This window comes from Streptomyces xingningensis, assembly GCF_054957865.1.
This window is the reverse complement of record NZ_JBDJPF010000004.1, coordinates 56,433-112,489: the sequence shown is the minus strand read 5'-3', so window position 1 is coordinate 112,489 and position 56,057 is coordinate 56,433. Positions and strand designations below refer to the sequence as shown.

General features: G+C 69.6%; 50 protein-coding genes and 1 pseudogene (2 of these 51 cut by a window edge). 26 read left to right on the top strand and 25 right to left on the bottom strand.

Annotated elements, in window-relative coordinates; genetic code table 11:
- A protein-coding gene (locus ABCR83_RS03655) for a DUF6049 family protein (RefSeq protein WP_462693270.1) crosses the window boundary here: on the bottom strand, positions 1-1,515 show its 5' portion. 813 nt of this gene lie to the left of the window's left edge; only the first 1,515 of its 2,328 coding nucleotides appear in the window; it begins with the start codon at positions 1,513-1,515; its stop codon lies beyond the left edge, outside the window.
- Between the two features lie 205 nt (positions 1,516-1,720).
- Here ABCR83_RS03655 and ABCR83_RS03650 point away from each other — a divergent pair, with 205 nt between their 5' ends.
- Positions 1,721-3,190 carry a CCA tRNA nucleotidyltransferase gene (locus tag ABCR83_RS03650; protein ID WP_462693268.1) on the top strand — a complete coding sequence of 490 codons (1,470 nt, stop codon included), beginning with the start codon at positions 1,721-1,723 and terminating at the stop codon, positions 3,188-3,190.
- An 18-nt stretch (positions 3,191-3,208) separates the two neighbouring features.
- Here the strand turns inward: ABCR83_RS03650 and ABCR83_RS03645 are convergent, their stop codons facing one another.
- The 3 genes from ABCR83_RS03645 to ABCR83_RS03635 form a co-directional block, all read right to left on the bottom strand.
- Positions 3,209-4,558, bottom strand: coding sequence for an MFS transporter (locus ABCR83_RS03645; RefSeq protein ID WP_462693266.1), 1,350 nt, complete (start codon positions 4,556-4,558; stop codon positions 3,209-3,211).
- Between the two features lie 119 nt (positions 4,559-4,677).
- Positions 4,678-5,760, bottom strand: a complete 1,083-nt coding sequence (locus ABCR83_RS03640; RefSeq protein ID WP_462693264.1) for an inositol-3-phosphate synthase — start codon at positions 5,758-5,760, stop codon at positions 4,678-4,680.
- Between the two features lie 49 nt (positions 5,761-5,809).
- A complete protein-coding gene (locus ABCR83_RS03635; RefSeq protein ID WP_462693262.1) occupies positions 5,810-6,397 on the bottom strand; it encodes a PadR family transcriptional regulator in 588 nt (195 codons plus the stop codon).
- 388 nt (positions 6,398-6,785) lie between these two features.
- Here ABCR83_RS03635 and ABCR83_RS03630 point away from each other — a divergent pair, with 388 nt between their 5' ends.
- Together ABCR83_RS03630 and ABCR83_RS03625 are read left to right on the top strand one after the other, a co-directional pair.
- A complete protein-coding gene (locus ABCR83_RS03630; protein ID WP_462693260.1) occupies positions 6,786-9,410 on the top strand; it encodes a transglycosylase domain-containing protein in 2,625 nt (874 codons plus the stop codon).
- A gap of 95 nt (positions 9,411-9,505) precedes the next feature.
- A complete protein-coding gene (locus ABCR83_RS03625) occupies positions 9,506-11,002 on the top strand; it encodes a glycosyltransferase family 87 protein (protein ID WP_462693258.1) in 1,497 nt (498 codons plus the stop codon).
- A 34-nt stretch (positions 11,003-11,036) separates the two neighbouring features.
- Here the strand turns inward: ABCR83_RS03625 and ABCR83_RS03620 are convergent, their stop codons facing one another.
- From ABCR83_RS03620 to ABCR83_RS03610, 3 genes are all read right to left on the bottom strand, one after another.
- The gene (locus ABCR83_RS03620; protein ID WP_462693256.1) at positions 11,037-12,068 is read right to left on the bottom strand and encodes an alanine racemase; all 1,032 of its coding nucleotides are present in this window, start codon (positions 12,066-12,068) and stop codon (positions 11,037-11,039) included.
- Between the two features lie 45 nt (positions 12,069-12,113).
- Complete coding sequence (locus ABCR83_RS03615; protein WP_462693254.1) at positions 12,114-13,232, bottom strand: lipid II:glycine glycyltransferase FemX; 1,119 nt, start codon at positions 13,230-13,232, stop codon at positions 12,114-12,116.
- 101 nt (positions 13,233-13,333) lie between these two features.
- The gene (locus ABCR83_RS03610) at positions 13,334-13,663 is read right to left on the bottom strand and encodes a hypothetical protein (protein WP_462693252.1); all 330 of its coding nucleotides are present in this window, start codon (positions 13,661-13,663) and stop codon (positions 13,334-13,336) included.
- Between the two features lie 286 nt (positions 13,664-13,949).
- On the opposite strand from ABCR83_RS03610, the gene rpsF reads away from it, so the two are divergent.
- The 4 genes from rpsF (at position 13,950) to rplI (ending at position 15,700) form a co-directional block, all read left to right on the top strand.
- A complete protein-coding gene (gene rpsF / locus ABCR83_RS03605; protein ID WP_004950685.1) occupies positions 13,950-14,240 on the top strand; it encodes a 30S ribosomal protein S6 in 291 nt (96 codons plus the stop codon).
- A gap of 78 nt (positions 14,241-14,318) precedes the next feature.
- Positions 14,319-14,921 carry a single-stranded DNA-binding protein gene (locus ABCR83_RS03600; protein WP_462693250.1) on the top strand — a complete coding sequence of 201 codons (603 nt, stop codon included), beginning with the start codon at positions 14,319-14,321 and terminating at the stop codon, positions 14,919-14,921.
- A gap of 77 nt (positions 14,922-14,998) precedes the next feature.
- Complete coding sequence (gene rpsR / locus ABCR83_RS03595; protein WP_004950692.1) at positions 14,999-15,235, top strand: 30S ribosomal protein S18; 237 nt, start codon at positions 14,999-15,001, stop codon at positions 15,233-15,235.
- Positions 15,236-15,253: 18 nt separating this feature from the next.
- Positions 15,254-15,700 carry a 50S ribosomal protein L9 gene (rplI, locus tag ABCR83_RS03590; protein WP_462693248.1) on the top strand — a complete coding sequence of 149 codons (447 nt, stop codon included), beginning with the start codon at positions 15,254-15,256 and terminating at the stop codon, positions 15,698-15,700.
- Between the two features lie 74 nt (positions 15,701-15,774).
- Here rplI and ABCR83_RS03585 read toward each other — a convergent pair whose 3' ends face one another.
- Entirely contained in the window at positions 15,775-17,115 is a 1,341-nt protein-coding gene (locus ABCR83_RS03585; RefSeq protein WP_462693246.1) for an MATE family efflux transporter, read from the bottom strand.
- Between the two features lie 483 nt (positions 17,116-17,598).
- Here ABCR83_RS03585 and dnaB point away from each other — a divergent pair, with 483 nt between their 5' ends.
- On the top strand, positions 17,599-20,118 hold the full coding sequence (dnaB, locus tag ABCR83_RS03580) for a replicative DNA helicase (protein ID WP_462693244.1): 2,520 nt from the start codon (positions 17,599-17,601) through the stop codon (positions 20,116-20,118).
- A gap of 78 nt (positions 20,119-20,196) precedes the next feature.
- Here the strand turns inward: dnaB and dmpI are convergent.
- Positions 20,197-20,391: pseudogene (gene dmpI / locus ABCR83_RS03575) on the bottom strand (4-oxalocrotonate tautomerase DmpI); the annotation flags it as partial.
- 180 nt (positions 20,392-20,571) lie between these two features.
- On the opposite strand from dmpI, the gene ABCR83_RS03570 reads away from it, so the two are divergent.
- Entirely contained in the window at positions 20,572-20,862 is a 291-nt protein-coding gene (locus tag ABCR83_RS03570) for a GNAT family N-acetyltransferase (RefSeq protein WP_462693242.1), read from the top strand.
- A gap of 135 nt (positions 20,863-20,997) precedes the next feature.
- On the opposite strand, the gene ABCR83_RS03565 is transcribed toward ABCR83_RS03570, so the two are convergent.
- Both ABCR83_RS03565 and ABCR83_RS03560 read right to left on the bottom strand, forming a co-directional pair.
- Positions 20,998-22,206 carry an MFS transporter gene (locus tag ABCR83_RS03565; RefSeq protein ID WP_462693240.1) on the bottom strand — a complete coding sequence of 403 codons (1,209 nt, stop codon included), beginning with the start codon at positions 22,204-22,206 and terminating at the stop codon, positions 20,998-21,000.
- Between the two features lie 2 nt (positions 22,207-22,208).
- A complete protein-coding gene (locus ABCR83_RS03560; RefSeq protein ID WP_462693369.1) occupies positions 22,209-22,634 on the bottom strand; it encodes a carboxymuconolactone decarboxylase family protein in 426 nt (141 codons plus the stop codon).
- Between the two features lie 74 nt (positions 22,635-22,708).
- On the opposite strand from ABCR83_RS03560, the gene ABCR83_RS03555 reads away from it, so the two are divergent.
- Positions 22,709-23,953, top strand: a complete 1,245-nt coding sequence (locus tag ABCR83_RS03555; protein ID WP_462693238.1) for an aminotransferase-like domain-containing protein — start codon at positions 22,709-22,711, stop codon at positions 23,951-23,953.
- A gap of 6 nt (positions 23,954-23,959) precedes the next feature.
- Here the strand turns inward: ABCR83_RS03555 and ABCR83_RS03550 are convergent, their stop codons facing one another.
- Together ABCR83_RS03550 and ABCR83_RS03545 are read right to left on the bottom strand one after the other, a co-directional pair.
- The gene (locus ABCR83_RS03550; protein WP_462693236.1) at positions 23,960-24,316 is read right to left on the bottom strand and encodes a thioredoxin family protein; all 357 of its coding nucleotides are present in this window, start codon (positions 24,314-24,316) and stop codon (positions 23,960-23,962) included.
- Complete coding sequence (locus tag ABCR83_RS03545) at positions 24,313-24,786, bottom strand: MerR family transcriptional regulator (RefSeq protein WP_462693234.1); 474 nt, start codon at positions 24,784-24,786, stop codon at positions 24,313-24,315. The genes ABCR83_RS03550 and ABCR83_RS03545 overlap by 4 nt, the downstream gene beginning before the upstream one ends.
- A gap of 81 nt (positions 24,787-24,867) precedes the next feature.
- Between ABCR83_RS03545 and ABCR83_RS03540 the strand changes: the two genes are divergently transcribed.
- From ABCR83_RS03540 to ABCR83_RS03530, 3 genes are all read left to right on the top strand, one after another.
- The gene (locus ABCR83_RS03540; protein ID WP_462693232.1) at positions 24,868-26,262 is read left to right on the top strand and encodes a serine hydrolase domain-containing protein; all 1,395 of its coding nucleotides are present in this window, start codon (positions 24,868-24,870) and stop codon (positions 26,260-26,262) included.
- 9 nt (positions 26,263-26,271) lie between these two features.
- Complete coding sequence (locus ABCR83_RS03535) at positions 26,272-27,387, top strand: pyridoxal-phosphate-dependent aminotransferase family protein (protein ID WP_462693230.1); 1,116 nt, start codon at positions 26,272-26,274, stop codon at positions 27,385-27,387.
- A 168-nt stretch (positions 27,388-27,555) separates the two neighbouring features.
- A complete protein-coding gene (locus ABCR83_RS03530; RefSeq protein ID WP_462693228.1) occupies positions 27,556-28,347 on the top strand; it encodes a TetR/AcrR family transcriptional regulator in 792 nt (263 codons plus the stop codon).
- Here ABCR83_RS03530 and ABCR83_RS03525 read toward each other — a convergent pair.
- Both ABCR83_RS03525 and ABCR83_RS03520 read right to left on the bottom strand, forming a co-directional pair.
- Complete coding sequence (locus tag ABCR83_RS03525) at positions 28,331-28,783, bottom strand: N-acetyltransferase family protein (protein ID WP_462693226.1); 453 nt, start codon at positions 28,781-28,783, stop codon at positions 28,331-28,333. The two genes, ABCR83_RS03530 and ABCR83_RS03525, sit on opposite strands and share 17 nt — an antisense overlap.
- A 31-nt stretch (positions 28,784-28,814) precedes the next feature.
- A complete protein-coding gene (locus ABCR83_RS03520; RefSeq protein WP_462693224.1) occupies positions 28,815-29,276 on the bottom strand; it encodes a MarR family winged helix-turn-helix transcriptional regulator in 462 nt (153 codons plus the stop codon).
- A 238-nt stretch (positions 29,277-29,514) separates the two neighbouring features.
- Here ABCR83_RS03520 and ABCR83_RS03515 point away from each other — a divergent pair, with 238 nt between their 5' ends.
- The 4 genes from ABCR83_RS03515 (at position 29,515) to ABCR83_RS03500 (ending at position 34,049) form a co-directional block, all read left to right on the top strand.
- A complete protein-coding gene (locus ABCR83_RS03515; protein ID WP_462693222.1) occupies positions 29,515-30,732 on the top strand; it encodes an MFS transporter in 1,218 nt (405 codons plus the stop codon).
- 64 nt (positions 30,733-30,796) lie between these two features.
- Positions 30,797-31,429, top strand: a complete 633-nt coding sequence (locus tag ABCR83_RS03510) for an HAD family hydrolase (protein WP_462693220.1) — start codon at positions 30,797-30,799, stop codon at positions 31,427-31,429.
- Between the two features lie 591 nt (positions 31,430-32,020).
- A complete protein-coding gene (locus tag ABCR83_RS03505; RefSeq protein ID WP_462693218.1) occupies positions 32,021-33,379 on the top strand; it encodes a globin domain-containing protein in 1,359 nt (452 codons plus the stop codon).
- Between the two features lie 16 nt (positions 33,380-33,395).
- Positions 33,396-34,049: a pyridoxamine 5'-phosphate oxidase family protein gene (locus ABCR83_RS03500; RefSeq protein WP_462693216.1), complete on the top strand. Its 654-nt coding sequence runs from the start codon at positions 33,396-33,398 to the stop codon at positions 34,047-34,049.
- Positions 34,050-34,065: 16 nt separating this feature from the next.
- Here ABCR83_RS03500 and ABCR83_RS03495 read toward each other — a convergent pair whose 3' ends face one another.
- The gene (locus ABCR83_RS03495) at positions 34,066-34,572 is read right to left on the bottom strand and encodes an NUDIX domain-containing protein (RefSeq protein ID WP_462693214.1); all 507 of its coding nucleotides are present in this window, start codon (positions 34,570-34,572) and stop codon (positions 34,066-34,068) included.
- A 41-nt stretch (positions 34,573-34,613) separates the two neighbouring features.
- Entirely contained in the window at positions 34,614-35,510 is an 897-nt protein-coding gene (locus tag ABCR83_RS03490; protein ID WP_462693212.1) for a LysR family transcriptional regulator, read from the bottom strand.
- 277 nt (positions 35,511-35,787) lie between these two features.
- Between ABCR83_RS03490 and ABCR83_RS03485 the strand changes: the two genes are divergently transcribed.
- On the top strand, positions 35,788-36,021 hold the full coding sequence (locus ABCR83_RS03485; RefSeq protein ID WP_462693210.1) for a hypothetical protein: 234 nt from the start codon (positions 35,788-35,790) through the stop codon (positions 36,019-36,021).
- A gap of 40 nt (positions 36,022-36,061) precedes the next feature.
- Here ABCR83_RS03485 and ABCR83_RS03480 read toward each other — a convergent pair whose 3' ends face one another.
- Positions 36,062-36,448 carry a phage holin family protein gene (locus ABCR83_RS03480; RefSeq protein ID WP_462693208.1) on the bottom strand — a complete coding sequence of 129 codons (387 nt, stop codon included), beginning with the start codon at positions 36,446-36,448 and terminating at the stop codon, positions 36,062-36,064.
- 83 nt (positions 36,449-36,531) lie between these two features.
- On the opposite strand from ABCR83_RS03480, the gene ABCR83_RS03475 reads away from it, so the two are divergent.
- From ABCR83_RS03475 to ABCR83_RS03465, 3 genes are all read left to right on the top strand, one after another.
- Positions 36,532-36,849 (top strand): cupin domain-containing protein, encoded by a 318-nt coding sequence (locus ABCR83_RS03475; RefSeq protein ID WP_462693206.1) that lies wholly within the window; start codon positions 36,532-36,534, stop codon positions 36,847-36,849.
- Positions 36,850-37,011: 162 nt separating this feature from the next.
- Positions 37,012-37,233, top strand: coding sequence for a DUF5326 family protein (locus tag ABCR83_RS03470; RefSeq protein ID WP_462693204.1), 222 nt, complete (start codon positions 37,012-37,014; stop codon positions 37,231-37,233).
- Between the two features lie 467 nt (positions 37,234-37,700).
- The gene (locus ABCR83_RS03465; protein WP_462693202.1) at positions 37,701-38,147 is read left to right on the top strand and encodes an SsgA family sporulation/cell division regulator; all 447 of its coding nucleotides are present in this window, start codon (positions 37,701-37,703) and stop codon (positions 38,145-38,147) included.
- Between the two features lie 17 nt (positions 38,148-38,164).
- On the opposite strand, the gene ABCR83_RS03460 is transcribed toward ABCR83_RS03465, so the two are convergent.
- The 3 genes from ABCR83_RS03460 to ABCR83_RS03450 all read right to left on the bottom strand — a co-directional run bounded on the left by ABCR83_RS03460 (position 38,165) and on the right by ABCR83_RS03450 (position 41,415).
- Entirely contained in the window at positions 38,165-39,700 is a 1,536-nt protein-coding gene (locus ABCR83_RS03460) for an SPFH domain-containing protein (protein ID WP_462693200.1), read from the bottom strand.
- 116 nt (positions 39,701-39,816) lie between these two features.
- Positions 39,817-40,023: a hypothetical protein gene (locus ABCR83_RS03455; protein ID WP_462693198.1), complete on the bottom strand. Its 207-nt coding sequence runs from the start codon at positions 40,021-40,023 to the stop codon at positions 39,817-39,819.
- 36 nt (positions 40,024-40,059) lie between these two features.
- Positions 40,060-41,415 carry a YibE/F family protein gene (locus ABCR83_RS03450; protein ID WP_462693196.1) on the bottom strand — a complete coding sequence of 452 codons (1,356 nt, stop codon included), beginning with the start codon at positions 41,413-41,415 and terminating at the stop codon, positions 40,060-40,062.
- A gap of 189 nt (positions 41,416-41,604) precedes the next feature.
- Between ABCR83_RS03450 and thiC the strand changes: the two genes are divergently transcribed.
- Entirely contained in the window at positions 41,605-43,407 is a 1,803-nt protein-coding gene (gene thiC / locus ABCR83_RS03445; protein WP_462693194.1) for a phosphomethylpyrimidine synthase ThiC, read from the top strand.
- Positions 43,408-43,682: 275 nt separating this feature from the next.
- Here thiC and ABCR83_RS03440 read toward each other — a convergent pair whose 3' ends face one another.
- From ABCR83_RS03440 to ABCR83_RS03425, 4 genes are all read right to left on the bottom strand, one after another.
- Entirely contained in the window at positions 43,683-44,645 is a 963-nt protein-coding gene (locus tag ABCR83_RS03440) for a BRO-N domain-containing protein (protein WP_462693192.1), read from the bottom strand.
- Positions 44,646-44,800: 155 nt separating this feature from the next.
- Entirely contained in the window at positions 44,801-45,700 is a 900-nt protein-coding gene (locus tag ABCR83_RS03435) for a hypothetical protein (protein ID WP_462693190.1), read from the bottom strand.
- 182 nt (positions 45,701-45,882) lie between these two features.
- Complete coding sequence (locus ABCR83_RS03430) at positions 45,883-47,013, bottom strand: metallophosphoesterase (RefSeq protein WP_462693188.1); 1,131 nt, start codon at positions 47,011-47,013, stop codon at positions 45,883-45,885.
- Between the two features lie 281 nt (positions 47,014-47,294).
- Positions 47,295-48,407: a LacI family DNA-binding transcriptional regulator gene (locus ABCR83_RS03425; protein ID WP_462693186.1), complete on the bottom strand. Its 1,113-nt coding sequence runs from the start codon at positions 48,405-48,407 to the stop codon at positions 47,295-47,297.
- Positions 48,408-48,732: 325 nt separating this feature from the next.
- Between ABCR83_RS03425 and hisC the strand changes: the two genes are divergently transcribed.
- The 4 genes from hisC to cydD form a co-directional block, all read left to right on the top strand.
- Positions 48,733-49,812 (top strand): histidinol-phosphate transaminase, encoded by a 1,080-nt coding sequence (hisC, locus tag ABCR83_RS03420; RefSeq protein ID WP_462693184.1) that lies wholly within the window; start codon positions 48,733-48,735, stop codon positions 49,810-49,812.
- Positions 49,813-50,067: 255 nt separating this feature from the next.
- Positions 50,068-51,654 (top strand): cytochrome ubiquinol oxidase subunit I, encoded by a 1,587-nt coding sequence (locus ABCR83_RS03415; protein ID WP_462693182.1) that lies wholly within the window; start codon positions 50,068-50,070, stop codon positions 51,652-51,654.
- A 36-nt stretch (positions 51,655-51,690) separates the two neighbouring features.
- Positions 51,691-52,692, top strand: coding sequence for a cytochrome d ubiquinol oxidase subunit II (gene cydB, locus ABCR83_RS03410; RefSeq protein WP_462693180.1), 1,002 nt, complete (start codon positions 51,691-51,693; stop codon positions 52,690-52,692).
- Positions 52,693-52,708: 16 nt separating this feature from the next.
- Positions 52,709-56,057 carry the 5' portion of a thiol reductant ABC exporter subunit CydD gene (gene cydD / locus ABCR83_RS03405; protein ID WP_462693178.1) on the top strand. It continues 158 nt past the right edge of the window, so only the first 3,349 of its 3,507 coding nucleotides appear in the window; the start codon lies at positions 52,709-52,711; the stop codon falls past the right edge of the window.

The following is a 56,057-nucleotide window of genomic DNA, read 5'->3' as shown; positions in this document are numbered from 1 at the left end:
CTGGTTCGCGGCCGGGTCGGGCTTCGCCTTGGCCGCGTCGCCCAGGTCGAGGGGATGCGTCCAGCGCTCGTCCGTGAGGCCGCCGAGCGCGGCCGCCATCGCGTGTGCCTGGCTGGTGGTGGGCATGCGCTGGGGGGCGACGACGATGCTGCGCTCGTTCTCCGGCGCCTGCTTGTTCACCATGAGGCTCTGGGCCAGGAACTGCTGCACGGCCAGTGAGAAGTCGCCCGCCCGCGTCAGATCGCCCTGGAAGGCGGTGGACAGCCGGGCGTCCGCGACGATGGCCGTGTTCCCGCCGCCGATCTGCCGGGCCGCGGTGGGGGCGTACGGGGAACCACCGGACTCCCGCATGCTGTCGCTGCGGGCGATCACATTGTGGGCACCGGCCGAGGTGGCCACGCCCACGATCGAGGAGTCGACGGCGCCGTCCACGGGCCAGGAGAAGTCCGTGCGCGGCTTCACCCCGAGGATGGTGTCCACGGTGGTCGCGGCGAGCTCCGTGGCGGGCTGGAGGTGGCTGAGGGAGTCCTGGACGTCCTTGCCGTTGTGGGTGAGCGAGGCGATGTCGGGGTCGCCGAACGGCAGTGCCACCACCTGATGACCGGCCACCGCGCCCTGCAGCTGGCTGAGCCACTGTTTGGCCACCGCCTGGCCCCGGCCGGGAGTGATGGTGCCGTCCGGTCCGGCGACGTGGTAGCTCTTCGTCATGGCCTCGGCCGTGGCGAGCAGATCGGGGTCGATCACCCAGGTGATCGGGAGGTTCTTGCCCAGCGCGACGAGCTGCTGCAGCCGGCCACCCGGTGCCAGCTCAGCTGCCAGGGCGTCATTGGGGAAGACCGGCGTCTGTTGCTGGTCGGATTCGATGCGCGCGGTGAGGTGCGTGCTGGAGATGAGCGGCCACAAGACGGTGAGCCGGGTCTTCTTGCCGTCGATCGCGGACGGCTGCCAGGGGAGCAGGGTCCGCTTGATGCCGAGCACCTGCTCATACGGCTGGTCGGCGGTCTGCCCGGACAGTGAGACGCCCAGCGGGTAGACGCCGTCACCGTCGAGATTGAGGTCTTTCGCGGGCAGGGTCAGGCTGAATTCCCTGCTGACGCCCGGGGACAGCTTGCCGATCTTCTCGGTGTGGCCGGTCAGCTCGGCGCCGTCGGTGCCCGGTGAGAAGCCGGTCCGGTCACCGATGGCGTCGATGTCGCTGCGCGTGCTGAGCAGCGAGCCCACCCGCAGCCCCACATGGGCGCCCGTGACCGGCGACTTTCCGTTGTTGGTGATCGTGCCCGAGATGGTGAGGGTGTCGCCCTGCGTCGGCGCGACGGGCGTCAGTGAGTCGATGGAGATGCCCACGGTGCGGGAGCCCATGGCGTCCGCGTGCGCGGCGGGTGCCATCGACAGCTGCGTCAGGCCCGTGAACAGCAGCATCCCGGCGAGCAGGATCGCGGCGGGCCGGAACCACCGGCAGGCGGAAGCGGGCGTCGTCCCCTGGAACGTCTCCTGGAACTCTGCCGCCTCGGCCACGCGCTCGCCCGTCTCTCGTCGTCAGTGGTCGTCGGATGTGCGTCCACGAATGGTAACGAGACCTGCTGTGGCGAAGTGCTGCGGACCGCAGTACAAGATCGTCTACGCTGCTCGATGTCCTGCTGCGCCTGCTTTGTGATGCCCGTCACGGTGCATCCGCTGGTGAGGAGGCTCGTTGGGCGTACGCCACGTACTCTCTTCTGTTGTGCCGAATGCCAACAACAGCCATCCCACGCCGACCAACGAGCTCAGCCGGGTGCAGCGCCGCGCCGTGAGCGAGCTCCTGCGGGTGTCCCCCGTGGCCGACGACCTCGCCCGCCGCTTCCGCGCCGCCGGGTTCACACTCGCCCTGGTCGGCGGATCGGTACGGGACGCGCTGCTCGGCCGCCTCGGCAACGACCTGGACTTCACCACCGACGCCCGCCCGGACGATGTGCTCAAGATCGTCCGCCCCTGGGCGGATTCCGTCTGGGAGGTCGGCATCGCCTTTGGCACCGTGGGATGCCGCAAGTCCGGCTTCGACCTGGAGATCACGACATATCGGTCAGAAGCCTACGATCGGACCTCGCGGAAGCCGGAGGTCTCCTACGGTGACTCCATCGAGGAAGACCTGATCCGCCGGGACTTCACCGTCAATGCAATGGCCGTCGTGCTCCCGGAGAAGGAGTTCATCGACCCGCACAACGGCCTGGAAGACCTCGCGGCACGGGTTCTGCGCACCCCCGGCACCCCGGAGGAGTCGTTCTCCGACGATCCGCTGCGCATGATGCGCGCCGCACGTTTCGCCGCGCAGCTCGACTTCGAGGTCGCGCCCGAGGTGATCACCGCGATGATGGAGATGGCCGCCCGCCTGGAGATCGTCTCCGCCGAGCGGGTCCGGGACGAGCTGAACAAGCTGATCCGCTCCGACCATCCCCGCAAGGGGCTGCGGCTGCTGGTCAGCACCCGGCTCGCCGACCTCGTGCTGCCGGAACTCCCGGCCCTGCGCCTGGAGAGCGACGAGCATCACCGGCACAAGGACGTCTACGAGCACACGCTCACCGTCCTGGACCAGGCCATAGCCCTTGAGGCCCCGGCCGATCAGCCGGATGGCGGTCCGGACCTGGTGCTGCGCCTGGCCGCGCTGCTGCATGACATCGGCAAGCCGAAGACGCGGCGCTTCGAGAAGGACGGCCGGGTCTCCTTCCACCACCACGAGGTGGTGGGCGCCAAGATGACCAGGTCGCGGATGACCAAGCTCAAGTACTCCAATGAGCTGGTGAAGGACGTCTCCAAGCTGGTCGAGCTCCATCTGCGCTTCCACGGCTATGGCACGGGCGAGTGGACCGACTCGGCCGTTCGCCGCTATGTGCGGGATGCGGGACCGCTGCTGGACCGGTTGCACAAGCTGACCCGGTCGGACTGCACGACGCGCAACAAGCGCAAGGCGATGGCGCTGTCCCGGGCATACGACGGCCTCGAGAAGCGCATCGCCGAGCTTCAGGCGAAGGAGAAGCTGGATGCCATCCGTCCGGACCTGAACGGCAACGAGATCATGGAGATCCTGGGTGTCGGCCCGGGGCCGCAGGTCGGCAAGGCGTATCAGCACATGCTGGAGCTGCGGCTCGAGCACGGGCCGATGGGCCGGGACGAGGCCGTCGCCGCACTCAAGGAGTGGTGGGCGGCGCAGGGCTGAGGCCACCGCGGTGATGTTTCACGTGAAACGGCGCCCGTGCGGTGATGTTCCATGCGGTGGGGTCTCTCGTGGCGGTGTTTCACGTGGCGGTGTTTCACGTGAAACTGAGCCACCTCCGATCAGTGCGGCGGCGACCGCCGCGTAGAGCACGGCGACGCCGATCACCAGGGTGGCCGACCGGCCGTCGTGCGGCAGTATCAGTGCGGCGACGGCCGCCGCTCCGACGAAGGCGGCATTGAAGAGGACGTCATAGAGCGAGAAGACCCGGCCGCGGAACGCGTCATCGACCGTGGCCTGCACCACCGTGTCCGTGGAGATCTTGGCGCCCTGGGTGGTGAGTCCCAGGACGAAGGCCGCGATGAGCATGGGCACGGGCTCGAAGGGCAGTCCCAGCGCGGGTTCAAGGATCGCGGCGGCCGCGGCGCAGACCACGATCCAGCCCAGCCGCCCCAGCCGGGCGATTGCCCATGGGGTGATCACGGCGGCCGCGAAGAATCCTCCTCCCGAGACGCCGACGGCAAGACCGAGCAGGGCCAGTCCGGCGGAGTCGGTATCGGTCCAGGCGTAGCGGCAGAGCATCAGCAGGGTGACGGTCAGCGCGCCGTAGCAGAAGCGCATCAGCGTCATCGCGGCGAGTGCCCGGGCCGCGTCACGCCGTGCCGCCAGCTGCCGCAGGCCCTCCACCAGGCCGTGGGTGGTGACCATCAGGGTCGTACGCAGCTGCACCCTGGGCGTCGATGCGTCAGGGCCCAGCAGGCCGGCGGGCATCCGCAGCGAGCTGAGTCCCGCGCATAGGTACAGCGCTGCGCCGACAAGCACCACCAGGGAGTTGGAGGCCACTGTGCCGGGAGCGGCGAGGCGCACGGCGAAGGCCACGCCACCGCCCGCGGTGGCCGCGAGGGTACCGGCGGTCGGCGAGAGCGCGTTGGCCATGACCAGGCGTTCCTGACCGTCGACAACGCGGGGCAGCGAAGCCGAAAGTCCGGCCAGGACAAAGCGGTTGACCGCGGTGACCGACAGCGCGGAGACATAGAAGAGCCAGTCGGGAACCCGTACCACGATGAGCAGTGCGGTGACGACGGCCAGCACGGCCCGCAGCAGATTGCCGTGCAGCAGCACCTGGCGGCGGCGCCAGCGGTCCAGCAGCACGCCGACGAAGGGGCCGAGCAGCGAGTAGGGCAGCAGCAGTACGGCCATGGCGGAGGCGATGGCGGCGGGGGAGGCCTGTTTCTCGGGGGAGAAGACCACATATGCGGCGAGCGCGACCTGGTAGACACCATCGGCCGCCTGCGAGAGAAGCCGCACGGTCAACAGGCGGCGGAAATCGCGTAGGTGGAGCAGGACGCGAAGATCACGCACAACGGGCATGCGGACCAGCCTCACATACCGCGTGGGCCCTCGGGGGAATTCCCCCAAGGGCCCACGATCGCGGTGCGATCGGCCGACGCTCAGCGCCCTGTTCCGCTAGCGCTCAGCGCCCTGTTCCGCTAGCGCTCCACCTCGCCCTTGATGAACTTCTCGACGCTGTCCCGTGCCTCGTCGTCGAAGTACTGCACCGGCGGCGACTTCATGAAGTACGAGGAAGCCGACAGGATCGGTCCGCCGATGCCCCGGTCCTTGGCGATCTTCGCGGCGCGCAGCGCATCGATGATGATGCCCGCGGAGTTCGGGGAGTCCCAGACCTCCAGCTTGTACTCCAGGTTGAGCGGCACATTGCCGAAGGCACGGCCCTCGAGGCGCACATACGCCCACTTGCGGTCGTCCAGCCAGGCCACATAGTCGGACGGGCCGATGTGGACGTTCTTCTCGCCCAGATCGCGGTCGGGGATCTGGGAGGTGACGGCCTGGGTCTTGGAGATCTTCTTGGACTCCAGGCGGTCGCGCTCGAGCATGTTCTTGAAGTCCATGTTGCCGCCGACGTTCAGCTGCATCGTGCGGTCCAGGACGACGCCCCGGTCCTCGAAGAGCTTGGCCATCACACGGTGCGTGATGGTCGCGCCGACCTGCGACTTGATGTCGTCGCCGACGATCGGGACGCCCGCCTCGGTGAACTTGTCCGCCCACTCCTTGGTGCCGGCGATGAAGACCGGCAGCGCGTTGACGAAGGCGACCTTGGCGTCGATGGCGCACTGGGCGTAGTACTTGGCGGCGTCCTCGGAGCCCACCGGGAGGTAGCAGACCAGGACGTCGACCTGCTTGTCCTTGAGGATCCGGACGATGTCGACGGGGGCCTCGGCGGACTCCTCGATGGTCTCGCGGTAGTACTTGCCCAGGCCGTCGAGGGTGTGGCCGCGCTGGACGGTGACGCCGGCCGTCGGTACGTCGCAGATCTTGATGGTGTTGTTCTCGCTGGCGCCGATCGCGTCCGCGAGGTCGAGGCCGACCTTCTTCGCGTCCACGTCGAAGGCGGCGACGAACTCGATATCCCGTACGTGGTAGTCGCCGAACTGCACGTGCATCAGACCCGGCACGCGGCTGTTCGGGTCGGCGTCCTTGTAGTACTCGACGCCCTGCACCAGCGAGGCGGCGCAGTTGCCCACGCCGACGATGGCTACGCGAACCGAACCCATTCCGGTTGCTCCCTGTGTTTTCTCGACGAAACCCTGCGGAGTGCAGGGCTCATTGGTCCGAACCGGTGCGCTTGTCACGCCCGGCCCGTTCGCTCTCGATCAGCTCGTTCAGCCAGCGGACTTCGCGTTCCACCGACTCCATGCCGTGTCGTTGGAGTTCGAGGGTGTAGTCGTCCAGCCGGTCTCGGGTACGGGCCAAGGAGGCGCGCATCTTCTCGAGGCGCTCCTCCAGTCGGCTGCGGCGGCCTTCCAGCACCCGCATCCGTACATCCCGAGAGGTCTGCCCGAAGAACGCGAAGCGGGCGGCGAAGTGCTCGTCCTCCCACGCATCCGGGCCGGTGTGGGCGAGCAATTCCTCGAAGTGCTCCTTGCCGTCTGCCGTCAACCGGTAGACGATCTTCGCCCGCCGTCCGGCCAGGGACGCCGCCCGGGCGTCCTCGGGGGCGCTCCCGGTTTCCTCGACCAACCAGCCGTTCGCCACCAGGGACTTCAGGCAGGGGTAGAGGGTCCCGTAGCTGAACGCACGGAACACCCCTAGCGAGGTGTTCAAGCGTTTCCGTAGCTCGTAGCCGTGCATCGGGGACTCGCGGAGCAGGCCGAGGACGGCGAACTCGAGGATGCCGGAGCGTCTGCTCATGTTTCGCCTCCTTGTCCCCCACAGCCTAGTCCTTTCATCCCTCGCACTTATTGAGCCCTTATGCCGAGCTGATGTATCGACTCGATACATCCAGACGATAGAACGGGTACCTCAGGTCGACAAGAGGGGGAATGGTGAACGAGGTCACATCACCGGATCGTGGGACACCTGCGGCCTGATTTGGAGTGAACATCCAGAGTGGTCGGGATTTGACCGTGCGTAGTCTGTGCGCCATGCAGACCACCGGGAACCGGGTGACATCCACTGGCGTCCTCGTCTCGCATGCGGTGCGTCCGGCCGTTCAGGGGGGCCGGTTCGCGCATCGGGGGGAACGCAATGGACCGGCCGTTTCCAGGCGATAGCGCCTGCCCGAGGAAGTAGTCGTTCGATGAGCGAGCATCGCCGCAAGCCGTCGCGCCCGCAGGGCGGCGGACGAGCCGCGGCCCGGCGTGCGGCCCCGCAGCCGGTGTCCGGCCGCCGGGGCGCACCACGAAGCAGCTCCGCCGTGTCCGGCTCCGGCCCGGGTCACCAAACCCGGTACGGTGGCCGGGCCGAGGCCCGGCGTGCGGCCCGGCGCGGTGGCGGACGCAGACGCCCGGCAGGCTCCGGCAGACCGGCCCGGAAGCGCTTCATCGACTATCCGCGGGCGGGGAAGTCCGGTGTGTGGCGCTGGATTCCGTCGTGGAAGCTCGTCACCGGAGTCTGCGCGTCGTTCGTCGGGCTGGTCGTCGGCGCGGTCGGTGTCGCCCTCGCGGTGGTGCAGGTGCCGAGCGCTCAGCTGGCTTCGAAGGTCCAGAAGAATGTCTACTACTGGGCCGACGGCAAACAGATGGTCGTGGCCGGTGGCGGCAACCTCAACCGGCAGATCGTGCCGATCTCGCAGATCCCCAAGTCCATGCAGAACGCGGTGATTTCCGCCGAGAACGCCAGTTTCTACAAGGACTGGGGCGTGGACCCGATGGGCATCGCGCGAGCGGTCGTCAAGATGGCGGAGGGCGGTGAGACACAGAGCGGTTCGACCATCACCCAGCAGTTTGTGAAGAACACCTATCTGAGCCAGGAGCAGACGCTCAGGCGCAAGGCCACCGAGTTGCTGATCTCCGTGAAGGTGGGGGCCACCCAGGACAAGCACGATATTCTCGCCGGTTACCTCAACACGGCCTATTACGGCCGTGGTGCTTATGGGATCCAGGCCGCGGCGCGGGCCTACTACGACAAGGACTCCGCGGACCTGACGGCGAGCGAGAGCGCCTATCTGGCGGCGGCGTTGAACGGCCCGAATCTGTATGACCCTTACGGCGGCCAGGGGCCGGCGGCGACGCCGGAGAAGAATCTCAAGCGGGCCTCGGAGCGCTGGAAATGGACCCTGGACCGGGAGGTCCAGGTCGGCCACATGCCGGCGGCCGAGCGCGACTCATGGGTCGCCAAGGGATTTCCCCAGCCCCAGAAGCCCAAGCCCGCGACCAACCGGGCCGGCCAGATCGGCTATCTCACCGATCTCGCCGACAACTACATCATCGCCCACTCCAAGATCAGCAAGGGCGAGCTGGACAAGGGTGGTTACCAGATCTACACGACCTTCGACCGGGACAAGGTGGACGCCCTGTCGAAGTCGGTTGAGGTCGTGCGCAAGGCGAACATCAAGCCCGATGTGCGGGATGTCGATCAGTTCGTACAATTCGGCGGTGCCTCGGTGGAGCCCAAGTCCGGCAAGATCGTCGCCATTTACGGTGGTGAGAACGCGCTTACGCACTTCACCAACAACGCCGACTACACCGGTGTCCAGGTGGGTTCGACCTTCAAGCCCTTTGTGCTGGCCGCCGCCATGACGCACGGGAAGCGCAATCCCGCCCTCGGCCCGCAGCAGAGTGACAGCCGGCGCACGCTCGTCTCGCCGGAGAGCATTTACAACGGTGACAACGCCCTGACCCTGCGGACCTACAACGGCGCCGTCTGGCACGACAAGGACGGCAGCGAGTGGCACCAGAAGAACGACGGCGGCGAGGACAAGGGCACCATCAGCCTGCGTACGGCCATGCAGTATTCGGTGAACACCCCCTATATCCAGCTCGGTATGGACGTCGGCACCGACCTGGTCCGGGAGGCGGCGCTGAGCGCCGGGCTGGACAGGGAACAGCTCGCCGCGATCACCCCGACCTTCTCCCTGGGCACCTCGGCGCCCAGTGCGATCCGGCTGGCGGGCGCGTATGCGACCTTCGCGGACAGCGGCCTGCAGATCGATCCATACTCGGTGGAGAAGGTGGAGAAGAACGGCAAACCGGCTTTCGCACATGAGAGGCAGAACAAGCAGGCCTTCAGCTCGAATGTGGCGAACAATGTCACCGATGTGCTGAAGACCGTGGTGGAGGCGGGCACCGGCACGGCGGCCAAACTCGGAAGCCGCCCGGTCGCGGGCAAGACGGGTACCACCGACGGAAACCGTTCGGCCTGGTTCGCGGGCTATACCCCCCAGCTGTCCACGGCGATCGGCATGTACCGGGTCAACCCCAACGCCAAGAACCAGGAGTTCCTGTCCATGCGCGGGGTGGGCGGCAAGCCCACCATCCACGGTGCGTCGTTCCCGGCGGAGATCTGGGCGGACTACATGGGTCAGGCCCTCAAGGGCCAGCCGGTCGAGCAGTTCGACTCACCCCAGCCGATCGGCGAGAAGATCTACGGCGACGGCGCCAGCCCCTCCCCCGCTGCCCCGTCCCCATCGGCCTCGCCATCGGCCCCGGCCTCCCCGTCCGCTTCGCCGTCGGTCTCGGCGCCCCCGTCCGCTTCGGCGTCGCCGAGCAGGCCATGCTCGCTGCTGGACCACCACTGCCGTCCCGGTGGCAGCGGTGGCAACGGCGGCGCCAACGAGGGCACGACGGGCGGGCCCGGCACCACGGGCGGCCCGGGCGGTGACCCCGGAGAGACGCCACCGCCGGGACCGACCCGGCGCCCGGGCGGTGGTGGCCTGTTCGGCGGCATGGACGGTGAAATGGAGGGTGGGATGGACGGCCACTGATTCCGGGCCACCCCCAGGTGTGACGCGGTTATCCACAAGCCGCAGCCCCTCCACAGCCGCCAGCGGGCCTTTGCCGGGTACGGCAGGATGGGCGCATGAGGAGCGTGCGGGACGACCAGCTTGTACGGCCCACCGTCGAAGACGAAGTGGCCGCCGCCGGCAGTGAGCTCATCGGTGGGCCGGCCGGGCGGCGAGCGCTGCCCGGCGGCGGCTGGTGGTCGGTACCGGCCCTGGTGATCGCGTTCGTGATGATCGGCATGTTCGCCCTGGGCATGGTGCAGAAGCTGCCGTGCTACAACCACGGCTGGTTCTTCGGCGCCACCACCCAGTACACCCACGCCTGCTACTCCGACATCCCGCACCTGTATGCCGGGCGGGGATTCGACGCCGGTCTCCTCCCGTATCTCGACCGGATTCCCCGGAGTCTCGGCGAGATGGACTACCTGGAGTATCCGGTCCTCACCGGGCTGTTCATGGAGATCGCCGCGCTGCTCACCCCGGGCGGCGGCAGCCTTCAGCACCGTGAGCAGTACAACTGGCTGGCCAATGCCGGGATGTTGATGGCCTGTGCCGTCGTGGTGGTGGTGTGTGTGGCGCGTACCCACCGCCGCCGCCCCTGGGACGCCCTGCTGGTCGCCCTTGCCCCGGCCCTCGCGCTCACCGCCACCATCAACTGGGATCTCTTCGCGGTCGCGCTGACCGCCGCCGCGATGCTGATGTGGTCGCGTGGCCGGCCGGTCCTGGCGGGCCTGTTCATCGGGCTGGCGACCGCGGCAAAGCTATATCCGCTGCTCCTGCTGGGGCCGTTGTTCATCCTGTGTCTCAGGGCCGGGCGGTGGCGGGCCTTCCGCACGACTCTGGCCTCGGCGGTCGGAGCCTGGCTGGTGGTGAATCTGCCGGTCATGCTCACCCATGACGCCACGGGCTTCCACATCCGCTCGGGCTGGGCGAAGTTCTATGTCTTCAGCCAGGACCGGCCGGTCGACTTCGGGTCGGTCTGGCTGCTCATCTCCCAGCGCACGGGCAACCCGCTGGAGGACGTCAACACCTATACCGCGGCGCTGATGGTCCTCGGCTGCCTGGCCCTGTGTGTCCTGGGCCTGCGAGCCCCCAGGCGGCCGCGGTTCGCGCAACTGGCCTTCCTGGTCGTGGCGCTGTTCATCCTCACCAACAAGGTCTATTCGCCGCAGTATGTGCTGTGGCTCATCCCGCTGGCCGCACTGGCCCGCCCGAAGTGGCGCGACTTCCTCGTCTGGCAGGCGTGCGAGGTCCTGTACTTCCTGGGCATCTGGTTCTATCTGGCCTACACGGGCAGCGGGGACAAACATCAGGGCCTGCCGGTGGAGGGCTACCAACTGGCCATCGTCCTGCACCTGTTGGGGACGCTCTACCTGTGCGCGGTGGTGGTCCGCGACATCCTGATGCCGGAGCGGGACGTCGTGCGCCAGGACGGCTCGGACGATCCTTCGGGCGGCGTCCTGGACGGCGCCCCGGACATATTCACCCTCGGCCTCGCGCGCTCCTCGACGCAGGCGGAGCACTTGGGAAGCACACATGTCCAAGACGGCACCAGGAGCAGCGGCATCGGCTAGCCGCTGCCCCGGGCCCGGATTCCACGGGGGTGGATCAGTGGTCGAGCAACCGGTCGAACTGGGTGGTGGTGTGCCGCAGATGGGCCACCAGCTCGTCCCCGACCTGCGGGGCGGGTGCATCGTTCGGCACGAAGAGGATGGAGACCTGCATGTGCGGGGGCTCCGCGAACCAGCGCTGCTTGCCCGCCCAGACGAAGGGCGAGAGATTGCGGTTCATGGTGGCCAGGCCCGCGCGGGCGACGCCCTTGGCGCGAGGCATCATGCCGTGCAGCGCCTTCGGTGCCTCCAGGCCGACGCCGTGCGAGGTGCCCCCGGCCACCACCACGAGGCAGCCGTCGCCGGCGGTCTTCTGCTGGCGGTAGCCGAAGCGGTCCCCCTTGGAGACGGGGGTGACGTCCAGGACCGCGCCCCGGTACTGGGTGGCGTCGTGGTCGCCGAGCCACAGCCGGGTGCCGATCCGGGCGCGGAAGCGGGTCTGTGGGAACTGCTGTTGCAGCCGGGCGAGTTCATCGGCCTTGAGGTGGCTGACGAACATGGTGTGCAGCGGCAGATGGGCGGTGCGCAGCCGCTCCATCCAGGCGGCCACCTCGTCGACGGCGGTGGTGCCGTCGGCGCGGTCCAGCGGCAGGTGTATCGCAAAGCCCTCCAGGCGCACGTCCTCGATGGCGGCGTGCAGCTTGGGCAGGTCCTCCTCGCTGATGCCGTGTCGCTTCATGCTGCTCATGACCTCGACGACGACCCGGGCGCCGACCAGGCCGCGCACCCCCTCGACCGAGGAGACGGACCTGATGGCCCGGTCGGGCAGCGGGACGGGCTCCTCACCGAGCCGGAAGGGGGTGAGCACCAGGATGTCGCCGCCGAAGAGGTCCTTCATCCGGGCCGCTTCGTAGGTGGTGCCGACGGCGATGGTGTCCGCGCCGAAGCCGGTCACCTCCTCGGCCAGCCGTTCGTGGCCGAAGCCGTAGCCGTTGCCCTTGCAGACCGGGATGATGCCCGGGAACTGCTGGAGGACGGACTGCTGGTGTGCCCGCCAGCGCTGGGTGTCGACATAGAGCGTGAGCGCCATGGCCGGTCCCGGAACCTTTCCCTGAGTGTGGATGAAGCAGGTGGATCAGCGGCGCGACATATAGATGTCGAGAGCCTTGTGCAGCAGCTTGTTGAGTGGGAAGTCCCACTCGCCGAGGTATTCGGCGGCCTGCCCGCCGGTGCCCACCTTGAACTGGATCAGACCGAAGAGGTGGTCGCTCTCGTCGAGGGCGTCGCCGATGCCGCGCAGGTCGTAGACGCTCGCGCCCAGCGCGTAGGCGTCGCGCAGCATCCGCCACTGCATCGCGTTCGACGGGCGCACCTCGCGCTTGTGGTTGGCCGAGGCTCCGTAGGAGTACCAGACGTGTCCGCCGACGATCAGCATGGTCGCGGCGGCGACGGCCTCTCCCTCGTGGATGGCGAAGTACAGCCGCATGCGGTTGGGGTCCTCGGTGTTGAGGGCCGTCCACATGCGCTGGAAGTAACCGAGCGGCCGCGGGCGGAACTTGTCGCGCTCCGCGGTGATCTCATAGAGGTGCTGCCAGGTGGGCAGGTCCTCGTATCCGCCCTGGACGACCTCGACACCGGCCTTTTCGGCCTTTTTGATGTTGCGCCGCCACAGCTGGTTGAAGCCCTTGTGGACGTCCTCCAGGGAGCGGTTCTCCAGCGGTACCTGGAAGACATAGCGCGGTTGGACGTCGCCGAAGCCGGCCCCGCCGTCCTCGCCCTGCTGCCAGCCCATGCGGCGCAGTTTGTCGGCCACCTCGAAGGCGCGCGGCTCGATGTGGGTGGCCTCGACGTCACGCAGCCGCTTGGCGTCCGGGTCGGCGATGCCCGCCTTGATGGCGTTCGCGTCCCAGCGCCGGATGACGACGGGCGGGCCCATCTTCACGGAGAAGGCGCCCTGCTTCTTGAGGTGGGTCAGCATGGGCTGGAGCCAGTCCTCGAGGTTCGGGGCGTACCAGTTGATGACCGGGCCCTCGGGGAGGTAGGCCAGATACCGCTTGATCTTGGGGAGCTGGCGGTAGAGGACGAGGCCGGCGCCGACCAGCTGTCCGGCCCGGTCGAACCAGCCCAGGCTCTCCGAGCGCCACTCCGCCTTGACGTCCGCCCAGGCCGGAACCTGCATGTGACTGGCAGCGGGCAGACTCTGGATGTATGCCAGATGCTGCTCTCGGCTGATGGTCCTCAGGGTCAGGCTCATGCGGGGCGCTCCTCGGCAGGTTTGTCCCCAGGGTCGGGGCTCCGGCTCTCGCGCCGAAGCCTACTGCGACCGGGGAGCGCCCCGTTTGGGCGTACCGTCCGCTATCCGATCACACCGCCGAAGAGGCCGCCGTGTGCGATGCCGAGGAAGAGGCCGATGGCGGCGGCGCCGAGGCCGATGATCAGCAGGAAGCGCTCGCCGGTGGTGGCCGAGATGAACTGTCCCCAGGCCCCGGTGAGGACGCCCGCCAGCCCGCTCCAGGAGCTGAGCAGATGGAGGTCCTTGAAGGCCGAGGAGACAAAGGCGAGCGCGCCGAGCACGACCGTCAGCGCGACAAAGGTGTTCTCGACGGGATGCGGTTTGCCGTCGCTGTTGAGTATGGAGTTGATCAGGGCACGCAAGCCATGGGGTTGCCTGACCGCCTGTGTCATGGGTTACCTCCTCAAGGCAGGCGGCGCACTATGGCGCCGGTCACACCCGATGGGTACAGATTGTGGCCTCTGGCGGCCGGATTTCAACCGGAGGCCGAGGTGCGGGTACTCTGTACGGTCTGCATCGGTATCTGCCCAGACCCAGCCTCGTCCCAGGGGCTACCCAGGGGCTTCCCGCTGATCGTCTGCGCTGTTGTCAGTGTCGGCGGATACCGTTGTTCACGCATCACGACCCTCCTGCCACGGATCGACCGTGGCCGCTGAGTCCAAAGGAGGTGGGTTCCACATGCGTCACTACGAGGTGATGGTCATCCTCGACCCCGATCTCGAGGAGCGCGCTGTCTCCCCGCTGATCGAGAACTTCCTCTCCGTCGTCCGTGAGGGCAACGGAAAGGTCGAGAAGGTCGACACCTGGGGCCGTCGTCGTCTCGCTTACGAGATCAAGAAGAAGCCCGAGGGCATCTACTCGGTCATCGACCTGCAGGCCGAGCCTGCGGTCGTCAAGGAGCTCGACCGCCAGATGAACCTGAACGAGTCGGTCCTCCGGACCAAGGTCCTCCGTCCCGAGACCCACTGAACCCCACCGGTTCAGAGGTAATCGGGCTGTATCGCAACGAGTAGCAAGCAGCCAGCACACCCGCCGAGAGGTTCACCCATGGCAGGCGAGACCGTCATCACGGTCGTCGGCAATCTCGTCGACGACCCCGAGCTGCGCTTCACCCCGTCCGGTGCGGCGGTCGCGAAGTTCCGCGTCGCGTCCACTCCCCGCACCTTCGACCGCCAGACCAACGAATGGAAGGACGGCGAGAGCCTCTTCCTGACGTGCTCGGTGTGGCGGCAGGCGGCGGAGAACGTCGCCGAGTCGCTTCAGCGCGGCATGCGCGTCGTCGTGCAGGGCCGGCTCAAGCAGCGGTCCTACGAGGACCGCGAGGGCGTCAAGCGCACGGTCTACGAGCTCGACGTCGAAGAGGTCGGCCCCAGCCTGAAGAACGCCACGGCGAAGGTCACCAAGACCACCGGTCGCGGTGGCCAGGGTGGCTATGGCGGCGGCAACGGCGGTGGCCAGGGTGGCGGCTGGGGCTCCGGTCCCGGCGGTCAGCAGGGTGGTGGCGGGGCTCCCGCCGACGACCCGTGGGCCACTGGCGCTTCGTCCGGCGGCCAGCAGGGCGGCGGCGGAGGCGGCTGGGGCGGCGGCTCCGGCAACTCCGGCAACTCTGGCGGCTCCGCCGGCGGCTACTCCGACGAACCGCCCTTCTAGGCCCCATGGGCCCGGGCCGGCCATGCGCCGGTCCGAGGGCGACAGCACAAACTTCTTGATCACACTGGAGAGAGACAATGGCTAAGCCGCCCCCGCGCAAGCCTAAGAAGAAGGTCTGCGCGTTCTGCAAGGACAAGACCGCTTACGTGGACTACAAGGACACGAACATGCTGCGGAAGTTCATTTCCGACCGCGGCAAGATCCGTGCCCGTCGCGTGACCGGCAACTGCACTCAGCACCAGCGCGACGTCGCCACGGCCGTGAAGAACAGCCGTGAGATGGCGCTGCTGCCCTACACCTCGTCCGCGCGATAAGGGAAGGGTGACCAAGCAATGAAGATCATCCTCACCCACGAGGTCTCCGGCCTCGGCACCGCCGGTGACGTCGTCGACGTCAAGGACGGCTACGCCCGCAACTACCTGGTCCCGCGCGGTTTCGCGATCCGCTGGACCAAGGGTGGCGAGCAGGACGTCGCTCAGATCCGCCGCGGTCGCAAGATCCGTGAGATCGCCACGATCGAGCAGGCCACCGAGGTCAAGGGCCGGCTCGAGGGCGTCAAGGTCCGCCTGGTCGTCCGCGCCGGCGACGCCGGCCGTCTGTTCGGCTCCGTCACGCAGGCCGACATCGCTTCCGCGATCAAGGCTTCGGGCGGTCCCGAGGTGGACAAGCGCCGTGTCGAGGTGGGCTCGCCCATCAAGACCCTGGGCGCGCACCAGGTGTCCGTGCGTCTGCACGCCGACGTCGTCGCCAAGCTGGGCGTCGAGGTCGTCGCCGCGTAATCGCCGCGCTCGGCAGGACAGGTGAAGGGCCGCACCCGGCAGGGGTGCGGCCCTTCACCGTGCCGGCCGGCTGATCAGCCCCGTATCGCTCCGGTGACGATCCAGTGGCCGGACCGCGCTCGCAGCCAGAGCGTCAGCATCCGCGCCGACATCATCAGCGCCATCGCCCACCACAGGGCCGTGAGCCCGCCGCCCAGCGCTGGAATGAGCAGTGCGGCCGGCGCGAAGACGGCCAGGACCAGCAGCATCGCCCAGGCCAGGTAGGGTCCGTCCCCGGCGCCGGTCAGCACCCCGTCCAGGACGAAGACCACGCCGGCCACCGGCTGGGTGACGGCCACCACCAGCAGTGCGGGCAGCAGGGTGTCCCGCACCGCCGGGTCGGTGGTGAACAGCGGGATGAACAGCGGCCGGGCGGCCACCACCAGCACGCCCAGCAGCACGCCGGTGGCGATGCCCCACTGCACCATGCGGCGGCAGGCCTCGCGCGCTCCGGCGGCGTCTCCCGCGCCCAGCCGGTGGCCGATGATCGCCTGCCCGGCGATCGCGATCGAGTCCAGCGCGAAGGCCAGCAGATTCCACAGGGAGAGCACGATCTGGTGCCCGGCGATCTCGCTGTCACCGAGCCGGGCCGCGACCGCGGTCGCGATCATCAGCATGGCGCGCAGCGCGAGCGTGCGGACCAGCAGTGGCGCCCCGGCCTGGGCGCAGGCCCGGATGCCGGTGGCGTCGGGCCGCAACGAGGCCCCGTGCCGTCGCGCGCCCCGTACCACAACGGCGAGGTAGACGGCGGCCATGGCGGACTGGGCGATGACGGTGCCCCAGGCGGAACCGGCGATGCCCAGGCCGGCGCCGTAGACGAGGGCGAGGTTGAGTACGGCGTTGGCGGCGAAGCCGCCCACAGCGACATAGAGCGAGGTCCGGGTGTCCTGCAGCCCCCGCAGCACCCCGGTGGCGGCGAGCACCACGAGCATGGCGGGTATACCCAGCGCGCTGATCCGCAGGTAATCGGTGGCGTGCGGAGCGGCGGCCGGGGAGGCGCCGAAGAGTTCGACGAGCGCCGGTGCGGCGGGCAGGGCGACGAGGACGATCCCGGCACCGAGCAGCAGGGCGAGCCAGATGCCGTCCATGCCCTGCCGGATGGCCGCCCGGACGTCTCCGGCACCCAACCGCCGGGAGACCGCGGCGGTGGTGGCGAAGGCCAGGAAGACAAAGACGCCGACGACCGTGGTGAGCAGGGTCGCGGCGATGCCGAGCCCGGCGAGCTGGGGGGTGCCCAGGTGGCCCACGACGGCGCTGTCGGCCATGACGAACAGGGGCTCCGCGACCAGTGCGCCGAAGGCGGGCACGGCCAGGGCGAGGATCTCGCGGTCGGGTCGCCGGGCGGTGCGCCGCGGGCGCGGGAGGGCTTCGCTCACAGGTCCCATTCAATCTTCCACAGGTAATGATCGCAACTGGTTCTCATCACTTACTTGGCATCCCTGCCGGTGATCTTCTCTGCGCCGTTTGTCGTTATCTGGGCCCGGCCGGGAAAGTTTTTCTCCTCAACAGCCGGTGGATGACAGAAGTGCAGGTCAGAAGGGCAGTCTCGACTTGGCTGTGTGTTTGTCCACAGCGCTTTCCCCTGCCCTGTGCACAGGTTGAGGGGGGTTCTCCACAGGATGGCGCCTCTCATCCACATGCCCTGTGGATAACCAGATTGGCTGACGGTGCCCGCGGGCCTACCGTGGACCGGCGCCCGCCGTCTGTTCCCCTCACACGGACCCTTTGCCGGACCGTATGAGATCGGCACGAACTCGACGTGCCTTAACCGGAGTCGGGCGTCCTGTTTGTCGGAGCCGTGCCGTAAGAAAGAGAAGCACGGTGAGGTCCGCGTCGCGGACGGGAGGAGGTGCGGTGGGATGAGCGTCCCCGAGCCCATGGACGACCCCTGGGCCGACGGCGGCCCGGGCGACCGCCTCCCCTTCCCGCGCCGCGGTGACGGCAAGGGCCGCCGTGAGCAGCACGACCGGGGCGCCGACGACGGCTCCTGGCAGGGCCCGCAGGGCAGCGGCTTCGAGCGGGTGCCGCCCCAGGACATGGACGCCGAGCAGTCCGTGCTGGGCGGCATGCTGCTCTCCAAGGACGCCATCGCCGATGTCGTCGAGATCCTCAAGGGCAGCGACTTCTACAAGCCCGCGCATGAGACCGTCTACCAGGCGATCCTCGACCTCTACGCCAAGGGCGAGCCCGCCGACCCGATCACGGTGGCGGCCGAGCTCACCAAGCGCGGCGAGATCACCCGCGTCGGCGGCGCGTCCTATCTGCACACCCTGGTCCAGACCGTCCCGACCGCGGCCAACGCCGAGTACTACGCCGAGATCGTCCATGAACGCGCCGTGCTGCGTCGGCTGGTCGAGGCGGGCACCCGCATCACACAGATGGGATATGCGGCCGACGGCGATGTCGATGACATCGTCAACAATGCCCAGGCCGAGATCTACGCCGTCACCGAGCAGCGCACCAGCGAGGACTATCTGCCGCTCGGCGACATCATGGAGGGCGCGCTCGACGAGATCGAGGCCATCGGCTCGCGCAGCGGCCAGATGTCCGGCGTCCCCACCGGATTCACCGATCTCGACGCCCTGACCAATGGCCTCCACCCCGGCCAGATGATCGTCATCGCCGCCCGGCCGGCCATGGGCAAGGCGCTTGCTCTCGACACACCGCTGCCCACGCCCACCGGGTGGACCACGATGGGCGAAGTGCGGGTCGGAGACTTCCTGCTCGGCGCCGACGGCAAGCCGACGCGGGTGGTCGCCGCCACCGATGTCATGGCCGGCCGGCCCTGCTATGAGGTCGTTTTCGACGACGGGACAACGGTCGTCGCCGACGCGGATCACCAGTGGCTCACCGACACCCGTGCCTCCCGCAGGTCCGCCCAGGAGCGCGGCCCGGAGCGCCGGACGGTCTTCGCCTCGGTCAGGACGACAAAGGAGATCGCCGAGACAGTGCGTTGTGGCACCGACCAGCGGATGAACCATTCGGTGCGCAACACGGTCGCTCTCGAACTGCCGCCCAGGGAGCTTCCGGTCCCGCCCTACACGTTTGGTGCCTGGCTGGGCGACGGCCACAGCGACGCGGCCCGGATCACCGCGGCGGACCCGGAGGTCTTGCAGCGCATCTCGACCACGTGTGTCGACTGCGGTGCGGTGTGCTCCTCGCCTTATGCCACACCCCGGTGTCAGCCGTGCACGCGCAGCCATGGCAGTTTGCTCGTCACGCTGCGGGCCATGGGCGTTCTGGGCAACAAGCACATCCCGCAGGACTATCTGCGCGGCTCCGTGACTCAGCGAAGAGCGCTGCTCGCCGGTCTGCTGGATACGGATGGAACGGTCAACAGGACTGGGTCCGTGCAGTTCGCGGTCACCAACAAGGCGCTTGCGGACGGGTTCTGTGAGCTGATCGCCGGCCTCGGATACCGATGGGGAAGGCAGACCAGGGTCGTCAAGGGACGTTCGGCAAGCTCCTCTGTCGTGTATGTGACCACCTTCACACCCACCGAGGACGTCTTCGGACTGGAGCGCAAGCGGGAGGTGCACGAGAACCGCCGACGCCCCGCCACACCCAGGCTGGGGCAGCGGTTTGTCGCCGAGGTCCGAGAGGTCGCGAGTGTTCCCGTCCGTTGCGTTCAGGTGGACAGCGCGGATCACATGTACCTGGCCACCCGATCGATGGTCCCCACGCACAATTCCACCCTGGCTCTGGACTTCGCACGCGCCTGCTCGATCAAGAGCAACCTGCCCAGCGTGATCTTCTCCCTCGAAATGGGTCGCAATGAGATCGCGATGCGGCTTCTCTCAGCCGAGGCCCGGGTCGCCCTGCACCACATGCGTTCGGGCTCCATGACCGACGAGGACTGGACCCGCCTGGCGCGCCGCATGCCCGATGTCTCCGCCGCCCCGCTCTACATCGACGACTCCCCGAACCTGTCGATGATGGAGATCCGCGCCAAGTGCCGACGCCTCAAGCAGCGCAATGACCTCAAGCTCATCGTCATCGACTATCTGCAGCTGATGCAGTCCGGCGGTGCCCGGCGTCCCGAGAGCCGCCAGCAGGAAGTCTCGGACATGTCCCGTAACCTCAAGCTCCTCGCCAAGGAGCTGGAGGTTCCGGTCATCGCGCTGTCCCAGCTGAACCGTGGTCCCGAGCAGCGTACGGACAAGAAGCCGATGGTCTCCGACCTTCGCGAGTCGGGTTCGATCGAACAGGATGCCGATATGGTCATCCTGTTGCACCGCGAAGACGCCTACGAGAAGGAGTCTCCCCGTGCGGGCGAGGCGGACCTGATCGTGGCCAAGCACCGTAACGGCCCGACGGCCACGATCACGGTGGCGTTCCAGGGGCACTACTCGCGCTTTGTGGACATGGCGCAGACCTGATCGGCGACTGGCGATCCCGGATCGTGGTCATGGCAAACCCACCTGCCGGGTCCACGGAGAGCCGGTGCGGACCTGGTGTCACTTGTCGGCGGCGAGCCTGCCGCCGACGCCGAAGCTGTCGGTGGGGGTCTCCTCGATGAAGACCATCACCGTCTCGGCCGGTATCTGATAGGTCTCGACGAAGGCGTCGGTGATCTTCTTGATCAGCTCCCGCTTGAGCTCGACGTCGCGGGGGCCCTGCTGAATGGTCACTGCGGGCATGACTGCCTCCTGGTCTTTCTTGGTGCCGTACGGCTTGTGCCGTGGCGTAGGACCAGTTCACCGCCTCGGGCCATGGCGATCAAGACATAATTGGTCTGTACATTCATTGCGGATCGTGATGAGCGATCAAGGAACGTCCGGCGCCCGGCAATTGGGGTGCGGCCCCGTTTCCCGCGTGGTATCCACCCCGCCATGGGCGATCTTGTGACAGCGCGCCTCATACTCCACCCGATGACCGTCGCGGAGGCGGAACGGGTGGCGGCGGGCAGGCCGGGCGACGGCGATCGGTGGGCGCCCGGATACCCCGACCCCGGCGATGTGGAATCGGCGACCGATTTCCTCAACCACTGTGCGGCCACCGGAAATCCCCGGCCGTTCGGGGACTACGAGATCAGGCGCCGCGAGGACGGACAGGTGATCGGCAGCCCGGGTTTCAACCGGCCTCCGGACGAGCGCGGCTGGTCGGTCAGGACGAGCGGGTGAAGTACTACGAGATCGCCCTGGGTCGATTCTTGTGCCCGAGCTGTTCGCGATCACCAGCGGGTGGATCACCGAGCCGGAGGAGGCCGCCGCCCGGGCCGACCCCCGGCGAACCGTGCCGTATGCCGCCCCCGGCGGTCAGTTCGCCGCGGTCCGCCCCCGCGTCCCCAGCACCAGCAGTGACGCCAGCACCGTGAGCCCCCCGCCGATCCACAGCACTCCGCTCGCCGTGAAGCCGTCCACCGCGAGGCCGCCGAACAGTGCGCCCAGGGCGATCGACAGGTTGAACACGGCGACATAGAGGGACGACGCGGCCTCGGTCGCCTCCGGGGCGGCCTTGAGGACCCAGGTCTGCAGGCTGACCGGCACCGCGCCGTAGCCGAGCCCCCAGAGGATCAACAGGGCCGCCGCGGCCGGCGTTCCGCCGCCGTCGGCCAGGGCGAGGGCGGCCATGGCCGCGGTGAGGACCGCGCCGATGCCGATGACGACTTGGCGGACATGCCGGGTGACCAGCGATCCGGCGATGAAGTTGCCGGTGATCCCGGCTACCCCGAAGACCAGCAGCAGCACGCCGACCATGCCGCCGTCGATGCCGCCGTCCCGCAGGACCGGGCGGAGAAAGGTGTAGGCGATGAAGTGGCCCGTGATGATCAGGAAGGTGACGGCGATGCCGATCCGCACCCCGGAGTTGCCGGCGAACAGCCGGGGCAGGTCGGCCAGGGTGCTGGTCCGGGTGGCGGGCAGCTTGGGCAGCAGGAAGACCATGCAGGTCAGGGCTGCCAGGCCGAGCAGTCCCACGGCCGCGAAGGCGGTCCGCCAGCCGCTGAGGTCGCCCAGCAGGGTGCCGGTGGGCACCCCGAGCACGGACGCCGTCTCAACACCGCCGAAGATCACGGCGGTTGCCCGGCCGACGTGCTCCTCCGGCACCAGCCGCAGGGCGATGCCCCCGGCGATCGCCCAGAAGCCGCCGACGCTGATGCCGATGAGGAAACGGGCGGCCAGCACCACGGCGAAGTGGGGCGCGAAGGCGGACGCCAGATTGGCGGCGCCCACGATGCCTATCAGCACCACCAGCACCAGGCGCCGGTCGATGCGGCCGGTGGCCACGGTGACCAGGGGCGCCGAGACCGCGGCGACCAGGCCGGGCACGGTGACCATCAGACCGGCCGTCCCCTCGGACACGTCCAGCGCGGAGGCGACCGGGGTGAGCAGGCCGACGGGCAGCAGCTCGGAGGTCATCAGGGAGAAGATGCCCAGCGTCACGGCCAGGACGGCCGCCCACCCCTTCAGCGGCGAGCGGGCGCCGTCGGTGGCGGGGCGGGCGGCCGGAGCGTCGGTCGCGGTCATCGTCACTCCGTGCCCGGTGTCTTGCGGGTGGTGACATTCATCCGGTTCCACACATTGACCGTGAAGATCACGGAGATCAGCTGGGCCAGCCGCTGCTCGTCGAAGTGCCGGGCGGCCAGGTCGTACACGTCGTCCGGCACGCCGCCCGGCAGCAGGGTGACGGCCTCGGTCAGGGCGAGCGCGGCCCGCTCCGCGGCGGTGAAGAGGTGGGAATCCTCCCAGGCGCTGAGCTGGTAGATCCGCTCCTCGGTCTCGCCCGCCTTGCGGGCGTCCCTGGTGTGGTAGTCGATGCAGTAGGTGCAGCGGTTGAGCTGCGAGGCGCGGATCTGGACCAGTTCGAGGACGACCGGGTCGAGCCCCGCCCGGGCTGCGGCGTCCAGGGCCAGGACGGCCTTGTAGACCTTGGGGGCGACGGCGTGGAAGTTCATGCGCTCGGTGCTGTGGGTCTCTGTCATGGGTTCTACCGTAGGAGCAGAAGCGACCATGGGCAGGGTGCATTGGCATGGCAGAAAATTGGGCCAATTTCCGGGCCGCCCTCGGCGCTGACCTGCGGCTGGAGCGGTCCGGCCCGGGCAGCCCCCGGGCCCGGCTGAAGAGCGCCCTGCACGAGGCGGTGCGCGGCGGCCGGCTGCCGCCCGGAACCCGGCTGCCGCCCCCGTTGGCCCACAGTCTGCTGCAGGGGCAGCCGGATGCCGCGTCCTTCCCCCGCGCCGCCTGGCTGACCGCCGCCCGCCGGGCCCTGAACGCCGCGCCCAACGAGGCCTTCGGCCCCGGCGATCCACAGGGCCGCGGCGAGCTGCGCCGGGCGCTGGCCGGATACCTCGCCCGCGCCCGTGGGGTGCGCGCCGACCCCGGCCGGATCGTCATCACCTCCGGTTTCGCGCACGCCCTGCGGCTGCTGTGCGACGGGGTGCTGCGCGGCACGGTGGCGGTGGAGGCATACGGTCTGGACTTCCACCGGGAGATCCTGGCCGCCGCCGGGCTGCGCACCGTGCCCCTGCCGGTGGACGAACACGGCGCGCTGACCGGCGAGTTGGCGGCGTTCAAGGGCGTACGGGCGGCACTGCTCACCCCCGCGCACCAGTTCCCGACCGGCGGCCCGCTGCACCCCCGGCGGCGTGCGGCGGCCGTCGACTGGGCGCGGGCGGGGGCCGGGCGGCTGGTGCTGGAGGACGACTACGACGGGGAGTTCCGCTACGACCGGCAGCCGGTCGGCGCCGTACAGGGGCTCGACCCCGAGCGGGTGGTCTACCTCGGTTCGGTCAGCAAGAGCCTGTCACCCGCGGTGCGTTTGGGCTGGATGGTGCTTCCCGGCCGGCTGGTCGACGGCATCCTCGAGTCGAAGGGCGACCGGGAGGGGTGGACCAGCATCCCGGAGCAGCTGACCCTGGCGGAGTTCATCGACTCCGGCGCCTACGACCGGCATGTCCGCCGGATGCGCCAGTGCTACCGCGACCGCCGCGACCGGCTGGTCGCCACGCTCGCGGAGCGCACCCCGCACATCCGGGTCTCCGGCATCGCCGCCGGGCTGCACGCGGTGCTCCAACTGCCGCCCGGCACCGAGCGGTCCGTGGTACGGGCCGGTGCCCGGCGCGGGCCGGCGCTCGAGGGGCCGGCCGCCTGCCGCCACCCCGACGGCGGTCCGGCTCCGTACGACGGCCTGGTGGTCGGCTATGCCACCCCGCCCGACCACGCCTTCCCGGAGCTGCTGGACGCACTGTGCCGGACGCTGCCCCCGATGCCCTGAATCGCCCTACCCGGGGGCGATCCAGGGCAGCTCGGAGGACAGCTCATGGCGCAGCCGGCGCCCCGGGCGGGCGCCGACCACGGACAGCACCGGGCCGCCGTGCCGGAAGAGCATCAGGGTCGGCATGGACAGCACCCCATGGGCCGCCTGGGTCGCGGGGTTGGTGTCCACATCAAGCCGGACGATCTTCAATCGGCCCGCCTCCTCCATCGCCAGCCGGTCGAGCACCGGCTCTATCTGGCGGCAGGGCGGGCACCAGTCGGCGGTGAAGTCCACCAGGACGGGCAGCTCCGAGGCGAGTACCTCCTGGGCGAAGGTGGCATCGGTGACGGTGGTGACCGATGCGAGGGATGTTTCGGTCATGCTGTGCTCCCTTGCTCGATGTCCGGTGGGGCAGCGGGTGTCCGATGAACCGGCCCGGGCCGCGCGCTGCCGGGCGCGGCGCCCCCGAGCTCGCAGCGCGGCGGCGGTCCGCCCGGCAGCTCGGCCTCGGCGCGCGCCAGCTGGGTGCCGACCTCGGCCCGTACCTGTTGGAGCCGTTCGATGCAGGCGTCCAGCTCCGCCAGCTTGCGGCGGTAGACCTCCAGGGACGGCGGGCAGGAGTCGCCCGCCGGGTGACCGGCGCGCAGGCACTCCACAAACGGACGGGTGTCCTCCAGGCCGAAACCGAAGTCCTGGAGCGTGCGGATCTGGCGCAGCAGGCGCAGATCCTCCTCGTCGTAGCTGCGGTAACCATTGCCGGTGCGGCGGGCGGGCAGCAGTCCCAGGGACTCGTAGTGCCGCAGGGCACGTGTGCTGATGCCCGCTCGCTGGGCCAGTTCCCCGATGCGCATGGAACGACCGTAGACCTTGACGCGGACGTCAAGGCCAGCACGTTGCCATGCCGATCCGCGATCAGTGTCTAGGGTGCGGCAATGACCACTTCACGCGATGCACATGATGCATATGAGGAGTTCGCCGAGCCCTTGCCCGCCACCCGCCGTGCCCTGCTGCACCGGGCGGCCGTCGCCCAGGCGGCGGGCCGGGCGCCCGCTTTGGTGGCCGCGGTGGCGCGGGACGGCCGGATGGTGTGGTCGGCCGGGCGGGGTGCCGTGGGCGGGGCGGTGCCGGGCGCCGACACGCAGTACCGCATCGGCTCGATCACCAAGACCTTTGTCGCGGTCCTGGTGCTGCGGCTGCGCGACGAGGGGCTGCTCGACCTGGGCGATCCGCTGGGCAAGCACCTGGACGCCCCGGAGGCCGGCGAGGCGACCATCGCCCAACTCCTGTCGCACAGCGCCGGATTGGCCGCGGAGGCGGCCGGGCCGTGGTGGGAGCGCACGGACGGGGCGCTGCGCCCCGAGCTCGCCGACCTCTTCGGTGAGCGGCCGGAGCGGCATCCGGTGGGGCGGCTCCACCACTACTCCAACCCCGGATATGCGCTGCTCGGCGCGCTGATCGAGCGGCTGCGCGGGGAGAGCTGGTACGCGGTGCTGCGCCGTGAGGTGCTGCTGCCGCTCGGCATGGCGCGGACGACCTACGCACCCCAGGCGCCGCACGCGGACGGCTGGGCCGTGCACCCTTGGGCGGACGCCCTGCTCCCGGAACCCGCCACGGACACCGGCCGGATGGCACCGGCCGGGCAGCTGTGGTCAACGGCGGGCGATCTCTGCCGTTTCGCCGGGTTCCTGCTGAACGGGGACGAGCGGGTGCTCGCCGCCGGGACATTGGCGGAGATGCGGCGGCCGGCGGCCGAGCCCATGGGCCCGGACTGGTCGGGCGGCTATGGGCTCGGCGTGCAACTGCTGCGTTCCAAGGGGCGGTTGCTGTGCGGTCACACCGGTTCGATGCCGGGGTTCGTGGCGACGCTCTGGGCGAGCGAGGAGGAAGGGACCGCGGCGGTCGTGCTGGCCAATGTGACCTCCGGTGCGCTGGGGACGGTGGGGACGGATCTGGTGCATCTGCTCGCCCGCCAGGAACCGCACATTCCGGCCTCTTGGCGCCCGCTCGGGGAGGTGGATCCGGGGCTGCTGGAGCTGACCGGCCCCTGGTACTGGGGAGCGAGCCCGCTGGCCCTGCGGCTGCACGCGGACCGGGGCCTGGAGCTGTCCCCGCTCGGCGGCCCCGGCCGCGCGGCGCGCTTCCGCGCGGAGCGGGACGGGACCTGGACCGGGCTGGACGGGTACTACGCGGGGGAGACGCTCAAGGTGGTCCGCGCCGCGGACGGCACGCCGAGCCACCTGGACATCGGTACGTTCGTCCTCACCCGGGAGCCGTACCCGCCCGGTGGCCCGGTGCCCGGCGGGGTGGACGAGGGCGGCTGGCGTTAGGGTCCGCACGTGACAGTGAACCTGCTTGACCTCCCGCCCCTGACCGCCGGCCGTTTCGCCCGCATCGAAGACAAGGTCGCCGCGCTGATGGGCACCGGCGAGACCGTCATCGCGACCCAGGGGGAGGCGCTGCTGCCGCTGGAGGCGTGCATCCGCTCGGCCGTGCGCCCCGGCAGCACCGCGCTCAACGTCATCACCGGCCCCTATGGCGAGACCTTCGGTGGCTGGCTGCGCTCCTGTGGCGCCGAGGTGGTCACGGTGGAGGCGCCGTTCAGCGGGGCGGCGAGCCCGGAGCGGATCGCGCAGGCGCTGCGCGCCCATCCCGCGATCGACTTCGTCAGCCTGGTCCACGCCGAGGCGGCGACCGGCAACACCAACCCGGTCGCCGAGATCGGTGCGGTGGTGCGCGAGCATGGTGCGCTGCTGATGCTGGACGCGGTCGCCTCGGTGGCCGCGGAGCCGCTGCGCACCGACGAATGGGGCGTCGACCTGTGTGTCATCGGCGGGCAGAAGGCGATGGCGGGCCCGGCAGGTGTGTCGGCGGTGTCGGTCGGCGCCCGGGCCTGGGAGCGGATCGCCGCCAATGAGCGGGCGCCCCGGCACTCGTACCTCTCCCTCCTGGACTGGAAGGAGCGCTGGATCGACGGCGGGCGCAGGGTGCTTCCGCACGCCCCGGCGCAGCTGGAGATGCTGGCCCTGGAGCAGGCCGCCGACCGGATCGAGGAGACCGGCCTGGACACCGTCATCGCCCGCCACCACGCCGCCAAGTCGGCGACCCGGGCGGGTGTTCGGGCGCTGGGCGGACTGTCCCCCTATGTGGTCCGGGACGAGGACGCCGCCCCCGTCGCGACCACGCTGCGCGCGCCGACGGGCGTGGACGCCCGGGAGGTGGTCCGCGCGGCCCTGGCCTGCGACGGCTCGGTGCCCGTACAGGCGGCGGGCGGGGCGCTCGCCAAGGAGATGATCCGGGTCAATCACTACGGCCAGGCGGCGGACCGGGCGGTGGTGCTCGCTTCCCTGGCGGCGCTGGGCGAGGCGCTGTGCACGCTGGGCGTCCCGGTGGCGGAGCGGGACGAGGCCCGCGCGGTGGCGGGCGCGGCCTGGGACGCGGTGACCATGGGCTGATCCATTCCGCAGCGAAGAAGCCGTGGCCGGTGCCTGCGCACCGGTCGCGGCTTTTTTAGTGCTCTACGACTTTTAGTGCCTTTTGGTGCCACTGCCCGTCCCGCTCAACTGCCCGGATAGAATCGGAACACCCAGCCCGTTTGGCCCGGCACCCCGGAGGATCCCCGCATGGCCCGAAACCCCGAGCCGGGCGCCCCGCCGGAGCGGCCCGCCGCCCCCGTCCGGGCCGACGCCCGCCGTAACCGGGCGCTGGTGCTGGAGGCGGCCCGATCGGCCTTCCGGGAGGCCGGGTTGGCGGTGCCGGTCGGGGAGATCGCCCGCCGGGCGGGCGTCGGGGCGGGCACTGTCTACCGCCATTTCCCCTCCAAGGACGCCCTGTTCAGGGCGACCGTGGTGGACAGGGTGCGGCTCTTCACGGACACCGCAAGGGAGTTGGCGGAGGCCGAGGACCCCGGTGCGGTGTTCTTCCGCCATCTGACGGCGGTGGTCCGGCTGTCGGCCCGGGACAAGGGGCTCTGTGACGCCCTGGAGGCGAGCGCCGAGGGGCGGTTCGAGCCGTCCCCGGCCGTCGAGGGGGACTTCCGGGCCGCGCTGTCCGTCCTGCTGGCCCGGGCCCAACAGGCCGGTGCCGTACGCCGGGACGTGATCTTGGACGATGTGCTGGCCCTGCTCCTGGGGTGCCTGTCGATGGAGCAGCGGCGGGGTCCGTCCGGGGTGCCCGGGAGGCTGACGGTGCTGGCCTGCGACAGCCTCCGCCCCGGGCGCAACGTAACGAAACTGCCCCCGATTCCGGCCGCCGACCGTAACGAAACGGGGTGCGCGGTGTGCGGCGGGCGGCTCCCGCCCGCGCGCACCGGCCGGCCCGCCCGGTACTGCGGTGGCGCCTGTCGGCAGAAGGCCCACCGCGCGCGGGCCCGGTCCCGTACTACAGCCCGGTCCCGTACTACAGGGCGTACTTGAAGCCGAGGTGCGAGGCCTCGAAGCCCAGCCGCTCATAGAAGCGGTGGGCGTCCACCCGGGTGGCGTCCGAGGTGAGCTGCACCAGCGCGCAGCCCTCGCGGCGGGAGGCGTCGATCGCCCACTCGATGAGCTGGGTGCCCAGTCCGCCGCCCCGTTCCTCGGCGTGGATGCGCACCCCCTCGATGATCGAGCGCGTCGCACCGCGCCGGGACAGGCCCGCTATGAAGGTGAGCTGGAGGGTGCCTATCGGGCGGCCGTCCCGCACGGCGACCACCAGGTGCTGGTTGGGGTCTCCGTCCAGGGCGGCGAGGGCGGCCCGGTAGGGGGCCAGGTCCTCGGGGGATTCCCGCTGGGCGCCGAGGGGGTCGTCGGCCAGCAGGGCCACGATGGCGGGGATGTCGTCGGCAGTCGCGCGCCGGATCTCGATGTTGCTCATGGACCGGACCCTATGCGCAGGCCGGGGCGGGTTACGAGGCTGGAGCGAGAGATTCCACAACGGCCACCAGGGGTGCCAACTCGGCCCGCTGCGAGGCCTCCTGGAGCGCCTCGCGCAGTGCCCCGTCATTGGTCGGCCGGGCCTCCTCGAGGAGGGCGAGGCCCGCGGGCGTGACATCGGTGTAGATGCCGCGGCGGTCGGTGAGGCAGAGGTAGCGGGTCAGCAGGCCGCGGTCCTCCAGCCGGTTGACCAGCCGGGTGGTGGCGCTCTGGCTGAGCACCATGGCATCGGCGACCTCGTTCATCCGCAGGTGGCCGCCCTCGCCGCTGTGCTGGCGGCTGAGCACGTCCAGCACCCCGAACTCGCGCACGCTCAGCCCGTGCCGGGACTGGAGCGCCCGCTCGATGTGCGCCTCGAGCCGGCCGTGCAGCGCGGAGAGCGCGCACCAGCCCTGTGCCAGGCCCGTCAGAGCGGGATCCAGGGTGCGGGGCATGGGGCCCTCCTTCGGATCGGAGTACATCGGAGTACGTCGGAGTGCATCGGAGTACGGGGGTGCGGGGACCGTCCGGGACCAGGGTAGCCCCTTGCTGCAATATCACGCGCTTGCAAGTAGTGCGCGTCTGCAATTATTGTTTACGCCGGTAGGGCTCTGCCGCAAAGAGGTGAGGGGATCGTTCCCGTCTCCTCCGCTCCTCCCGACCCTCCGTCCCCGACCGAAGGATCTCCCCGCAATGCCCCTCGCCCTCCTGGCGCTCGCCATCGGCGCCTTCGGTATCGGCACCACCGAGTTTGTGGTCTCCGGCCTGCTCCCCGAGGTGGCGGACGAATTCGGCGTCTCCATCCCCACTGCCGGCTATCTGACCACCGGGTATGCGCTCGGGGTGGTCATCGGCGCCCCGATCCTGGCGATCATCGGCAGCCGGGTCGAGCGCAAGCGCATGCTGATGTTCCTGATGGCGCTGTTCACCGTGGGCAATGCGCTCTCCGCCGTGGCGCCTAATTTCGGGGTGATGCTCGCCGGGCGCATCATCGCCTCGCTGGCGCACGGCGCCTTCTTCGGCATCGGTTCGATCGTCGCCTCCGGGCTGGTCGCCCCGCAGAAGAGGGCGGGCGCGATCGCGATGATGTTCACCGGACTGACGCTCTCCAATGTGGTCGGTGTGCCACCGGCCACCCTGCTCGGTCAGCACGCGGGCTGGCGCATCACCTTTGGCATCATCGCCGGGCTCGGACTGCTCGCCATGCTGGGCGTCGCCACGCTGGTGCCCCGCCAGGAGCGGCCCGAACGCACCGCGATCAGCCATGAGTTCGGGGCCTTCCGCAAGCCCCAGGTGCTGCTCGCGATGGCGATGACCGTCCTGGGCTTCGGCGGCGTCTTCACCATGAGCACCTACATCACACCGATGATGACCGAGGTCACGGGCTTTGCACCGGGCTCCATGACCTGGCTGCTGGTCCTCTTCGGCCTTGGCATGTTCATCAGCAACCTCATCAGCGGCAGGTTCACCGACCGGGCCCTGATGCCCATGCTCTATACGGGCCTCGGCGGCCTGGCGGTCACCCTCGCCCTGATGCCCCTGGCCGCGCACAGCAAGCTCGCGGCGATCATCGCCATCCCGCTGATCAGCGGCTTCGGCTTCGCCACCGTCCCGCCGTTGCAGAAGCGGGTGTTGGACCACACGGCGGACGCACCGACGCTCGCCTCCGCCGTCAACATCGGCGCCTTCAACCTGGGCAACGCCATCGCCGCCTGGCTGGGCGGCCTGGTCATCTCGGCCGGGCTGGGCTACACCGCACCCAATGTGGCCGGCGCGGGAATGGCGGCCGCCGCGCTGGTCCTCGCCCTGGTGTCGGCGGGGCTCGAGCGGCGTACGGGCGGGAACGGCGGCCGCATCGTGGCACGCTCGGCGGCGACGGCGGAACAGGAGGCAGCCGCCGCCGGGCGCTGATCCCCGGGCAGCAGAGCAAGATTGCGTAGGCGCACTCCGGTTGACTGCGCCTACGCTCATGACCATGAGCAGACTGCACTTGTTCGACCTCGACGGAACCTTGATCCATGGCTCGGCGGCCGCGCTGGAGATATCCCGGCAGCTGGGGCTGGAACGCGAAATCGACGCCGTGGAACGGGCCTTCGCGGCCGGGGAGCTGACCCCGGCCGGGTTCGCCGCGGCGGCCTGCGAGCTCTGGGGGCCGGACCTGACCGAAGCGGCGGTCGAGGCCGCCTTCCAGGGCGCCCCCTGGCTGGACGGCATCAAGGACGTATGGGCGGACATCGCGGCGCGGGGCGAGCGCTGCGCAGTGATCTCGTTGTCCCCGGGCTTCTTTGTGGAACGCCTGCTCGCCTGGGGCGCCGATGCGGCCCATGGCTCGCGCTGGCCCGAAATGCCGTTCCGGGAGCCGGTGGACCCGGCGGGCATCCTCAGCGCCGAGGCGAAGGTCCGGATCGCCGATGAACTGTGCGAGGCATACGGACTGAGCCGCGCCGACTGCGTGGCCTACGGCGACTCGATGTCCGACGCCCGGCTGTTCGCCGCCGTCCCGGTGTCGGTGGCGGTGAACGCCGACCACCATGTGCGCGATCTCGCCACGCACGCCTACAACGGCCGTGACCTGCGGGAGGCTTACGCCCTGGCAGCCGGTTCATGAGGGCACGGCCCGCCCTTGAAGCACCCCGTCCTTGAAGTACCGATGCCGCGGCGCTCGACGGGCTGCGCCGTCATGAGCCGGTCACTCTAACCTCAACCATGGCCGCGACGCGCGGAGTTCCGGCAAATCCTCCACTGCCGGGCAACAGGTGGCATGCTGCGCGGACTGGAACACCCAACGGGGAATCGCGGGCACTTCCGGGGACACCGGAGTGCGCAGACCGACCGAGATGTTCGAGGCGAGGATTCGATGGACGCTCCGAGCCGCCCGTCGGCCGAAGGCGGCGGTGGGGGAACTCCCCCGTCCGCTCCCCCTGCCGTACGGGCCGTGGGGGAGAGCCGTGGAGGCGAATGGGGCTGGTTCAGCCCATCCGACCCGGCTCCCGGGAGAACCGCCGCAACGGCCGCCCAGACAGCCACCGGGCCGGACACCGGGCGGAGCACCGGGCCGGGCGACGGGCCGGGCGACGGCCCCAACGCCCGTCCGGGCACTGGCAGCAGGCCGGGGACGCCGCCGCCCGGTGGCGCGCCCGGGGGTGTCCCCCGGCGGCAGGGGACTCCGCCCGGGGCTCCGGGGCACCGGGTGCCCCAGGTGCCTCAGGAAGCCCTGGAACACCAGCGCCCGGCCGAACCCGGCGAGGGCCCGGCCGACTTGTCCCACCGCCATGACGACGCGAGGGGCCCTTCGGCCACGGACCCCGTTGCCGCCCCTGCACCCCACCAGCCACCGGCCGCCCCGCCGGACACTCCCCAGCCGGACACTCCCCAGAACGCGGCGCCGGCCGCAACCGCACCCCCCGACGCCGTCCTCATCCGGCGCACCATGACCGAGATCGAGCCCATCGCCGACAAGGTCACCTCGTACTTCTATGCGCTGCTCTTCCTCCACCACCCCGATCTGCGACCGCTGTTCCCGCCCGCCATGGACACCCAGCGGGACCGGCTCTTCAAGGCCCTGCTGACCGCCGCCCAACTCGCCGACAACCTCTCGGAACTTGCCGACTACCTCGCCCAACTCGGCCGAGGACACCGCAAATACGGCACCCGGCCCGAGCACTACCCCGCCGTGGGCGAGGCCCTCATCGGCGCCCTCACCCGGTATGCGACGGACACCTGGAGCGAGGAGACGCAGGCCGCCTGGGTACGCGTCTACACCCTGATCTCCCAGACCATGATCGACGCGGCCGCCGATGACGAACTGCGCTCCCCGGCCTGGTGGCACGCCGAGATCGTCACCCATGAACTGCGCACGCCGGACGTGGCCGTCGTGACCGTGCGGCCCGATCAGCCCTACCCCTTCCTCGCCGGACAGTATGCGAGCCTGGAAACCCCCTGGTGGCCGCGCATATGGCGGCACTACTCCTTCTCCTGCGCCCCCCGGCGGGACGGGCTGCTCTCCTTCCATGTCAAGGCCGTGCCGGCCGGCTGGGTCTCCGGCGCCCTGGTCCATCGCGCCCGCCCCGGCGATGTGCTGCGGCTCGGACCTCCTGCCGGTTCCATGATTGTGGACCACACCACTGACAACGGCCTGTTGTGCCTGGGCGGGGGCACCGGCATCGCCCCCATGAAGGCGCTGGTCGAGGACGTCGCCGAGCACGGCGGCAGCCGTCCGGTCGAGGTGTTCTACGGCGCACGCCACGACGGCGACCTCTATGACATGGACACCCTGCTGAACCTGGAACGCCGGCACGCCTGGCTGTCGGTCCGCCCGGTGGTCTCGCACGGTCCGTCCCTCCCCCGTTGCCCGGACGACACGGGAGGTACCCCCATTCTGAGCGGCCAACTGCCGCACATCATCCGGCGGTACGGCCCGTGGAACGCGTATGACGCCTATCTGTCCGGTCCACCGGCAATGATTCGCAGCGGTGTGGACACCCTGGTCGGTATCGGCATACCGTCCCACCGAATACGCCACGACTCCATCGACGAGCTCCTGGCGGCGGCGAGCTGATCCGGGCGGTGGTCTGATGACGGTGGGGAACTCCTGGGACATGACCGTGGAGGAGCGGATCCCCGCCCCACCGCCGGGCAGCGACGGCGAACACGCGCTCCAGCAGCGGCTCGGCACCGCCGAGCGCGCCGCCCGCTTCTACGGCGAGCAGGTGCTGTCCCAGGTGAACGGGCGGATGCGGGAGTTCATCGGCCGGCAGGAGATGTTCTTCCTGGCCACCGCCGACCGGCGGGGCGAGTGCGACAGCACCTTCCGGGCCGGTCCGCCCGGCTTTCTGCGGGTGCTGGACGAACGCACCCTCGCCTACCCGGAATACCGGGGCAACGGCGTGCTGGCGAGCCTGGGCAACATCGAGGAGAACCCGCACGTCGGCATTCTGCTGATGGATTTCTTCCGGGACCGGATCGGGTTGCACATCAACGGCCGGGCCCGGGTGGTGGAGGACGCGATGCTGCGAACGGCCCACCCGGGGCTGCCGGTTGACGGGATACCCGGCCGCCGTGCCCTGGTGTGGGTGGAGGTCACGGTGGAAGAGGCCTATATCCACTGCGCCAAGCACATCCCCCGCCTCCACCGTGCGGCGGAACGGGAGGGCAGGGCCTGGGGCACGGATGACACCCGCCGCAAGGGCGGCGACTTCTTCGGCGCCGCGGCGGAGCGTCAGGGGTGAGCGGGCGCACCGCCGTTCACCCCAGGTCGTCCGCGAGCAGCGCCCGCACACCCTCGATGTTCGCGGCGAGATAGGCGCGCAGCGACGGCGGTACCACCTCCACCGAGGCGATTCCCGCACGGGTGAAGGGGATGCCCACCACCTCGTACGTCCCACGCGGCTCGTCCACTTCGGGACCGTGCCGCAGTGAGAGGTCCATCGACGCCAGTCGGCAGACGAAGAAGTGCTGCACCTTCACGCCGTGGGCGGCAATGGGGGTGCCACCCGTGCCGTGCCGGACGGTGTCCACAAAGGCGGGCACCACGTCGGCCACCTTCGCCCCCAGCTCCTCGTCCACTTCGCGGTGCAGCGCGGCGACGACCGTGTCGTCCTCCGGCTCCACACCCCCGCCGGGGGTGATCCAGTACGGGGCCTGGCCGGGTTTGGTGCGCTTGATGAGGATCAGTTCGAGATCGTCGGAGCCCGGGTCACCGGCGAGCAGAATGGCGCGGGCAGTGCGTTTGACCACTGGTCGTACGGTCATAAGCGACATCTGCCGCGCCCGACACTCGGTGAAACCCCTTCTCACCACGAAACGGCAGCACGCAGCAGCCACTCATGGGCTCGTGCCAGATGGGGGAAGGCCAGCGTTCCGGTCCGTACCACCAGGAAGTAGGTGCGCAGCGGGGGCACGGGCGGGTTGAGGAGCGCCACCACCTCCCCGGTGTCGAGCGCCTCGGCGCACAGGTACCGGGGGAGTACCCCGATGCCGGCCCCGGCGGCCACACAGGAGAGCACGGCCCGCAGGTCGGGGGCGATGACGGCGCCGGTGGTGATGGGCTTGGTGTCGAAGACGGCGGTCCAGTAGCGGGTGACGAAGGGCAGGCTCTCATGGACCTCCACCACCGGCAGGTGTTCCAGGACGCCCACGCCCTTGTCGCGCACCACGGCCGCCCCGCCGAGGCGTGCGGCCCAGCGCGGGGCGCCGATCAGCACATGTTCCTCGTCGCAGAGCGGGGTGGCGGTGAGCAGCCGTCCGCGCGGGCGGGAGGTGGTGATCGCCAGCTCGTGGTGCCCGGCGGCGAGGCCCTCGAAGAGGTCCTCGGCCATGCCGTGCGCGGCGCGTACCGTCAGCCCCTGGGCGATCAGGGGGGTGAGCGCGGGCAGCGCGCGCAGGGCGGTGAATTCGGGCGGACCGGCCAGGTGCAGGGTGCGGTGCGGCCATTGGTCGTCGAGGCCCGATTCGGTGATCTCCAGCAGGGCGTCGACATGGGGGGCGATTTTGTGCGCGAGTTCATCGCCGAGGGTGGTGGGGACGACGCCGCGCGCCTTGCGCAGGAAGAGCGGATGGCCGAGCTGCCGCTCCAACGTCCTTATCTGGCCGGTCACCGCGGGCTGGGACAGCCCCAGGAGGGCGGCCGCGCGGGTGAAGGAACCCGCCCGGTGGACCGTGACGAATGTGCGTAAGAGGGTCAGATCCATGCTGTCTCCCCGGCTCGCCCGCCACCGACCGTAGAGGAACTATAAATAAGTCGATAGGGCTGTGTCGCCAGGGTGATTGGACACTGACGCAGAGTCAACTAGCCTGAGACGCGCGGCTCTTCCTCACGGGAGACCGGGGCGGCTCGAGCCAAGAGGGGGGAGGCTCGAGCCGTCCTTCCATGCCGTTCCGTTCCCGGGGCCTGTCGGTCCCGTCCGTTCGGCGCCGCCGCCTGTGGCAGGCTGGAGTGCGAGCCGACTCCCGGGCGAGGAGCGAGAGATGGACGGACACCCCTGGCGCTCGCCGGCCCTGCCGGGTGAGCCGCCCTGCTACACGACCGACACCTGCGCGGGCTGCGGGGCGATCGTGCACGGCATTCACGGCCGGTGGACCTGTGCCGCCTGCGGGGCCTGCAGCCCGTACCAGGAGCCTCCGGAGGGTTGGGCCACGGAGATCACCCCAGGGGAACTGGCCGCCAACACCGTGGGGTACGACCGGCGGCCGGGAGCGTAGGCCCGCTGGGGGGCGGTCCTTGGTCGGTCCTTGTCGTCGGTCAGTCCTTGTCGTCGGGCAGGATCACATGCATCGCCCAGGCGACGATGGACACGATCACGCCGCCGACCAGGGCCGACCAGAAGTTGGCCACATGGAAGTGGAGATCGAGCCGGCCCGCCACATAGCTCGTCAGCAGCAGCATCAAGGCGTTGATCACCAGGGTGATCAGGCCGAGGGTGAGGATGAAGAGCGGGAGGGACAGGAACTTCACGATCGGCTTGACGACGAAGTTCACCACGCCGAAGACGAGCGCCACGGCGAGCAGTGTGAAGGCCTTCTTGGCCGTGGTGTCACCGGCGTGCGCCATGGTGATGCCCTTGAGCAGCCAGACGGCGACTGCCAGGGCCGCCGCGTTGGCGATCGTCTTGACTACAAAGTTCTTCATACGTGAGATCGTGGCAGACGGCACCGACAGGTGGGACGGGCGCGATCGGACAAGCGGCGGTCGCGCGGAACGGGAGACAGCGCATGAAGGCGTTCCGGCTTGACGAGCTGGAGGCGGAGCGGGTCGCGAACAGCGGCGCTTATCTGCAGTTCCTGCGGGAACGGAACATGTCGGCCGGGCTCTATGCGCTGGACGCGGGGAGCACGGACCCGCAGGGGCCGCATGCGCAGGACGAGGTGTATTTGGTGATGAGCGGCCGGGCGTCGATCACGGTCGGGGCGGAGACGACCGAGGTGGCGCGGGGCAGCGTGGTGTATGTGCCGGCCGGTATCACCCATCGCTTCCATCACATCAGTGAGGACCTCAGGGTTCTGGTGATCTTCTCTCCGCCTGAGAGCTGACCGTGACCCTGGCCGTCCCGTAGGGGAACGTTCAGGGACCTACGGGGGCCGGCAGGCCCCCATGGGGCCCCTGGTCCGTCCTAGCATCGAGAACAGGCCGGGGCATCGGGCTCCGGGCGTCCATCCGTCAGTGATGTGTTGAATCGGAGAGCAGGGGACGACATGGCTGAGAAAGGGATACTCGCGGGGCTGCCCTGGTGGGTCAAGTGGATCGTCTTGCCGGTCCTTGTGCTCCTGGTATTCGGGACGCTGATCGTCAGTGTGCTCGGAGTCCTCATCAGCATGATCTTCAAGGCATTGCTGTTGGTGGCGCTCATCGGCGGCCTGATCTTCGTCTTCAAGAAGTTCACGTCGTCCTCGTCGTCGAAGGGCGGCGATTGGTAGGGGCGATGGGTGCGGGGCGCCGAGCCGTCCGGTGCCCTGCACCGAACTCGTCGCGGGTTCTTGCCCGGTGGAATTCGGCGGTTCCGTCAACTCAACGAAGCAATGCGCGGGAAGTACTTCTCCCGTCAGCCGATACCACTCTTTCACCCCGCCACCGCGTGTGCGATGAGGGCGGTACGCCCACCGCTCCTGTCCATCCCGGCATGGTTCCCACCAGTTCCAACCGGTGTGTCACTTTGGCCAGTTCCCTGCTGTTGCCTGCTGCCGAATCAGGCGGAACGACTCCGCCCCGTAGTCGAGTCGCTACGCTCCAGAGTCGGAGAGCTCGTAAGCTCACTCTCGATCTCTATCGGTAACTGAAAAATCACTCCTTGTGATCCACGGGGCGTTGTTGTCAGACTATGGCGTCATTAGAGGGTCATGAGGATCCAATCCCGGCCAAACCGACGAAGACGGGGCATTGGGCGATGCGCGACACAGTTCAGGCAGAAGTGATCATGACATTCCTCGTTTCCGAGGAACTGTCCTTCCGTATCCCGGTGGAGCTGGGCTACGACAGCAGCGACCCCTACGCGGTGAAGTTCACCTTTCACCTTCCCGGTGACGCACCGGTGACCTGGGCGTTCGCAAGGGAGTTGCTGCTGGACGGGCTGAGTCAGCCCTCCGGCGAGGGCGATGTGCATATCGCCCCCGCCTCCGCGCAGCACCTTTCGGACGTCTTCATCCGGCTGCAAGTGGGCGGCGAGGGCGCCCTGTTCCGGGCGGGCGCCGCCCCCCTGGTGGCCTTCCTCGACCGGACCGACCGCGTCGCACCGCTCGGCGAGGAGCACGCGGTCGCCGACTTCGACTACGACCTGGCCGCGGCGCTCGACAACATCCTCGCCGGCAACACCGAGGGTCAGAACGCCGGTTAGCCCAACGGTGGGCTCGGTTAGCCCACGGTGGGCTCCTCGATCGGCACCCGCTCGGCACGCGGGGCCGCCTTGCCGCCGCCCTTGCCGTCGGCGTCAGGAGCGCCGTCCGCCGCCGGACCGGGCCCATCGGTGCCCATGGCCGCGAGCAACTGTCGCGCCAGCCCCAGGCCCGTGCCTCCCATGGTGAGCGCCTTCGCAAACATCTCGGACATACCGTCCGCGCCGTTCAACAGCACCATATGGTCCACGTTTCCGAACGCCTGCGCCCCGGCTCGCACGATCTCCGGCCACTTCTCGGCCAGTTGCTGGGCCACGACCGCATCCTGGTTCTCCGCCAGCGCCGCCGCCCGCGCCTTGATCGCCTCGGCCTCGGCCAGCCCCTTGGCCTTTGCCGCCTCGGCCTCGGCCAACCCCCTGGCCCGGGCGGCCTCGGCCTCGGCCAACCCCCTGGCCTGCGCGGATGCCGCCTCCGCCTCACCCGTCGCCCGGGTCGTCTGGGCCGCCGCCGTGCCCCGCGCCTTGGTGGCCTCCGCCTCGGCGGCCGCCGCCGTCTTCACCCGCGTCGCCTCCGCCGCGGCCGCCAGCTCCGTCTCCCTGGCCTTCGCCTGGGCCGCGGAGATCCGGGCGTCCCGCTCCGCCTCGGCGAGCGTGCGCTTCTCATAGGCCGCCGCGTCCGCGGGCTTGCGGACGTCCGCCTGGAGCTGCTGCTCCCGGCGCTGCGCCGCCAACTCGGCGACCCGCGTCTCCTGGACCACGACCTCCTGCTGCGCCCCGGCCTCCGCGAGCGGCCCGGCCTGCCGGGCCTTGGCGGCCGCGCTGTCCCGCTCGGCCTGATAGCCGGCCTGCAGGATCTCGCTGTCCCGGGTGGCCTCCGCCATCCGGGCCGCCGCCTGCTGCTCCGCCTCGGTGGCCAGCCGGTCCGCCTCCGCCTGGGCGATGCGGGCGTCCCGCTGGACGGCGGCCGCATGCGGCGCGGACAGGTTCTTGATGTAGCCGGTCGGGTCCTGGATCTCATGAATCTGCAGGGAGTCGATGATCAGGCCCAGCTTCTCCATCTCCGAGCCCGAGGCGGCCCGGGTCTCGCCCGTCAGCCGCTCCCGGTCGCGGATCATGTCCTCCACCGTGAGACCGCCGACGATGGAACGGAGGTGGCCCGCGAAGACGTTGTGCACCCGCTCGGCCATGAACTTCTGCTGGTCGAGAAAGCGGCGGGCGGCATTGGCGATCGAGACAAAGTCATCGCCGACCTTGAAGATCACCACGCCATGAACTTTGAGTGGAATGCCCTGCTTTGTCACGCAGTCCACGTTCAACTCGGCCTCGTTGAGATCGAGCGACAGCTTTCGCACCACTTGCACCCCGGGCAGCACCAACGTGCCCCGCCCGGTGACGATCCGGAAGCCCATGCCCTCCTCCAGCCCCTCCAGGCGGTGCCTGGAGCCGGAGATGACGAGCGCTTCATTGGGCTCGGCCACCCGCCACATCAGCTTGAACAAGCCGACCAGGATGGCGATGGCAACGAGGACGACCCCCGCCGCGATCCCGATGAACATGCGTCTGAACCCCCTTAGGCGGCCCTGTCCCGCGACAGGGCGCAGAGATCAACGGCCGTGGCCCCCAAGGAGCATGGGGCATGCCGGCCCGGCCGGTGGCGGTCTTCTCCCGCCGGTCATCCGCCCCCATAGGCCGGTGTCACATACACCGTGCGCGGCGGCTGATACTCCACGACCATGACGACGGTGCCCCGCTCGATGCGGATGCCGGGCTCCGCGGGATACGCCAGAAACGCCTCGGAACCGCCCCGCACCCGGAGCATCACCTCGCCGACCAGCCCCGGGCCCACCACCCCGGTGACTCTGCCCAGTTCGCCGACCAATGCGACTCCCCCGTCCGTCCTGCCGTGCGGCACCGGTCACTTCGCGCGGTGGCGCCTGCCACCCCTGACCTTTGCCCTGCCCCTTGCCCCGGGCCGGAACCCGGTACTCGCATTGTGCCGGTCGGCACTGACAACGAGCGCTGCCAGGGCGGTTGTCACCGGAACCGACAGCACCAGCCCGATGCTGCCGACCAGGGTCCGTACGATCTCCTCCGCGACGACCTCGCTCGTCGCCACCGTCCCCACTCCGCTGTCGGCGATCGAGAACAACAGCAGCAACGGCAGTGACGCACCCGCGTACGCCATCACGAGCGTATTGACGACCGACGCGATGTGATCCCGTCCGATGCGCATCGCCGCACCGTACAGTTTGCGCCAACTAGCGCCCGGATTCGCGTCCTTCAGCTCCCACACGGCGGACGTCTGTGTCACGGTCACATCGTCGAGCACCCCCAGCGAACCGATGATGACCCCCGCGAGCAGCAGCCCCCGGGTATCGATCTGCGGAAAGAGGCCGTGCACCAGGCCCATCTGGTCGTCGGTGTTGCCCGTCAGCTGCGCCCAGTCGATGAAGAACGAGCCGAGCAGGCCGATGACCAGCAGGGAGGTGAGTGTCCCCAGCACCGCCACGGACGTACGGGCGTTGAGGCCATGGCACAGATAGAGCGCGATCAGCATGATCGCGCTGCCTCCGACCACGGCGACCAGCAGCGGGTCCGAACCCTGCAGGATCGCCGGGAGAATGAACAGCGTCAGCAGCCCGAAGCTGATCACCAGGGCGACCAGGGCGAACACCCCGCGCAGTCGGCCGATGGCCACCACCGCGAGCGCGAACACCCCGGCCAGCAGGGCCATCGGCAGCTTCCGGTCCACATCCGTGACCGAATAGCGCAGATTCTTCGGTGCCTTGGGCGCATAGGCCAGGACCAGCTTCTGCCCCACGGAGTAGTGGCGGGACGCGCCCGGGTGCACGATCTCGGTGAAGGTGTGCCCCTTGTCGGGGCCCGATGCGACCTCCACGGTTGCCTTCTGACACGGCCCCCGCTCGGGCGCGGCCCCCTGCGACTGCTCTTGCTGCCCCTGCTGTCCGGCCGGTCGGCCGCCCATCGCGGCACAGTCCGTCTCCTCCACCGCCACCACCCGCCCCGCCCGCGTCTGCTGGTCGAGGCCCACCCCGGTGTGCTGGTGCGGTGGCGTGCCGTCCGGCCACAACATGACCAGCCCGGCCACCACCGCGGCGGCGAACGGGATCAGCACGGCCGTGATCACCTTGCGCAGATGTGCGGATACCGGACTGGCCGGGCCATGACTATGGCCGTGTCCATGGGCATGCGAGTCGCCGGGGGCGGGCGAGGGGCCGGGGTCACGGGGAACGGGGTCGGCGCGGGTCACCGCCCGATCATCGCAAGCCCCTCTGGCCCTCCGCCCGGGGAAGGCGCTAGCGTTGTGGCACCTTTGCAATCGCGGGAGCTCGGAGCACCGGGCTGAGAGGGCGCTGACCTCCGTACTCAAGTGCGGAAGCCGCTGCGTCGACCGCCGAACCTGTTACCGGGTAATGCCGGCGTAGGGAGTTACGGTCTCATGGCCACGCAGGACGCACGCATGTCCGCAGATACGTCCACCAGCCCGTCGACAACTGGACAAAACACCCAGATCGGTTGGCACAAGGACTACCTTTCCGGCGGCCCAGGCTCCCGTCCGGACCTCCGGGTACCCGTGCGCAGGGTCCACCTCACCAATGGACAGGACATCCGGCTGTACGACACCTCCGGCCCCTACACCGACCCGGCCGTCACCACGGACGTCCGCCGGGGTCTCCCGCCGCTGCGCGAGAACTGGATCGTCGGCCGCGCCGACACCGAGGAGTACGCCGGACGCCCCATGCGCCCCGAGGACGACGGCATCAAGCACACCTCGCCGCGCGGCGGCCTCAGGAACCTCGACGCCGTCTTTCCCGGCCGCCCCCGGCTGCCCCGCCGGGGCCGCGACGGGGCCCCGGTGACCCAACTCGCCTATGCGCGACGCGGCGAGGTCACCGCCGAGATGGAATATGTCGCGCTCCGCGAGAACGTCTCCCCCGAGACCGTCCGCGAAGAGATCGCGGCGGGCCGCGCGGTGCTGCCCGCCAATGTGAACCACCCCGAGATCGAGCCGATGATCATCGGCAAGAAGTTCCTGGTCAAGGTGAATGCCAATATCGGCAATTCCGCCGTCACTTCCTCCATCGAGGAAGAGGTCGAGAAGATGACCTGGGCCACCCGCTGGGGCGCCGACACGGTCATGGACCTCTCCACCGGCCGCAACATCCACACCACCCGTGAGTGGGTGCTGCGCAACTCGCCCGTTCCGATCGGGACCGTGCCGCTCTACCAGGCCCTCGAAAAGGTCGACGGCAAGGCCGAGGAACTGACCTGGGAGATCTACAAGGACACGGTCGTCGAACAGGCCGAGCAGGGCGTCGACTACATGACCGTCCATGCGGGCGTACTGCTGCGCTACGTCCCGCTCACCGCCCGCCGCAAGACCGGCATCGTCTCGCGGGGCGGCTCGATCATGGCGGCGTGGTGCCTGGCGCACCACAGGGAGTCGTTCCTCTACGAGAACTTCGAAGAGCTCTGCGAGATCCTCGCGGCCTATGACGTCACCTACTCGCTGGGCGACGGCCTGCGGCCCGGCTCGATCGCGGACGCCAACGACGAGGCGCAGTTCGCCGAGTTGAGGACGCTGGGGGAGCTCAACTCGATCGCCAAGCGGCACAACGTCCAGACCATGATCGAGGGTCCGGGCCATGTCCCGATGCACAAGATCAAGGAGAACATCGACCTCCAGCAGGAGATCTGCGAGGAGGCCCCGTTCTACACGCTGGGCCCGCTGACCACGGATGTGGCGCCCGCCTACGACCACATCACCTCCGGCATCGGTGCCGCGATGATCGCCTGGTGGGGTACGGCGATGCTCTGCTACGTCACGCCCAAGGAGCACCTGGGCCTGCCGGACCGCGACGACGTCAAGACCGGCGTGATCACCTACAAGATCGCCGCCCATGCGGCAGACCTCGCCAAGGGCCACCCGGGCGCCCAGGAATGGGACGACGCGCTCTCCGACGCGCGCTTCGAATTCCGCTGGGAGGACCAGTTCAACCTGGCCCTCGACCCGGACACCGCCCGCGCCTTCCACGACGAGACACTGCCGGCCGAGCCGGCGAAGACCGCGCACTTCTGCTCGATGTGCGGGCCCAAGTTCTGTTCGATGAAGATCTCACAAGACATCCGCCGGGAGCATGGTGGAGAGCTGGCCGCGGTTGACGTCGAAGCGGGGATGGCCGAGAAGTCAAAGGAGTTCGCGGCGGCGGGGAATCGGGTGTATCTGCCGGTGGCGGAGTGAGGTTTGCAACTTTGGCGGGGCTGTGAGCTGTGAGTTTGCGTGAGGTGTCGCTTCTGGCGACACCTTGGCGAGAGCTTGAGGGTCTAACCAGATGTTAGATCTCGGTTTTCCACAGGGGTATGACCTGCACTTTTGCGCCAAGTGTCGCCTCCAGCGACGGTTGGCGCAAGATCTCTTCATTAATGCAGATGTAGGGAGTGCTGAACCCGGTACAGTCTGTGCGGGCCCGAAGCCGCAACTTGGATTTGCGACTTCGGGCCCGAACTGCCTTCCGACTACTTGAGGACGTAGACGGGTGTGCCGTCGTCCAATGTGCCGGTCTGGCGGATGCAACCGCGCTTGAGCATCATCCGCAGCGCGTCATGAACACGGTGAACGGTCAGCCCGGTGCGTGTGGCGACTGTGTCCAACGGGTAGCAGGACTCGCCGAGTTCGATGAGCGCCGGGAGGATGTACGCGGCCACGGCCCAGATGTCGTTGGTGACCGCCAGGTTGCGATCCCGCCAGCCGTTGATCACCGATTCCGCCGTGACGCGTGGCCGAGGCGGGGGTGGGGGTGCCGTGCGTTGGGCGGGTGGGAGCCGATCGACGATGTCTCCCATCCGGTCCGTGAGTCGCTTCAGGGTCGCGATCGACTCTCGCTGCGCAGCGCCGACGTCTCGGAGGGCATCGGCGGTCTCCTGCCGGGATCGAATGGACTCCCGTTGCCAGGCCGAGAGCTCTTCGATCAGCCGGACGTTCCGCTCCTCCAACCGCACGAGTGCGTCAACAACCTGGGCGGGCATGGCGTATGCCGTTGCGCCCGGTTGTTGTACTTCAGCCTTCTCGAGGGTGTACGAACCCTCTCGCTGGATAGTGAGGATGACTTCTGAAACCCAGTGCTTGAACGGCAGGCACGAGGGCTTGGTGCATGCGTTGACGAGAAGGATGAGGCCTTGCAGATCAATCATCTGCAAGTCTCGGCGCCACTCCCTACCTGCAGGAATGCCGAGACTGTGACTTCCAGTCACAGTCTCGAGAAACTCTCGGCGCTCCTCCGGGACATGATCGAGCAGAGCCTTGCGGGTCGTCGTGTAGCCCAGCTCCCTGCATACGTCGGCGGCAGGAAACCAGTGCTCCCCGTTGGGGAGCGTGAGTCGTCGGACACGTACCCCTGTAGCCGCGTAGACGAAGTCGCTGACGTCGAGTGCGTCCTGTGTGTTGGCCGTCAGATCCGGCGGCACGTTCTGTGTGCTCATGGTGAGCATCACCTCCGCACCGACCGTAAGCAGGCTCAAACCCGAACCACCGCAATATAAACGGAAGTTCACCCAATAAGGGCGGATTCGGCGACTTCCGCTGTGCATGGTGCGTACTCGGATGTAAGTGCGGGATACCCCCGCTCGAGGTCAGATCACTCGGGTTGCTCCTCCGGGCCCCCGAAGTCCGGGCTGGTGAAGTCCGGGCTGGTGAAACTGGGCCGTGTGTGCGGTGAGTTGTCGCTGTCGTGGCTGGAGAATCCCGGGCGGGAGTAGCCCAGGTGCGGGGTGCGGCCGTGGTGGTCGCGCGTTCTCGGTCCGGGAACATACGAAGTGCCCGGCTCCGCCGGAGCGTTGGCGAGCGCTTCGCGCAGGAACGGCAGGACGCCGCGTTCCAGCAGTGCCTGCCGCCAGGCTTCCCGGGCGTGCTCCATTTCGTCCGCCGTCCGGTCGCCCGGAGTGTTCGCCTCCGGGCCGTGTCCGTTGCGCAGGGCGGTGAGCAGGAGCGCGGTCATGGCGATGAGCCCGCCGACGGCGGTGAGGCCGGCGAACCACCAGCCGGCGGTGATCATCGGGTCGCCGACCGAGTCGTTCGACGCGACCACCCGCAGCACATAGCCGATGACAAGGAAGAGGAGCGCGGCGATTCCGGCCAGGACCGGGGCCAGCACGGCGAGCACCGCGCCGGCCCCCGCGCCCTCGGCGGCATCGCCGGGTGCCGTCGCGGTTGTGGACGCGGCGGCCGGGTCGCCGTTGTCGCCCCGCGCCGCGCGGCCGGCGCCGACCCGCTGCTGCTGGACGGCGCCGGACCGGGCACGGAGATCGTCCCGCGCCCTGACATACGTACGGTATTCCGCCATCGCGCAAGCCGAGATGGCGGCCATGGCATTGATGGCCATGGTGCGCAGTTGTTCGGTATTGAGCCGCTGTCCTATCGCGGCGGCCAGTGCGCTGATCTCCGGGTCTCTGTCCGCTGAACGCAACGCCTGGTCCAGTACCCGCTCGAATTCCGGGCGGTCCTCGGCCAGTAGGTGCGGAGCGCTGTTCATGTGCATCCCCCGATGCTCCGTAGGGCCTGATATCCGGCTTGTACCGGGTAGTGGGCGGAAACGGAGGAGAGCCTGCTACGGATAAGCCGATGGTAGAGCCGCACCGACACGGGGTGACAGTGCGTTTCCCGAATTACCCCCGTGGCGGTGGAACTCCGTATTTGCCCGTGGTCCCGCGGACTGAACCCTCAGCCGGCCAGGGGAAGCTGCACCACCAGCAGTTTTCCGGCCATCGTGACCCCTCCGTCCATCGCGAGGGCCAGGCCGTCCGCATACAGATGCGGACCGTTCACCACCGGAGCGCCGTCCTCACCGTCCGCGTCCTCGGCACCGACCTCACCCAGCAGATAGGGGATGGGGCTGTGGCCGTGCACCACGCGGCTGCCACCGTAGGTCTCCAGCAGTTCGCGCGCGGCCCTGGAGCCCGCCTCGTCGCGGAAGGCGAACCGCTTGGTGAACTTGCGGAACAAGTCCCAGCACTCGTCCGGGTCGTTGCGCTGCAGTGCCTCGGTGATGGCGTCGTTGACGGCCTCGATGGAATCGCCGTAGTCGAGGTAGGCGGTGGTGTCCGAGTGCACCAGCAGGTGCCCGTCCTGCTCGGCCATCGCGTCGAGCCGGGACATCCACTGCAGATGGTGGTCCTCCAGGCGTTCCATGTCGGTGCGCTGGCCGCCGTTGAGCAGCCAGGCCGCCTGGAAGGAGGCGGTGCCGGCCCCGGAGTTGACGGGGGTGTCGCCGAACCGCTTGGCGCCGATCAGCAGCAACTCATGGTTGCCCATGAGCGCCTTGCAGTAGCCGCCGGCCGCCGCGGCCTCGGCGGACAGCCGCATCACCAGGTCGATGACCCCGACACCGTCCGGGCCCCGGTCGGTGAAGTCGCCGAGGAACCAGAGCCGGGCGTTGCCCGCGGCCCAGTGGCCGTGCGCGTCGATGAGCCCCTGCTCGGCCAGTGCCCCGTACAGCTGGTCGAGATAGCCGTGCACATCGCCGACGACATAGAGCGGTCCCGGGCCGGGGGGCAGGGGCTGGGTCTGCGGGACGGTCAGCGGGGTGAGCTCGACAGTCGGCAGGTCGGCGGATGCGGGGTGGCCGATGACCGGAAGGTCATGGGCGGTCGGGGTGTAGCCGCCGAGGTGTGCGGCGTGCTCGGCGGGCAGCTCGGCCGACGGGAGATCCATGCGGGGGAATTCCTGGTGCGCGGCGTGCTGGGCGTAGTCGGGCGCGTAGTCGGGCACCAGCGATGGCGCGGCGTACCCGGGGTAGGGCGTTGCCGCCTCCGTGGTCCGTACCGCAGGTTCCTGTTCGGCCCCCTGAGCCATCGACCCCTCCACCGTCGCGCCGCAGTGCACCTTGTGGACCCTGCCTGGTCGCCGGCGGCCCGTGGTGTCGTGCGCCCATCATAGGAATGACCGTCGCGGCTTGGGACGCACCAGGGGCCGTCAATCGGGGAGGGAGACAGGGTTTGTCGGTCATTTCTCCCCAATTGCGTCATTCGCGCCGGTCAACGAGGTGGCGGGCCTCGCCGTCACGGCCGTCGGGCCGTTCTGTTCGCTCGCCGTACCCGAGGCCGCTCATGTTGACGGCCGGTCCGGATGCGGCGTCAGGTGGTGGCGGGGCCGCGCGGGGCGCTGATCGTGGTGCGCGGGGGGCGGCGCTCGGAGGAGGTCCGCACGATGAGCTCGGTGGGTATGACCTGTTCCACCGGCCGTCCGGTGTCCAGTCCTTCGATGGCGTCGATCAGCAGCTGGACGACGGCGGTGCCGATGCGGCGGGGCTTGAGGGAGAGGGTGGTGATGGGCGGCTCGGTGGTGGCGTAGACGGTGGACTCGCTGCAGCAGACCAGCAGCAGGTCGTCCGGTACGCGCAGCCCATAGCGGCGGGCGGCGGCGAGCAGGTCGGTGCCATTGGGGTCGAAGAGGCCGTAGACGGCGTCGGGGCGGTCGGGGCGGGCGAGCAGCCGGTCGGCGGCGACGGCGCCGGCACAGGGGTCGTGGGCGGGGTACTCCTCGCAGACCGGGTCCTGGCCGATCCGTTCGCACCAGTGCAGATAGGCGTGCGTGGAGAGCCGGGTGTAGGTGTCGGTGGTGGTGCCGGTGAGCAGGCCGATCCGGCGGGCGCCGGCGGCGGCCAGGTGGTCGAGGATGCCCAGGACGGCGGCCTCATGGTCGTTGTCCACCCAGGCGGTGACGGGGAGGGTGCCGGCCGGGCGGCCGTCCGACACCACCGGGATGCCCTGGCGGACCAGGTCGGAGACGACCGGGTCGTGGTCGGAGGGGTCGATGACGACGGTGCCGTCGAGGGCGACGTTGGACCACACATCGTGGCGGGAGGTGGCCGGGAGGATGACAAGGGCGTAGCCGCGGGCGAGGGCGGCGGAGGTGGCGGCCCTGGCCATCTCGGCGAAGTAGGCGAATTCGGTGAAGGTGAAAGGTTCATCCCCGTAGGTGGTCACGGTCAGGCCGATGAGGCCCGACTTGCCCGTACGGAGGGTGCGGGCGGCGGCCGACGGGCGGTAGCCCAGTCGCTCCGCTACCTCGCGGACATGGCGGCGGGTCGCGTCCGGAAGCCGGCCCTTGCCGTTGAGCGCGTCGGAGACGGTCGTGATCGAGACTCCGGCGGCGGCGGCCACATCCCGGATGCCCGCCCGTCCCTGCCGGCTGCCCCTGCGGGCTGATTCCGCCCGGCTCACCTGGTGCTTCCCTGCTGCTGTCATGGCGAGCCGATAGTAGGGCTCGGGTGGTTCGTTGGCAGGGCTCCATATTTCACTGTTGACAGGCACGTTTCTGCATGTCGAATTCCAATCAATGACCATGGAACTACAGGCAGTTGATGGGGGTGAAGGTGAACGGCTGACTCCTGGCATATCTACGCCCGTTGAGTGGTCCAGGTCTCGAAGCGGTCTCAACTCACCTTCATGAGGGATGCGCGCCAGGGCGCCCGCCACGGCGCGCGCCAGAGGAAGAAGCGCGTCTTGGGCCCTGGACGCCGTCCGGGGCAATCCTCATAAGGTGTGCAGTATTCGAGTGAGGAGGCCCGTGGTGACCGAGAAGACCCCCAAGCTGCGCCCTGAGCTGGACGGCGTGCCGACCTATAAGCCCGGCAGGCCGGCTGCCACCGGTGGCCCGGTCGCGTACAAGCTGTCCTCGAACGAGAACCCCTATCCGCCGCTGCCCGGAGTGCTGGAGAGCGCGGTCGCGGCGGCGGGCTCCCTCAACCGCTATCCGGACATGGCCTGTACGGGGCTGATGGCGGAGCTGGCGGACCGCTTCGAGGTGCCGCTCGCGCACCTGGCCACCGGCACCGGCTCGGTCGGTGTCGCCCAGCAGCTGGTGCAGTCCACCGCGGGGCCAGGGGACGAGGTCCTCTACGCCTGGCGTTCCTTCGAGGCATACCCGATCATCACCCAGGTGTCTGGCGCCACTCCGGTGCAGGTCCCGCTGACCTCGGATGAGGTGCACGATCTGGACGCCATGCTGGCCGCGATCACCGAGCGGACCCGGCTGATTTTCGTCTGCAACCCCAACAATCCGACGGGCACGGTGGTGCGCCGGGCCGAGCTGGAATCCTTTCTGGACCGGGTGCCGTCCGATGTGCTGGTGGTGCTGGACGAGGCATACCGCGAGTTCATCCGGGACGAGCAGGTTCCGGATGGCATTGATCTCTACCGGGACCGGCCCAATGTCTGTGTGCTGAGGACCTTCTCCAAGGCGTATGGGCTGGCCGGGCTGAGGGTCGGTTTCGCGATCGCACACGATCCGGTCGCGGCAGCGCTGCGCAAGACCGCCGTCCCCTTCGGGGTGAGCCAGGTGGCGCAGGACGCGGCGGTCGCCTCGCTGCGCAGCGAGGAGGCGCTGCGCGAGCGGGTCGACGCGCTGGTGGCGGAGCGGGCCCGGGTGGTCGCGGAGCTGGCCGGTCAGGGCTGGACGGTGCCGGAGGCGCAGGCCAACTTCGTCTGGCTGCGGCTGGGGGAGCGCACCTCGGACTTCGCCGCCGCGTGTGAGCGGGCGGGTGTGGTGGTGCGGCCGTTCCCGGGTGAGGGGGTGCGGGTGACGATCGGTGAGACCAAGGCGAATGACCTCTTCCTGCGGGCGGCGGAGGAGTTCCGCGCAGAGCTCTGACCGCTGCGCGGTCCAGGCCGTAGGGGATGCGGACGCCCCGGAGCGGGCCCCGGAGCGGGGTCTGTTCCGGGGCGTCGCCGTGTGCGGCCGGCGCCAGGGGGTACCCCCGCTGCTTGGCCGAAAAAGCATGTGCCATATGCTTGTGAATGTGAACGCGTTCACAAGCGCGTGCTTTATGTCCTGCTTTCGCTGGGACGTATGGGGCGTAACGTCGGCGATTGATCGCCGGTGACGCAAGATGCAAGGAGGGACCGAGTGAACCTGGCTCTGGCGCCGGAGACACTGGCGCGCTGGCAGTTCGGCATCACCACCGTCTACCACTTTCTCTTCGTCCCCCTCACGATCAGCCTCGCGGCGATCACCGCGGGCCTGGAGACCGCCTGGGTCCGCACCTCCAAGGAGAAGTACTTCCACGCCACCAAGTTCTGGGGAAAGCTCTTCCTCATCAACATCGCGATGGGCGTGGTCACCGGCATCGTGCAGGAGTTCCAGTTCGGCATGAACTGGTCGGACTACTCGCGCTTTGTCGGCGATGTCTTCGGGGCCCCGCTCGCCATGGAGGCGTTGCTGGCCTTCTTCTTCGAATCCACCTTCATCGGCCTATGGATCTTCGGTTGGGACAAACTGCCCAAGAAGATCCACTGTGCGTGCATCTGGATCGTCGCCGTCGGCACCCTGCTCTCCTCGTACTTCATCCTGGCCGCCAACTCCTGGATGCAGCACCCGACCGGCTACCGCGTGGACAAGGCGACGGGCAAGGCCCAGCTCACCGACATCTGGGCGGTGCTGACCCAGAACACCACCCTGGTCGTGGTGTTCCACACCATCACGGCCGCCTTCCTCACCGGCGCCGCCTTTGTGGTCGGCATCGCCTCGTTCCACCTGTGGCGCGCCAAGCGCAAGCAGATCAGGGGCGAGGAACTCGGCGAGAAGCAGCGCCACCAGATCGGCGCGATGCGGGCCTCGCTGCGCATCGGCCTGGTGGTCGCCGTGATCGCCGGACTGGGTACCGCGCTCAGCGGGGACACCCTGGGCAAGGTGATGTTCGAGCAGCAGCCGATGAAGATGGCCGCCGCCGAGGCGCTGTGGGAGACCCAGTCACCGGCACCCTTCTCGGTCTTCGCGGTCGGTGATGTGACCAAGGGGCACAACAGCGTGGAGATCGAGATCCCCGGAATACTCTCCTTCCTCGCGCACAACAACTTCTCCGACCCCGTCCCCGGCATCAATGATGTCGCCGCACAGGAGGCGGCGAGGTACGGAGGCAAGGCCGAGGACTACATCCCCAGCATCTTCATGACCTTCTGGGGCTTCCGCCTCATGATCGGCTTCGGGATGACCTCCTTTGTGGCCGGACTCATCGGGCTGTGGACCACCCGTAAAAAGCTGTGGCTGGCACCCGAGTTCCGCACCGGCGAGCATGAGGTCCCCCGGCTGATGCTGACCCGGACCCGCGAGATGAACCCCTTCTTCACCAAGTGGTCCTGGCGCATCGGCATCCTCACCATGGGCTTTCCACTGATCGGCAACTCCTTCGGCTGGATCTTCACCGAAATGGGCCGCCAGCCCTGGGCCGTCTACGGCCTGCTGAAGACCGGCAACGCGGTCTCTCCCGGAGTGAGCCAGGGCGAAGTCCTCACCTCCATGGTCGTGTTCACCCTGCTGTATGCGGTGCTCGCCGTCATCGAGGTCAGGCTGCTGGTCAAGTACGCCAAGGCCGGACCGGACACGGACGAGAAGCCCCCGGCCAAGGACCCCCGGCTGCGGCTCCCCTCGGGCGGGCCGGGAGCCGGGGCCGCCGAAGAGGCCGATGCCGACAAGCCGATGACCTTCGCGTACTGACGCGGCCGCGCACCCGGCGGAACGGAGACACTCCCCATGCACCTCCACGACTTCTGGTACCTGCTGATCGCCGTCCTGTGGATTGGCTACTTCTTCCTCGAGGGCTTTGACTTCGGCATCGGCGTGCTGACCAAGGTGCTCGCCAAGGACCGCACCGAACGCCGGGTGCTGATCAACACGATCGGCCCGGTCTGGGACGCCAACGAGGTCTGGCTGATCACGGCCGGCGGCGCGACCTTCGCCGCCTTCCCCGACTGGTACGCCACCCTCTTCAGCGGCTTCTACCTGCCGCTGCTCGTCATCCTGGTCTGTCTGATCGTGCGCGGGGTCGCCTTCGAGTACCGCCACAAGCGCAGCGAGGAGCGCTGGCAGCGCAACTGGGAACACGCCATCTTCTGGTGCTCGTTGCTGCCCGCCTTCCTGTGGGGCGTGGCCTTCGCCAACCTGGTGCGCGGGGTGCCGATCGGGCCGGACAAGAACTTCACCGGCGGTGTGCTCGACCTGCTGAGCCCCTACGCCCTGCTGGGCGGCCTCCTCACGCTCGTCCTCTTCACCTTCCACGGCGCGGTCTTCGCCGCCCTCAAGACGGACGGCGAGATCCGGCACCGGGCCAGGGCGCAGGCGGGCTGGCTCGGCCTGGCCGCGGCCGTCCTCGCCGCGGCCTTCCTCGCCTGGACGCAGGCCGACTTCGGCACCGGACGAAGCCTGCCCGCGCTGGTGGTCTCGCTGGTGGCGCTCGCCGCCGCGCTGGTCATGAACCGGCTCGGCCGGGAGGGCTGGGCGTTCGCGCTGTCCGGGGTGGTGATCGTGGCCGCCTTTGCGATGCTGTTCCTCGCCCTCTTCCCGGACGTCATGCCCTCCTCCACCGACCCCCGGTGGAGCCTCACCGTGACCAACGCGGCCTCCAGTCCCTACACGTTGAAGATCATGACCTGGGTCGCGGGCCTGATGACCCCCGTGATCCTCGGCTACCAGGCGTGGACCTACTGGGTGTTCCGCAAGCGGATCGGCACCCAGCACATCCCCGCCGCCCACTGAGCACCAGGGAACCCCGATGAAGCCCATCGACCCCCGACTGCTGAAGCACGCGTCCGCGACCCGCGTCTTCCTCATCGCCTCCGTGGTGCTCGGACTGGCGGGGGCCGGGCTGGTCATCGCCCAGGCGATGCTGATCGCCGAGACGGTGACCGGAGCCTTCCGGCACGGGCGCACGGCGGCCGGCCTGGCCGGGCCGCTCACCCTGCTGGCCGCCGTATCGGTGGGCCGGGCGGCCGTGTCCTGGCTCACCGAACTGGCCGCCCACCGTGCGAGCGCCGCGGTCAAGTCCCAGCTGCGGACCCAACTGCTGGGTCATGCCACCCGGTTGGGCCCCGGTGCGCAGGGCACCGGTGAGCTCACCACCCTCGCCACCCGTGGCGTGGACGCGCTGGACGACTACTTCGCCCGCTATCTGCCCCAGCTCGGCCTCGCGGTCGTGGTACCGGTGGCCGTGCTCGCCCGTATCGTCACCGCCGACTGGCTCTCGGCGCTCGTCATCGTCCTCACCCTGCCCCTCATCCCGCTCTTCATGGCCCTCATCGGCTGGGCCACCCAGGCCCGGATGGACAGGCAGTGGCGACTGCTGTCCAGGCTCTCCGGGCACTTTCTCGACGTCGTCGCCGGGCTGCCCACGCTCAAGGTCTTCGGCCGGGCCAAGGCCCAGGCCGAGTCGATCCGCGCCATCACCTCCGACTACCGGCGCGCCACCCTGCGCACCCTGCGCATCGCCTTCCTCTCCTCCTTCGCCCTGGAACTGCTGTCCACCATCTCGGTGGCCCTGGTCGCCGTCGGTATCGGCATGCGGCTGGTGCACGGCGAACTGGACCTCTACACCGGGCTGCTGGTGCTGGTGCTGGCCCCCGAGGCATATCTGCCGCTGCGTCAGGTGGGCGCGCAGTACCACGCGGCGGTGGAGGGCCTCGCGGCCGCGGACCAGATCTTCGCCGTGCTGGAGACCGAGCCCGCCCCCCGGGGCGAGGGCCCCGCGCCGGACGCGCGCCACGCGGCCCTGACCGTCGACCGCCTGGTGGTGCGGCACCCCGGACGGGACCAACCCGCCCTGGCCGAGACCTCGTTCGAGGTGTGGCCCGGGGAGACGGTCGCCCTGACGGGCGCCAGCGGCACCGGCAAGACCACCCTGCTGAACGTGCTGCTGGGCTTCGCCCGGCCCGCGAGCGGGCGGGTGCTGGTGGGTGGTGCGGACCTGTCATCGCTCTCCCCCGAAAGCTGGCGGAACCAGGTGGCCTGGGTCCCGCAACGACCCCATCTCTTCGCCGGGACGGTCGCCGAGAACGTACGACTGGCCCGGCCGGACGCCACGGACGCGCAGCTGCATGAAGCACTGCGGGCGGCCGGTGCGCTCGAGTTCGTCTCCATGCTGCAGCACGGCACTGACACTCGCCTGGGCGAGGACGGCGCCGGACTCTCCGCCGGTCAGCGCCAACGCCTCGCGCTGGCCCGGGCGTTCCTCGCGGACCGGCCCGTACTGCTGCTCGACGAGCCGACGGCGAACCTGGACGGGGAGACGGAAGCGGCGGTGGTGGAGGCCGTACGGCGGCTGGCGGTGGGCCGCACGGTGCTGCTGGTGGTCCATCGTCCCGCGCTGCTGGCGGTCGCGGACCGGGTGGTGCGGCTGGGCGGGGCGGCGGGGGAGGTACGCCCCGGTCCCGCCACCGGCCTTCGGCTGGCGGCCGCGCCGCCAGCCCCCCGCACCGCGCCGTCCCGGCCGCCGGACGGCTCGCCGCACCATCCTGCACACCCCCTCGCGCGCGTACGCGCTCAAGGCAGGCCCTGGCGCGGGCGGTTCGCGCTCTCGCTGCTGCTGGCCGGCCTCGCGCTCGGCAGCGCCGTCGGCCTGCTGGCCGTCTCCGGCTGGCTGATCTCGCGCGCCTCGCAACAACCCCCGGTGCTCTACCTGATGGTGGCCGTCACCGCGACCCGCGCCCTCGGCATCGGCCGCTCCGTCTTCCGCTACGCCGAGCGGCTGGTCTCGCACGACGCCGTGCTGCGCACCCTGGCCGGGCTGCGGGTCTCCGTCTACCGGCGGCTCGAGCGGCTGGCCCCGGCCGGGCTGCGCGAGACCCGGCGCGGTGATCTTCTCTCCCGGCTGGTCGCCGATGTGGACGCGCTGCAGGACTACTTCCTGCGCTGGTGGCTGCCGCTCGGCTCGGCCATCGTGGTCGGCGCCGCCTCGGTCGCCTTCACCGGGTGGCTGCTGCCGGAGGCGGGCGCGGTACTGGCCGCCGGGCTGCTGCTCGCCGGGGCCGCCGTGCCCGCGCTCTCGGGGGCCGTCGCCCGGCGCGCCGAGCGACGGCTGGCACCCGCCCGCGGCGAGCTGTCCGCCCAGGTGGTGGACCTGCTGGCCGGTACGGCCGAACTGACCGTCGCGGGCGCCCTGCCCGCCCGGCTCGAGCGGCTGCGCCGCGCCGATGCCGCGCTCACCCGGATCGCCCGCCGCACCTCGGCCGCCACCGCGCTGGGCGCCGGCCTGTCCGCTCTGGCCTGCGGGCTGACCGTGACCGCGGCGGCCTGGGCGGGCGTCCTGGCCGTGCAGGACGGCCGGCTCGGCGGGGTATGGCTGGCCGTGGTCGTCCTTACCCCGCTGGCCGCGTTCGAGGCGGTGACCGGGCTGCCGCTCGCGGTGCAGCACCGTCAGCGGGTCCGCCGTTCCGCGGAGCGGGTGTTCGAGGTGCTGGACGCCCCCGAGCCGGTGCGGGACGGGACCGCGCCCGCGCCCCCGTCGCCGTTCCCGCTGCGGGTGGCGGAGCTGACCGCACGCCATCCGGGCCGGTCCGTGCCCGCCCTGGACGGCTTTGCGATGGAGCTCGTCGAGGGGCGCCGGATCGCCGTCGTGGGGCAGTCGGGGGCGGGCAAGACCACGCTGGCGCAGGTGCTGCTGCGCTTCCTGGACGCCGAATCCGGCAGCTACACCCTCGGCGGCCGGGAGGCGGCCGGGATGGACGGCGATGCCGTGCGGCGGCTCGTCGGCCTGTGCGCACAGGACGCGCACCTCTTCGACAGCTCGGTACGGGAGAACCTGCGGCTCGCCCGCCCCGACGCGAGCGACGCCCAGCTGTGCGCGGCGCTGCGCGCGGCACGGCTGCTGACCTGGGTGGAGAGCCTGCCCCAGGGGCTGGATACGCTGGTCGGCGAGCATGGCGCACGGCTGTCCGGCGGCCAGCGGCAGCGGCTCGCGCTCGCCCGGGCGCTGCTCGCGGACTTCCCGGTCCTGGTGCTGGACGAGCCCGCCGAGCACCTTGACCTGGCGACCGCCGATGCGCTCACCGCGGATCTGCTGGCGGCCACCCGGGGCCGTACGACCGTACTGATCACCCACCGGCTGGCCGGGCTGGAGGCGGTCGACG

What these genes read in the sequence shown, in the direction of transcription:
- ABCR83_RS03645 (WP_462693266.1), bottom strand. Translation starts at nt 4,558, where the DNA reads ATGCCCGTTGTGCGTGATCTTCGCGTCCTGCTCCACCTACGCGATTTC.
- ABCR83_RS03640 (WP_462693264.1), bottom strand. Translation starts at nt 5,760, where the DNA reads ATGGGTTCGGTTCGCGTAGCCATCGTCGGCGTGGGCAACTGCGCCGCC.
- ABCR83_RS03635 (WP_462693262.1), bottom strand. Translation starts at nt 6,397, where the DNA reads ATGAGCAGACGCTCCGGCATCCTCGAGTTCGCCGTCCTCGGCCTGCTC.
- ABCR83_RS03630 (WP_462693260.1), top strand. Translation starts at nt 6,786, where the DNA reads ATGAGCGAGCATCGCCGCAAGCCGTCGCGCCCGCAGGGCGGCGGACGA.
- ABCR83_RS03625 (WP_462693258.1), top strand. Translation starts at nt 9,506, where the DNA reads ATGAGGAGCGTGCGGGACGACCAGCTTGTACGGCCCACCGTCGAAGAC.
- ABCR83_RS03620 (WP_462693256.1), bottom strand. Translation starts at nt 12,068, where the DNA reads ATGGCGCTCACGCTCTATGTCGACACCCAGCGCTGGCGGGCACACCAG.
- ABCR83_RS03615 (WP_462693254.1), bottom strand. Translation starts at nt 13,232, where the DNA reads ATGAGCCTGACCCTGAGGACCATCAGCCGAGAGCAGCATCTGGCATAC.
- ABCR83_RS03610 (WP_462693252.1), bottom strand. Translation starts at nt 13,663, where the DNA reads ATGACACAGGCGGTCAGGCAACCCCATGGCTTGCGTGCCCTGATCAAC.
- rpsF (WP_004950685.1), top strand. Translation starts at nt 13,950, where the DNA reads ATGCGTCACTACGAGGTGATGGTCATCCTCGACCCCGATCTCGAGGAG.
- ABCR83_RS03600 (WP_462693250.1), top strand. Translation starts at nt 14,319, where the DNA reads ATGGCAGGCGAGACCGTCATCACGGTCGTCGGCAATCTCGTCGACGAC.
- rpsR (WP_004950692.1), top strand. Translation starts at nt 14,999, where the DNA reads ATGGCTAAGCCGCCCCCGCGCAAGCCTAAGAAGAAGGTCTGCGCGTTC.
- rplI (WP_462693248.1), top strand. Translation starts at nt 15,254, where the DNA reads ATGAAGATCATCCTCACCCACGAGGTCTCCGGCCTCGGCACCGCCGGT.
- dnaB (WP_462693244.1), top strand. Translation starts at nt 17,599, where the DNA reads ATGAGCGTCCCCGAGCCCATGGACGACCCCTGGGCCGACGGCGGCCCG.
- ABCR83_RS03570 (WP_462693242.1), top strand. Translation starts at nt 20,572, where the DNA reads ATGGGCGATCTTGTGACAGCGCGCCTCATACTCCACCCGATGACCGTC.
- ABCR83_RS03565 (WP_462693240.1), bottom strand. Translation starts at nt 22,206, where the DNA reads ATGACCGCGACCGACGCTCCGGCCGCCCGCCCCGCCACCGACGGCGCC.
- ABCR83_RS03560 (WP_462693369.1), bottom strand. Translation starts at nt 22,634, where the DNA reads ATGAACTTCCACGCCGTCGCCCCCAAGGTCTACAAGGCCGTCCTGGCC.
- ABCR83_RS03555 (WP_462693238.1), top strand. Translation starts at nt 22,709, where the DNA reads ATGGCAGAAAATTGGGCCAATTTCCGGGCCGCCCTCGGCGCTGACCTG.
- ABCR83_RS03550 (WP_462693236.1), bottom strand. Translation starts at nt 24,316, where the DNA reads ATGACCGAAACATCCCTCGCATCGGTCACCACCGTCACCGATGCCACC.
- ABCR83_RS03545 (WP_462693234.1), bottom strand. Translation starts at nt 24,786, where the DNA reads ATGCGCATCGGGGAACTGGCCCAGCGAGCGGGCATCAGCACACGTGCC.
- ABCR83_RS03540 (WP_462693232.1), top strand. Translation starts at nt 24,868, where the DNA reads ATGACCACTTCACGCGATGCACATGATGCATATGAGGAGTTCGCCGAG.
- ABCR83_RS03530 (WP_462693228.1), top strand. Translation starts at nt 27,556, where the DNA reads ATGGCCCGAAACCCCGAGCCGGGCGCCCCGCCGGAGCGGCCCGCCGCC.
- ABCR83_RS03525 (WP_462693226.1), bottom strand. Translation starts at nt 28,783, where the DNA reads ATGAGCAACATCGAGATCCGGCGCGCGACTGCCGACGACATCCCCGCC.
- ABCR83_RS03520 (WP_462693224.1), bottom strand. Translation starts at nt 29,276, where the DNA reads ATGCCCCGCACCCTGGATCCCGCTCTGACGGGCCTGGCACAGGGCTGG.
- ABCR83_RS03515 (WP_462693222.1), top strand. Translation starts at nt 29,515, where the DNA reads ATGCCCCTCGCCCTCCTGGCGCTCGCCATCGGCGCCTTCGGTATCGGC.
- ABCR83_RS03510 (WP_462693220.1), top strand. Translation starts at nt 30,797, where the DNA reads ATGAGCAGACTGCACTTGTTCGACCTCGACGGAACCTTGATCCATGGC.
- ABCR83_RS03500 (WP_462693216.1), top strand. Translation starts at nt 33,396, where the DNA reads ATGACGGTGGGGAACTCCTGGGACATGACCGTGGAGGAGCGGATCCCC.
- ABCR83_RS03495 (WP_462693214.1), bottom strand. Translation starts at nt 34,572, where the DNA reads ATGACCGTACGACCAGTGGTCAAACGCACTGCCCGCGCCATTCTGCTC.
- ABCR83_RS03490 (WP_462693212.1), bottom strand. Translation starts at nt 35,510, where the DNA reads ATGGATCTGACCCTCTTACGCACATTCGTCACGGTCCACCGGGCGGGT.
- ABCR83_RS03485 (WP_462693210.1), top strand. Translation starts at nt 35,788, where the DNA reads ATGGACGGACACCCCTGGCGCTCGCCGGCCCTGCCGGGTGAGCCGCCC.
- ABCR83_RS03480 (WP_462693208.1), bottom strand. Translation starts at nt 36,448, where the DNA reads ATGAAGAACTTTGTAGTCAAGACGATCGCCAACGCGGCGGCCCTGGCA.
- ABCR83_RS03475 (WP_462693206.1), top strand. Translation starts at nt 36,532, where the DNA reads ATGAAGGCGTTCCGGCTTGACGAGCTGGAGGCGGAGCGGGTCGCGAAC.
- ABCR83_RS03470 (WP_462693204.1), top strand. Translation starts at nt 37,012, where the DNA reads ATGGCTGAGAAAGGGATACTCGCGGGGCTGCCCTGGTGGGTCAAGTGG.
- ABCR83_RS03465 (WP_462693202.1), top strand. Translation starts at nt 37,701, where the DNA reads ATGCGCGACACAGTTCAGGCAGAAGTGATCATGACATTCCTCGTTTCC.
- ABCR83_RS03460 (WP_462693200.1), bottom strand. Translation starts at nt 39,700, where the DNA reads ATGTTCATCGGGATCGCGGCGGGGGTCGTCCTCGTTGCCATCGCCATC.
- thiC (WP_462693194.1), top strand. Translation starts at nt 41,605, where the DNA reads ATGGCCACGCAGGACGCACGCATGTCCGCAGATACGTCCACCAGCCCG.
- ABCR83_RS03440 (WP_462693192.1), bottom strand. Translation starts at nt 44,645, where the DNA reads ATGAGCACACAGAACGTGCCGCCGGATCTGACGGCCAACACACAGGAC.
- ABCR83_RS03435 (WP_462693190.1), bottom strand. Translation starts at nt 45,700, where the DNA reads ATGCACATGAACAGCGCTCCGCACCTACTGGCCGAGGACCGCCCGGAA.
- ABCR83_RS03430 (WP_462693188.1), bottom strand. Translation starts at nt 47,013, where the DNA reads ATGGCTCAGGGGGCCGAACAGGAACCTGCGGTACGGACCACGGAGGCG.
- ABCR83_RS03425 (WP_462693186.1), bottom strand. Translation starts at nt 48,407, where the DNA reads ATGACAGCAGCAGGGAAGCACCAGGTGAGCCGGGCGGAATCAGCCCGC.
- cydB (WP_462693180.1), top strand. Translation starts at nt 51,691, where the DNA reads ATGCACCTCCACGACTTCTGGTACCTGCTGATCGCCGTCCTGTGGATT.